We start from the raw sequence: 55,930 nt of genomic DNA on the forward strand, positions 1-55,930 counted from the left end.
GTGCGCACCGTAGCGCTGCTGGCGCTGTTCCTGTGGCTGGCCAATGCCGGGGCGCGACTGGGGACCGTACAGCTCGCTGCCAACCATGTGCTGATGCAGCTGGTGAGCATCTTTGCCTTTGTGCTCGACGGCTTCGCCTTCACCGCCGAGTCGCGGGTGGGGCAGGCAGTGGGACGAGGATCGCGGAGCGACCTGAAGCGCGCGATCTGCCTGACCGGGGAGTTCTCCGTCGGCTTCGGCCTGTTCGCGACGCTGGCGGCGCTGATCTTTGGCGGCGCGCTGATCGACCTGCTGACCAGCAACGCCGCGGTGCGGGAGGCGGCGCGCGCAGTGCTGCCGCTCGCCGCGCTGGCCGCGATCGTTGGCGTCCCGGCCTGGCTGCTCGACGGGGTGTTCATCGGCGCGACGCAGGGGCGGGCGCTGCGCAACGCCGCGATCCTGGCGACGGCGCTCTACATCGCGACCGACCTGTTGCTGCGCCCGTTCGGTGCCACGGGACTGTGGCTGGCGCTGCTGGCGAGCTATGGGTTTCGCGCCGGGCTGCTCGTCATCCAGCTGCCGCGGCTGTTCGCCGGTGTTGCGGAAGCGGCCCCCCGGACGTAGAGCGCCCGCAAATTGCGTTCAGGAGCTGAAGACATGGCCGACAAGATCAATCGCGTGGTGCTTGCCTATTCGGGCGGCCTCGACACCAGCGTGATCCTGAAATGGCTGCAGCAGGAATATCAGTGCGAGGTCGTGACCTTCACCGCCGACCTGGGGCAGGGCGAAGAGCTGGAGCCCGCGCGGCAAAAGGCGCTGAACGCCGGGGTGAAGCCCGAGCATATCTATATCGACGATCTGCGCGAGGAGTTCGTCCGCGACTTCGTGTTCCCGATGATGCGCGCCAATGCGCTGTATGAGGGGCTGTATCTGCTCGGCACGTCGATCGCGCGGCCGCTGATCAGCAAGCGCCTGATCGAGATCGCCAAGGAAGTCGGCGCCGACGCGGTCAGCCATGGCGCGACCGGCAAGGGCAATGACCAGGTCCGTTTCGAACTGTCGGCCTATGCGCTGAACCCGGACATCAAGGTGATCGCGCCGTGGCGCGAATGGGATCTGACCAGCCGCACCAAGCTGATCGAGTTCGCCGAGCAGCACCAGATTGCGGTGAGCAAGGACAAGCGCGGCGAAGCGCCCTTCTCGACCGACGCGAACCTGTTGCACACCTCGTCCGAGGGCAAGGTGCTCGAGGATCCGTGGGACGAGACGCCCGATTACGTCTATTCGCGCACGGTGAACCCGGAGGACGCGCCGGACACGCCCGAATATATCACGATCGATTTCGAGAAGGGCGACGGCATCGCGCTGAACGGCGTGGCGATGTCGCCCGCGACGCTACTGGCGGCGCTCAACGATCTGGGGCGCAAGCATGGCATCGGCCGGCTCGACCTGGTCGAGAACCGCTTCGTCGGCATGAAGTCGCGCGGCATGTACGAAACGCCGGGCGGCACCATCTATCACCTCGCGCATCGCGGGATCGAAAGCATCACGCTCGACCGCGGCGCCGCGCATCTGAAGGACGAATGGGCGCCGCGCTATGCCGAGATGATCTATAACGGCTTCTGGTTCGCGCCGGAGCGCGAGATGATGCAGGCCGCGATCGACTATTCGCAGCAAAAGGTCGCCGGGACCGTGCGGCTTAAGCTCTATAAGGGCGGTGTCTATGTTGTCGGTCGCAAGTCGCCGTACTCGCTCTACAGCGAAAAGGTCGTGACGTTCGAGGACGACCAGGGCGCCTATGACCAGCGCGACGCTGCGGGGTTCATCAAGCTCAACGCGCTGCGCTTGCGGCTGCTCGGGCGGCGGGGCCAGTAAATCGCGAATGGACCGGGCGCTGAAGCATTCGGTCCATAGCGGAGATGTCAGAAGACACCTGGCACGAAACAGTCGATTATCGATGCGCTACTTTTTAAAAGGGGGCATCGATGCGATTTTTATTTGGCTGCCTGCTGATTGGCGTCGCGACGCCAGCGTCGGCTCAACTTTCGGAGAAGCTGGCTGACCGGGTGGTCCCCGCGTCGGTCGAGGGGACCCAACTCACGCTCGCCTTCCAGCTCGCGCCGGCACTCGGCAAGAAACAGCCTTTTTCCGAAACCGAAGACCTGGTCGACGAGAGTTCCAGCGATTTGTCGCTGGGCGTGTCGATCCCGCTGTCAAACCGAACACGGTTCAACGTCACGCCGGGACTAGCTTACTCCCCGCAGCTGTTCGACGATGGCGATCCCAAGTCGAGCGCGTATTTGAGCGCCCGACTGCAAACCCAATTCGGCGTCGGTCCCGGGCCGACCGAGAAACTGCGTGACCAGATCACGGGCTTTGTCGGCTACAAATATGCGCGCGGACATCGCGATTTCCTTGGCGACTATGTCAGCACCGACCATAGTTTCAGCATCGGCGCAACATATCAGAATGCCCTGTGGCTCTATTGCACGACATCGGACTGCAAGCCGGACGCGGCCGGCAATCCGGGGGGCAAGATGGGGCTGGCGTTGGATCTCTCGCCGAGCCTGTCCTATGTCGGTTCGCCGACGGTTGGCCGACGGCGCTGGGCGCCGGGCGTGGTGCTGAAAGCATCGATTCCGACGCGGTTCGGGTTCACCCCTTATGCATCGGCTGGCTATGAGCATCGTGCCTATACCGATGCGCTGGTTGCCCCCGCGACGAAGCGGAATGACGACCGGCTGACGCTGGACGCCGGCATTGCGGTGAAGCTCAAGGGAGACGCCACGACCGACATCAAGCTGGCCGTGGCGGGACGTTTTCAGCAGAACTGGTCCAATCTGGCCGGAGAATCCTTTGACCGCTTTTACTTCGTACCGAGCATCACCTTCGAGACGCGATTGCGCTGATTGTTAACCATGATGGGATAGCGCGCTCGCATGGGCGCGGCGCGATCCGGCATGTGGCGTGACAATGCGATGGCGGCAGCGCTGGCGCTGCTGCTTGCCGCCGTGTGGGCGTGGCGGGACTGGGCGGCGCTGGCGGCGTTGCGACTGCCCGATACCGATGATGTGATGCGGTTGCAGCAGATTCGCGACTGGCTGGGTGGCCAGGGGTTTGGCGATCTGGCGCAGCATCGGCTGGGCGCGGCGGGGCTGGAGATGCACTGGTCGCGGCTGCCCGATCTGGTGCCCGGAGCGATCATCGCGCTGTTGACCCCGGTGACGGGCGCACGCGCGGCGGAGCTGGTCGCGGTGATCCTGTGGCCGCCGCTGTTGTTCGCGGCCGCGCTGATGCTGGTCGCGGCGATAGCGCGACAGGTTCGGGCTTCGGCTCCGGTGGCGGTGATCATCGCGGCACTGGCCTATCCGGCGAGCGCGCTGTTCCTGCCCGGGCGGATCGACCATCACGGGCTGCAGCTGGTGTTGCTGCTGATTCTCGTTCGCGCCGTGATCGGCCCCGGAGGGTGGCGTAGCGGTGCAGCGGCGGGTGCGGCGAGCGTCGCGTCGCTGGTGGTGGGGATGGAAACCGCGCCATTTCTTGCGCTTGGCGGCGGAGTGCTGGTGCTGCGCTGGGTCGCGGACGGGGCCGGGGAACGGCTCCGCTTGCTTGGCTATGGTGCCTCGCTTGTCGTCGGGCTGGCGCTGGCGGCATTGCTGTTTCGGACGAGCGGGTGGGGTGTCGCGACCTGCGATGCGTTTGCCGCACCCTTGTGGCGCGCGGCGCAGGTGGCGGCGGTTGCGCCGCTCGCGCTCGCATTGGTCGCGCGCGGCATTGCGACGGCGCGCGCACGGTTGATCGCCGCGCTTGTGGTGGGCGGTGCTTCGGGCGTCGCCGCGCTTGCGCTCTCGCCCGCCTGCCTGTCGCCCTATGGCGGCGTCGATCCGCTGCTGGAGCGGCTGTGGCTGGGGCGGGTGGCTGAGGCGCAGCCGCTGTTTGGCGCGCCGCTGGATCATGCGATCGGCTACGTCGGACTGGCGCTGGCCGGGCTTGCCGCGACGCTGTGGCAGTGGCGGCGGACGCGCGACATGGGCTGGGCGGTGCTGGCCGCGTTTCAGCTCGCCGCGCTTGCGCTCGCGCTGGTGCAGTTGCGCGGCATCTATGTCGGGACGCTGCTCGCCCCGCCGGGCCTCGCGGCGCTGATCGGGCATGCGCGGGAGCGGGGGGCATTGCCGCTGGCGGCGGCGTGGATCGTGTCGGCTGGGTTCGTCTATCCGGCGCTGGGCAGCCTGGTCGCGCAGCCGCAGCCTCATGCGACGTGTGATGGCGGGGCGGTGCTGGCGCAGCTTGCGGCGCAGCCCGCCGGGACGGTGGCCGCGCCGATCGATCTTGGCGCTTATGCCCTGGCGGAGACGCGGCACCGCGTGCTTGCCGCGCCCTATCATCGCAACGCGCAGGGCAATCTGGCGGTCTATCGCTTGATCGACCTGCCGGTGGACGCGGCGCGGGCGGAGGCGCAGCGGTTGCGGGTCGACCTGATCGCGACTTGCGGCGGGGCGTGGGACGAGCTCGGCGCGCCGCCCGCCGGATCGCTGCGCACCGCGTTGCGGGCCGGGACGCCGCCGGACTGGATGACCCCGGTTGCGCCGGGGGCGAGCGTCTATCGGGTGGCGCGATGAGCGGTCGCTGGTGGGAAAGCCGGTGGTTCCTTGCCGCCGCGATGTTGCTCGCGGCACTACCGTTGCTGTGGCCCGCCGTGCCGCCGCTGACCGACCTGCCCGGCCATATCGGGCGCTATCGCGTGATGCTGGGCGACGAAGCGGCGCTGTTCGCAGGCTATTACAGCTTCGAATGGCGGCTGGTCGGCAATCTGGGGGTGGACCTGCTGGTCGCCGCGCTGGCGCCGCTGATCGGGCTGGAGCCGGCGGTCAAGCTGATCGTGCTGGCAATCCCGGTGCTGACCACCGGGGCGCTGCTGTGGCTCAGTCGCGAGCTGACCGGGCGGGTGAGCCCATGGACGTTGTTCGCGCTGCCGCTGGCGTACAGCTATCCGTTTCAGTTCGGGTTCGTGAATTACTGCCTCGCCATGGCGCTGGCGCTGGGCGGCTGGGCCTTGTGGTTGCGGCTGGGGCGGTTGCAGCAGGTCGGATTGCGCGCCGCGATCTTCGTGCCGTTCGGGCTGGTCGTGTGGAGCTGCCATGCGATGGGCTGGGCGATGCTGGGGCTGTTCGTGTTCGCGGGCGAATGGGCCGCGCGGGCGAGGGGCCGGTCGGTGGTTCGTGCAGCTGTTGATGCGGGCATCGCGTCGCTCCCGCTGGCCCCGCCGGTCCTGGCAATGCTCGTCTGGCGGGGCGGCGGTGCCCCGGCTGAGACCGGGCGATTCTTCGATCTTGTCGCCAAGCTCAAAGGGCTGGGGAGTGTGCTGCGCGACCGGTGGATCTGGCTCGACCTGCCCGCATTGGTCGTGATCGTGCTGGCGGTCTATGCCGGGATCCGGGGGCAGGCGGGGCGGTTCGCGCCGGAGGCGGCCGCTGCTGCCGGCCTGACTGCACTCGCCTTTCTGCTGCTGCCCTTCACGCTGCTCGGCTCGGCCTATGCCGATTTGCGCCTGCTCCCCTTCGCCTTTGCCGTGGCGCTGGCCGGGCTGGCGCCAAAGGAGGGCGCGCCGATCCGGGCCATTGCGTTGGCGGGCCTCGCCTTTTTCCTGCTCCGCACGCTCGGCACGACGGCAAGCTTTGCGGTTTACGATGCCGATTGGCGGCGTGAGCTGGCGGCGCTCGATCATGTGCCGCGCGGCGCGCGCGTGTTCGCATTGGTAGGCGACAGCTGCGACCAGCCTTGGGCGCATAGCCGCCGCACGCATCTTCCCGCCTTTGCCACGGCGCGGCGCGGGGCGTTCGCCAATGACCAATGGCGGATGGAGGGGGCGCCATTGCTGCGCGTTTTGCTGCCGCTCGGGTATTTTTCGCATGATCCGTCGCAGATTTCGGTGGCGCAGGCGTGTCCGCACGACCCCAACCTGCTGCCACGCGACCGCGCGCTTGCAGCGTTCCCGCGAAGCGCATTCACCCATGTCTGGCTGATCGACGCGCCGGCGGCTTCGCCAGCGTTGCGCGGCCTGACCCCCGTCTGGAAACAGGACGGTTCGGCGCTCTATGCGATCGATCGTTCGGCAAGCCGCTTGCCCGCAGGTGCTGCGGCGCAGTAAAGGCGGTCGGATGCAAGGGGGATCCGAAAGCCTGCACTGGTGGCAGACGCGCTGGTTTGTGCTGTTCGCGGCGTTCGCGGCGGCGATCCCGCTGCTATGGCCGGACATCCCACCCCAGGTCGATCTGCCCGGCCATATGGCGCGCTATCGCGTGCAGCTGAGCCACGAACAGGTTCCGTGGCTGCGCGACTGGTATAATTTCGAGTGGAGCCTGATCGGCAATCTCGGGCTCGATCTGCTGATCATCCCGCTCGAACCGATCTTCGGGCTGGAGCTGGCGGTCAAGCTGATCGTGATCACGATCCCGGTGCTGACCGTCACCGGACTGTTGTGGATCGCGCGCGAGGTGCATGGCCGCATCCCCGCGACCGCGCTGTTCGCGCTGCCGCTTGCCTATAATTACGCGTTCCATTTCGGCTTTGCGAACTTCGCGCTCTCGATGGCGCTGGCGCTCAATGCCTTTGCGCTGTGGCTGCGACTGGCGCGGCTGGGGCGGATCCGGCTGCGTGCGCTGCTGTTCGTGCCGATCGGCTTGGTGATCTGGGTCACCCATACGTTCGGGTGGGGCACGCTGGGCGTGATGTGCTTTGCCGCGGAGCTGATCCGGCAGCACGACCTGCGCGGTCCGCGCACCGGCCGCTGGCAGACCGACCTGATCCAGAGCTGGATCGCCCCGGCATTCCGCGCCGGCCTTCACTGTCTGGTGCTGGTCCCCGCCGCGATCCTGATGCTGATGTGGCGCAGCGCGGGCGATGTCAGCGGCGTGACCGGCGACTGGTTCAACTGGCGCGCCAAGATCTGGTGGGTGATGATGGTGCTGCGCGACCGGTGGCAGCTGTTCGACATCGCCTGTGTCGGTGTGCTGTACCTGATCCTGTTCAAGGGCGTGCGCGACCCCAATATCGAATATTCCCGCCATCTGGGCATTTCCGCGCTGTTCCTGATTGCGGTGTTCATCCTGCTGCCGCGCGTGGTGTTCGGGTCGGCCTATGCCGATATGCGGCTTGCCCCCTATATGCTGGCGATTGCCGTGATCGCGTTGCGGCCCAAGCCCGGCATGACGATCCGCGGGGCGAGCGTGCTGGCGATGGCGGGGCTCGCATTCTTCCTCGTCCGCATGGGCACGACGACGTACAGCAACTATCTCTACGACAAGTCCTATGACCGCGAACTGGCGGCGCTGGAGCATGTGCCCGAAGGCGCACGGCTGCTGAGCTTTGTCGGCGAGACTTGCTACAACGAGTGGACGATGACGCGGCTGCAGCACCTGCCGGGCATGGCGATGGTGCGGCGGCTGGCCTATACCAACGACCAATGGTCGATGGCGGGAGGGCAGTTGCTCACCGTGCGCTACAAGCAGGCGCGCGGGTTCAGCCATGACCCGTCGCAGATCGTCACCGACACCAAATGCCCGCGCGAATGGTGGCGCCCCGTGGCGGTCAGCCTCGCGCGCTTCCCGCGCCATGCCTATGACTATCTCTGGGTGATCAGCCCGCCGCCTTATGACAAAAGGCTTGAGGCCGGGTTGATCCCGGTCTGGCGCGACGGCAGCAGCGCGCTGTTCAAGATCGACCATGGCCGCCCGGCCGCGACGCTGAACCCGGAGGATCTGGGGCCCTATCGCAGCCAGATCCGCAAGGTCCGCGAATTCCTCGAGCGCGACAAGAAGAAGCAGCTGGAGGCGTGGGAAGAGGCGCAGAAAGAGGCTTAACCGCCGCGTTTGAACGGGGCGAGCTCGCCCAGATAGTCCTGTTCCTGCGCAACCGCCTCCCGCTCGCGCGCCAGATAATCGGCAATCGCGCGCCGGAAACCGGGGTCGGGGATGTAGTGCGCCGACCAGGTGGTGACGGGGACATAGCCGCGCGCGAGCTTGTGCTCGCCCTGTGCGCCCGCTTCGACCCGCGCCAGGCCGCGCGCGATCGCGGCGTCGATCGCCTGATAATAGCAGAGTTCAAAATGCAGATAGGGCACGTCCTCGACGCAGCCCCAATAGCGACCATAGAGCGTATCCGCGCCGATCAGGTTGAGCGCACCCGCGATCGGTTGCCCGTCACGCTCGGCCAGCATCAGCAGCACCCGCTCGCCCATCGCTTCGCCGAGTAGCGAGAAGAAGCTGCGGGTGAGATAGGGCCGGCCCCATTTGCGGCTGCCAGTGTCCTGGTAGAACACCCAGAAGGCGTCCCAATGCGCTTCGCTGATCTCCGCGCCGGTCAGGTGCCGGATCGTCAGCCCTTCGACCGCGCGTTCGCGCTCCTTGCGGATCGCCTTGCGCTTGCGTGACGACAGGTCGGACAGGAAGGCGTCGAAATCGGCGTAATCGCGATTGTGCCAGTGGAATTGCGTGCCCGCGCGGATCAGCCAGCCGGCCTGTTCGAACAGCGGCAGTTGGGCTTGGTCGACAAAGGTGGCATGCGCGGACGACAGCCGGTTGTTGTCGGTCAGCGCCTCGATCCCCGCGATCAGCGTCGGTGCCAGCGCCGGATCGCGCAGCAACAGGCGCGGGCCGGGGACGGGGGTGAAGGGCGCCGCGACCTGTATCTTGGGGTAATAGCGCCCGCCCGCGCGCTCATAGGCGTCCGCCCAGGCGTGATCGAACACATATTCGCCCTGGCTGTGGCTCTTGGCATAGGCTGGGGCGATTGCGGCGGGGGTGCCGTTTTCATCTTCGATCACGATCGGGAGCGCTTGCCAGCCAGTCGCCGGTCCGACCGACCCCGATGCTTCCAGCGCGGCGAGGAAGGCGTGGCTCAGAAACGGGTTGGCGCTGCCCGCGCACGCATCCCATAGCGTCGCCGGGATCGACGCGACTCCTTCGGCGATACGGGCTGAAATGGGTTCCGGCACGCGCGGTATTTAGGGAGCGTCTTCGAGTCCGCCAACCTGCGTATCGCTGCGCACGCCCGCGACGCTGCCGATGCGGTCGCCCTTGCTGCTGCGGAAGTGGAGCACTTGTTGCGGGAACGGAATTTCGATGCCGTGATCCTGAAACTTGACCCACAGGCGATTGAGCACGTCGCTCTTCACATTGCCGACGCCGCCTTCGGGATCGCTGATCCAGGCGAGGATTTCATGCTCCAGCGCATAGTCGCCGAACGAGGTCAGCCAGACATTGGGGCGCGGCGATTCGAGCACGCGCGGGCTTTCCAGCGCGGCTTCGAGCATTAGTTGCTGGGCCAGCTTGACGTCGGATTCATAAGCGATGCCGACCGGGATGCGGACGCGGACATTGCGGTCGGAGAAGGACCAGTTCTCCACCTCCTGCGTCATCAGATTCTCGTTGGGAATCAGATGTTCCTTGCCATCGCGGGTGATGACGCTGACCGCGCGCACGCCGATCTTGTTGACCCAGCCGAAACTGTCGCCGACGACGATCACGTCGCCCGGCTTGATCGAGCGATCCATCAGCAGGATGATGCCGGCGATCAGGTTACCGACCGTCTTTTGCAGGCCGAAACCGACCGCGAGGCCCATCGCGCCCGAAAAGACCGCGAAGCTGGTCAGGTCGATCCCCAGCAGGTCGATGCCGAAGAAGAACACGACCACGATGACGGCAATGCTCGCCAGCTTCTGCACCAGCAGCTTCTGGGTGGCGTCGAACCCGCGCGCCTGCGCGATCGAATGGGCGATGACCCGATTGGCGAGCCGCGCGGCGGCATAAAGCGCGATGGCGGTGATCAGGATCGTGACCACGGCGAGCAGCGAGATGCGGCGCGTGCCGACATCCATGCCGATCCGGTCGAGCGTGCCGGTAATGACGTTGAACCCGCCGATCGCGTGGCTGAGCAGCGCGGCGAAGATGACCGCTGCCACCGCCCAGGCACTCCAGCGCGGCATATGCAGCCCGCGCATCAGCGCAAGGACCGTCATCGCGCTGGCCGAGGCGAGCGCAAAGCCGAGCCCGGCGCCAGCGAGCGGCCCCCAGGGCCAGCCATTGAGGAGGATGGCGAGCAGCAAGGCGGCGCTGCCATGCCGCACCAGCGCGTGCATGCGCGCCGCCAGCCCCTCGACATGATTGCCCACCCGCTCCTGCCAGAATGCGGCGATACGCGGGGCGAGCCGCCGGCCCGCAAGCCAGCCGAGCGCAAGCGCGCACACCGCCAGCGCGGCGGCGATCCCGCCCTCGAGCAGCTGGGCGTTATCGGGCACACGGATGCCGTTTGCGGCAAGCCATTGCGCGAGGGGCGGCAGGATCATGCAGCTGCCCGGAACCGGTCGAGCCCGGCGGCGAGGTCGGCGATCAGGTCGGCGGGATCCTCCAGCCCGATCTGCAGGCGCACGGCCAGCCCTTCCGCTTCCCAGCGCGTCACGCTGCGATGGCGCTGCGGGTCGACCGGGATTGCCAAGCTTTCGAACCCGCCCCAGCTATAGCCGATGCCGAACAGGTCGAGCCCGTCGATCAGCGCGGCGCGCGACGCCTCGGTCCCGCCATTCAGGACGAAGCTGAACAGTCCGGATGCGCCCTTGAAGTCGCGCGCGAACAGGTCGTGGCCGGGGCAGGAGGGAAGCGCGGGGTGGAGGACGCGCGCAACCTCGGGCCGTGCTTCCAGCCAGCGCGCGATCTCCAGCGCCGCCGCGCCGTGATGCTTCAGCCGCACCGCCATGGTGCGCAGGCCGCGCGAGCCGAGCCAGGCATCGTCGGGGCTGGCGGTCTGGCCCAGCGCGAAGCTGGTGGCGCGGAGCTTTTCCCAATGCGACGGCGCGGCGGTGACGCTGCCCAGCATCACATCGCTATGGCCGACGATATATTTGGTGCAGGCGAGGATCGACAGGTCGACGCCCAGTTCGATGACCGGGAACAGCAAAGGCGTGGCCCAGGTATTGTCGATCAGCGTGGTGATCCCGCGCGCTTTCGCCGCCGCGACGATGGCGGGTACGTCCTGCACCTCGAAGGTCAGGCTGCCGGGGCTTTCCATGAAGATGGCGCGGGTCCGCTCGCCGATCAGCCCGGCGATTTCGCCGCCGACCATCGGATCGTAGAAGCGCGTCGTCACCCCGAAGCGCGCGAGAAAGCCGGTCGCGAAGCTGCGCGTCGGATCATAGGCGCTGTCCGGCAGGAGCAGCTCGTCGCCTGGCGACAGCACGCTGAGCAGCGCGGCGGACACGGCGGCGACGCCTGAGGGGTAGAGGAAGGTCGCCTCGGCCCCCGGCTCGAGGCTGGTCAGCGCGTCGGCGAGGCTCCATTGTGTCGGGGTGCCGCGACGGCCATAGAAGAGCCGATGGTGCGTGTCGCGCCCGCCCGCGGCGCGCATCTCTGCCACGGTGTCATAGAGGATGGTCGAGGCACGCCAGACCGGTGGACTGACAATCCCCTGCGTCCATTCGGGCCGACGCCCTGCGCCGACGACCTTCGTGCCATTACCCTTGCTGTCGTCCGTGCCGCTCATGCAGCTCCCTTTGCCTTGGGCGTGTCGGGGTCTGCGCCCCATTCGCTCCAGCTACCGTCATAGAGTGCGGCATGATGCCCCAGCAGGTGCAGCGCAAACGCTGGTACCGCCGCCGTGATCCCCGAACCGCAGGTGGTGATGACCGGACGCTCGACCGCAATCCCCTCCGCCTCGAACAGCGCGCGCAGGGTGGCGACATGCTTCCACGTGCCGTCGGCGTTGAAGAATTCGGAATAGGGCAGGTTGGCGCTGCCCGGGATGTGCCCCGGCTCGACGCCCGGACGCGGCTCCGGCTCGCTACCGGCAAAGCGCGTGGCCGAACGTGCGTCGATGAGTTGCTCGGCGCGGCTGTCGAGGTTGGCACGGACCTGACCGATGCTGCGGACCCCGGCGGGGTCGAGACTTGCGGTCAGGGCGCGTGGCGCCGGAGCGACGGAGCCGGTTTCGATCGCATGCCCCTCGGCCCGCCATTTGGCGAAGCCGCCGTCGAGGATCGCGGTGGCGATGCCGAAGCTGCGGAACATCCACCAGGCGCGCGCCGCCGTGTGATGCGGGGCATTGTCGTAAAGGATGATCCGGTCGCCATCGCCGACGCCCAGCGCGCCGACCTGCGCGGCGAACTGCTCCGCCGATGGCAGCATCGTTGGCAGCGGGCTGGCGCGGTCGGCGATGGCGTTGATGTCGAAAAAGGCTGCTCCCGGGATGTGCGCCGCTGCGAACTCCGCCATGGCGTCGCGCGGCTCGCCGGGCAGGAACCAGGTCGCGTCGAGGATGCGCAGGTCCGCGTCGCCGAGATGGTCGGCAAGCCATTGCGTCGAAACGAGTGAGTCCATGGTGCCAGCCTAGCCGCCATCAAGCCCGGCGAGAAACGCTTTCGCCTGTGCGCGCAACGCGCGTTGCGTGTCCGCGTCCATCCGGTCCCAGTTGCGGTACGGCATGGCGAGCCGCTGGTTGCTCCCCAGCTTCTCACGGTTGCGAACGAGAAAGTCCCAGTAAAGTGCGTTGAACGGGCACGCTTTCGGGCCGGTGCGCGCCTTAACGTCGTAGCGGCAATGCCCGCAATAATCGGACATGCGGTCGATATAGGCGCCCGACGATGCATAGGGTTTCGACCCCAGCAGGCCGCCATCGCCGAACTGGCTCATGCCGAGCACATTGGGCGCCTCGACCCATTCATAGGCATCGGCATAGACTTCGAGATACCAACGCTGAACCTCTGCCGGATCGGTGCCGATCAGCAGCGCGAAATTGCCCGTCACCATCAGCCGCTGGATATGATGGGCATAGGCGTTCTGCAGCGTCTGGCCGATCGCCTGTGCCAGGCAGTGCATGTCGGTCTGGCCGGTCCAGTAGAAGGCAGGGAGGGGGCGTTTTGCCTCAAGGAAATTGCGCGACGTGTATTCCGGTCCCTCGCGCCAATAGATGCCGCGCACATATTCGCGCCAGCCGATGATCTGGCGGATGAACCCCTCGGCGGCATTGAGCGGGGTATGGCCGGCGCGGTACGACGCCTCGACCCGGCGGCACAGGTCGAGCGGATCGAGCAGTCCGCAATTGATGTAGGGCGAGAGCAGCGAGTGCCACAGGAACGGCACATCGGTCAGCATCGCATCCTGATAATCGCCGAATTGCGGCAGGGCGTAGCGCAGGAAATGCGCGCGCTGCCGATCGGCATCCGCCGCCGTGACCGCGAAATCGAACCCGTCGAGCGTGCCGGGATGATCGGCGAAGCGGTCTGCGACCAGCGCGATCACCTCCTGCGTCAGATCGTCCGGCGCGAACGACAGCGGGTGCGGCATGGTCAGGTCGCGCGCGGCGGGCTTGCGGTTTTCCTTGTCGAAATTCCACTGGCCGCCCTCCGGCTCACCGCGCTCGGTCAGCAACAGGCCGGTCTTGCGCCGCATCTCGCGGTAGAAGAATTCCATGCGCAGCTGCTTGCGACCCTCGGCCCAGGCGTCGAACTCGGCATGGCTGGCGATGAAGCGATCGTCCTCGCGAATCTCGACGGGCATTTCGAACTTGTCCGGCCACAGCTCCATCGCGTGTTGCACGCGCCATTCGCCGGCTTCGGTGGCGACGACGCGGGCGGGGCGGTGGCGTTCGATGGCGCGGGCGAGCTCGCCGGTCAGGCTGCCGCTGTTATCGGGATCGTCCAGGCGCACATAATCGACCCGCCAGCCGGCCTGTTCCAGCGCGCGGGCATGGTGGCGCATCGCGGCGAACAGGAACGCGATCTTCTTCTTGTGATGGCGGACATAGGTCGCTTCCTCCGCGACCTCCATCATCAGGATCACGCTGCTGGCCGGGTCGGCATCGCGCAGCGCGGACAGGCCGGGCGAGAGCTGGTCGCCCAGAACCGGTATCAGCGTGTCGATCCCCCGTTTCATTTCCGCAACGCCTTTCCTACATCGCGCGCCATGACACCCAAATTCCTAGGCCAGACCAGCGCGCTTCCTGCTTCGCCCGAAGAGGCAGTGCTCGACTACGTCCCCAACCCGCGTCCGGGAAGCGATTATCTGGTTCGCTTCGTTTCGCCCGAATTCACATCGCTCTGCCCGATCACGGCGGCGCCGGATTTCGCCCATCTGGTGATCGATTATGTGCCGGGCGACACAATCGTCGAATCCAAGTCGCTCAAGCTTTTCCTCGGCAGCTTTCGCAATCATGGCGCGTACCATGAAGATTGCACGGTCGGGATCGGTCAGCGGCTGTTCGCGGAAATGAAGCCCAAATGGCTGCGCATCGGCGGATATTGGTATCCGCGCGGGGGCATCCCGATCGACGTGTTCTGGCAGTCGGGCGAGCAGCCGGCGGGGGTGTGGATTCCGGCGCAGGACGTTCCGGGCTATCGCGGGCGCGGCTGAACGGACGCGTCCGCGATCGGCGGCCCGATCAGCGCCCCTTGAACAGGCCGCCCAGAATGCCGCGCACGATGCCGCCAACCACGCTGGCGCCGACGCCCGATTTCTTGCCGAAGATCGCCTTTGATACCTCCCCCGCCACGGCGCGTCCGGCAGCTGAGGAGGCGGATTGGGTCGCCGATTTGACCGCGCGGTTCCACGGGCTGTTCGCAGCAGCGCGCTCGGCCGCGACGCGCTGGCGTTCGGCTTCCTTGGCGGCGCGGGCGTCCTGCTTGGCCTGGGCGAGTGCGGCCTTTTCCGCTTCGTCCCGCGCCTTGGCTTCAGCGGCGGCGGCGGAGGCTTCGGTCGCCTTGGCGGTGAGCAGTTCTTCGGCGGACTCGCGATCGACGCGCGCATCGTATTTCGCGCCGACCAGATCGGTCTCGATCAGGATGCTGCGCTCCTCCGGTGTCACCGGGCCGACGCGCCCGCGCGGGGGCTTGATCAGGGTGCGCTGAACCGGGGACGGTGCGCCATCCGCCATCAGCACCGACACTAGCGCTTCGCCGACCTTGAGCTCGGTGATCGCGGTCGCGACGTCGAGATCGGGATTGGCGCGGAAGGTCTCGGCAGCCGCCTTGATCGCCTTCTGCTCGCGCGGGGTGAAGGCGCGCAGCGCATGCTGGATGCGATTGCCGAGCTGGCCGGCGACGTCCTCGGGAATGTCGATCGGGTTCTGCGTGACGAAATAGACGCCGACGCCCTTGGAGCGGATCAGGCGGACGACCTGTTCGACCTTGTCGAGCAGCGCCTTTGGCGCTTCCTCGAACAGCAGGTGCGCTTCGTCGAAGAAGAAGACGAGCCTGGGCTTGTCCGGGTCGCCGACCTCGGGGAGTGATTCGAACAGTTCCGACAACAGCCACAGCAGGAAGGTGGCGTAGAGCCGGGGCGAGGCCATCAGCCTGTCGGCGGCGAGGATGTTGACCACGCCATGGCCATTATCGTCGGTGCGGATGAAATCCTGAATCGACAGCGCCGGTTCGCCGAAGAAATGCTCACCACCCTGGCTGCGCAGCTGGAGCAATTGCCGCTGGATCGCGCCGACGCTGGCCTTGGCGACATTGCCATAGCGGGCGCTCAGCTCGTCGGCGCGTTCGCTGCAGTGCGCGAGCATCGCCTGAAGATCGTCGAGGTCGAGCAGCAGCAGCCCGTCATCGTCAGCGACGTGGAAGGCGATGGTCAGCACGCCTTCCTGGGTGTCGTTGAGGCCGAGCAGACGCGCGAGCAAAAGCGGTCCCATCTCCGACACGGTGGTGCGGACGGGGTGCCCCTGTTCGCCGAACAGGTCCCAGAACTGTACCGGCGCGGGGGCATAGGCCCAGTCGGTCTCGCCAATCTCGGCGGCGCGGCGGGCGAAGGGTTCGTGCGTCTTGGCGGTGGGCGATCCGGCCAGTGCCATGCCCGCAAGGTCGCCCTTCACGTCGGCGGCGAAGACCGGCACCCCCGCGCGGCTGAAGCTTTCGGCGAGGCCCTGCAACGTTACCGTTTTGCCGGTTCCGGTCGCGCCGGCGATCAGTCCATGACGATTGGCCCGCTTGAGCACGAGCGCCTGCCGCTCGCCGCCGCCCAGGCCAATGAACAGATCGACTTCACCCGACATGCTGCGCTCCCGATGATCAGGAGCGCAGCATTAGGGAGAAAGCGGCGCGAGGCCAGCCTTTATCAGCGGGCGAATTCGACCGCGCGATAGGTGCCGACGCCGCCGCGCGTCATGATGTAGAGCACGACCGATTCCGCACCCGATGCCTTGGCCGCGTTCACCAGCCGGGCGAAATCCGCCGGGGTCTCGACCGCCTGACGATTGACCGAGGTGATGACGAGGCCGCGGCTGAGCTGCTTCTGCGCGGCGTCGCTGGCCGGATCGACGCCGACGATGACCACGCCCTTGGTCGCCGGATCGACACCGATGGTGCGGGCGATCTGGGGAGTCAGCGCGGTCACGCTGATGCCAAGCGAGGCCGGGCCGGCCTGGGTGGCGTCGTCGCCGCTCGGCACGCCTTCATCCGCGTCGGGATCGAACCCGCCGATCTGCTCTTCCGGCGGACGCTTGCCGACCGTGACCTGGACCGTCACGGTCTTGCCGTCGCGGATCAGTTCGACCGGAATGCGCGTGCCCGGGGCGACCCGTGCGGCGAGATAGGACAGCGTCTGATCGGGGGTCACGTCCTTCCCGTCGATCTTGACGATGACGTCGCCCTGCTTGATCCCGGCCTTGGCAGCGGCTTCGCCCGGCTCGACACGGCTGATCAGCTCGCCCTTGCCCTTGGGCACGCCGAACGACTTGGCGAGGTCGTCGGTCAGCGGCTGGATGCCGACGCCGAGATAGCCGCGCTCGACGGTGCTGCCCTTCATCAACGTATCGATGATCGGCTTGGCTTCAGACGAGGGGATGGAAAAGCCGATGCCGACATTGCCGCCGGTCGGCGACAGGATCTGCGAGTTGATGCCGATCACGTTGCCGTTGAGGTCGAACAGCGGGCCGCCCGAATTGCCGCGGTTGATCGAGGCATCGGTCTGGATGAAGCGGTCGAGCGGGCCGCCCTGACCGGTCGCCCGGCCAAGCGCCGAGATGATCCCGGCCGTGACCGATCCGCCCAGGCCATAAGGGTTGCCGATCGCGATCACCCAATCGCCGACGCGTGCGCGGTTGGAATCGCCGAGGCGCACGAAGGGAAGGTTCGCACCTTCGATCTTGAGCACTGCAAGATCGGTCGCCGGATCGCGGCCGATCAGCTTGGCGGTGTATTCGCGCCGGTCAGCGAGCGTGACCTTGATCGATTCGACCACCGCGCCGCGCTGGCCGGCAGAGATCACATGATTGTTCGTCACGACGTAACCGTCGGCGGAGATAATGAAGCCCGAGCCGAGCGATTCAGCCTGACGTGTCACCGGGCGGCCGCCCTGCTGACCGCCGAACAACTCGCCCAGCGGCGTCCCCGAGAACGGGTTGGCCGCCTGGACCTGCACCCGCTGCGTGGTCGAAATGTTGACCACGGCCGGCTGAAGCTTGGCGACCATGTCGGCAAAGCTCATCGGCGCGCCGGCGCGGGGTGCCGCTGCCTGAATCGCCCCGGGTTCGTTCTGCGCGGTCTGCGCGCCGGCGGGGTTCTGCAGCACCAGCGCCGCGCTCGCGCCGCCGATCAGCAGCGCGGAGGTGATGGCATAGGCATAGCGCACGGGAGTGGTTCCTTTGGTCATCTTGCCCTTGGAGTTGACGCCCGTTCCGGGCAGCGTTTCGGTCATCGGTGCATTACTCGCCTGAAAGAGCTGAACGGCGATTGAATATGAACGAGCCGACAGCCGTTGGGGTCCGGATCATTCCTGACGGCGAAGCCAGGGCCTTAACGGCCCTGGCCCCGGAATTCGCGCAGATAGTCATTGTCGGGCGACAGGATGATCGAGGTATCCCCCATCGGGTCGCGGCCATTGCCGATGAAGGTGGTGCGATAGGACTGCATCGCGCGCCAGAAATCATAGAAGCGCGCATCCTTGTTGAAGCTCTGCGCATAGATTTCGGCGGCGCGGGCGTCCGCCTCCGCGCGGATGATCTGCGCATCCTTCTGACCATTGGCGCGGATCGTCGTCGCCTCCTGCTGACGCGCAGTGGCCATCCGGTTGAGCGCCGACTGTAACGGGCTGCCTTCGGGCAGGTTGGCCTGCTTGATCCGCACGTCGACGATCTCGACGCCATACTGGCTGGCATAACGCTGCAGGCCGGCCTGGATATTGTCCATCACCGCCGTCCGTTCCGGGCTGAGCAGCGAGGCGAAGGTGCGCTTGCCGAGTTCGGCGCGCAGGGCCGACCCGAACAGCGGCTGAAGCTGATCGGCGACGCGCCGTTCGGTTCCGGCGGTCACCACCATGCGCAGCGGATCGACGACGCGGAAGCGGGCAAAGGCATCGACCTCGAGCCGCAGCTGATCGGTCGACAGCACCGGCTGATTTTCCAGCTCGATGTCGAGCACGCGCTTGTCGACCCACACGACGCGCTGCACGAACGGCACCTTCACCTGAATCCCGGCGCCGGTGTTGCGGCCGAACTGTTCGCCCGGCTGATACCGGTTGATCGTGCGGATCGGCTGTTCGAGCTGGAGGATCACCGCCTGCTTGGTCTCATCGACCACGAACACGGTTTCGAGCAGCAGGAAGAGTGCGCCGAGGATCAGGCCCCCGAACAGGACCGGGCGCTTCATGATCGCGTTCACTGGGCGCCTCCCTGCTGCTGACCCTGCTGGGCCGGTTGTGCCTGCTGGCCCTGCTGAACCTGCGGCTGGGCCGGGTTCCCACGTGCCGCAGGGAGTGGGAGATAGGGGGTCACGCCGCGCGTCTCAACGACGGTCTTGTTCGACTTGGCCAGCACGGCCTCCATGGTTTCATAATAAAGGCGGCGCCGGGTCACTTCGGGGGCCAGCTTGTACTGTTCGTAGATCTTGTCGAACTGAGCGGCCTCACCCTGCGCGAGTGCGGTCACCTGTTGTGCATAGGCACGGGCCTGGTTGCGGGCGGCCTCCGCCTCCTGCTGCGCCGCAGTCACCTGCTTGAACGCCTCGTCAACGGCTGCCGGGGCCGATGCGTTCTTGATCGACACGCCGCGCACGCGCACGCCGGAATTATACTCGTCGAGGATCGCCTGCATCGTCTGCTGCACGCGCGCTTCGATCACCGTACGGCCCGGGCCGATCGCCTGATTGAGCGTCACACCGGCGACCGCCGCGCGCATCGCACTTTCCGCAGTGGCGCGCACGGTCGTGGTCGGCTCGGCGATCTGGAACACGAAATCTTCCGGATTGGCGATGTCCCAGCGGACCGCATAGGCGAGGTCAACGATGTTCTGATCCTGCGTCAGCATCAGATTCTCACCATTCCCTTCCGGGAAATCCTCATTGGTGATCTTCTGGACATTGACCTTTTCGACCGTCGCGATCGGTGCGGGCAGGGTCATGCCGATGCCCGGTTCCATCGTGTGCGAATAGCGGCCGAGCAGCTTGACCACGCCGCGCTGTTCCGGGGTGATCACATGAACGCTGGTGAAAGCGAGCCAGGCGAGCACGAGCAGGCCGGCTGCGATCAGCACGACCGGACGGCCCGGCATCTGGCCCGGAAAGCCGCCGCGACCGCCGCCGCCGCCGCTTCCGCCACCCTTGCGGGCGCGTTTCAGAAATTCGTCGAGACTGCTGACGTTCGATTTGCCGCCGCGCTTGCCTTCGGGCGGGAACGCCCATGGATTGCGCGGCCCGCCGCCCGAGCCGCTGTCGCCGCCCTTGCCGTCATCGCCTCCGCCATTGCCCCACGGGCTCTTATTCTCGTTCCACAGCGCATTTCCGAACCCGGAAGTGCGCGCGATCCAGCCTATCAGTCTCGCCATGCCGATCTTTATAGGGAGCGCGCAGCGGATTTACAGTGGCAGCGCGCGAAAGCCGTCCTATGTCGCGCGGCATGACCGATCAGACCGAACTTCAGGCCATCCTTGCCCCCATCGCCGCCGGGCGCGCCACGGTGCGCGTCGAGGGTGCGCGCGCCAGCATCATCCTCGACGTCACCGGCCTGCCCGAAGCGGCGCAGGACGCGCTGGAGGCCGATCTGCGTGCTGCAGCGCGCGTTCCCGGGATCGAAGAGGTGCGCATTGCGCGGACGGCGCAGCGGGTCACGCGCCGCCTGATCGCTGTGGCGAGCGGCAAGGGCGGGGTAGGCAAGTCCACCGTTTCCGCCAATCTCGCCATCGCGCTGGCCCGGGCAGGGCGCAAGGTCGGGCTGGTCGATGCCGACATCTATGGCCCGTCGCAGCCCAAGCTGATGGGGGTCGAGGGGCGCAAGCCGGTCGCCCATGACCAGAAGCTGGTTCCGCTCGCCACCGCTTATGGTGTGCCGCTGCTGTCGATGGGCGGGCTGGTCGCGGAGGGGCAGGCGATCGCCTGGCGCGGGCCGATGGCGGCGGGCGCGCTGACCCAGCTGGTCGATGCGAACTGGGGCGCCGCGGATACGCTGGTGCTCGACCTGCCGCCCGGTACCGGCGACGTCCAGCTGACGATGATCCAGAAGCATCGCCCGGCGGGCGCGGTGATCGTTTCGACGCCGCAGGACCTGGCGCTGATCGACGCGACCCGGGCGATCGACCTGTTCGCCAAGGCGGGGATTCCGGTGATCGGGATCGTCGAGAATATGGCGGGCTATGCCTGCCCGCATTGCGGTGAGGTGTCGGACCCGTTCGGCAAGGGCGGGGCGGAGGCGGCGGCGGAGCGGCTGGGCGTGCCGTTCCTTGGGCGCATCCCGCTCGACATCGCGATTCGCACGGCTTCGGATGCAGGCACCCCCCCGGCGGCCAGGAACAGGGTCGAGGGCGCGGCGTTTGCTGACGTGGCCGGGCAGGTACTTGCCTGGCTGGAGACCCAGAAAGGCTGACTCATGCCACTGACCAGTGACGCCGACATCAAGACGCTGCTCGACGGGGCGCGGACCATTGCGCTGGTCGGGGCGAGCGACCGGCCGGACCGTCCGAGCTATCGGGTGATGGCGATGCTGCAGGAGCATGGCTATCGGGTCATCCCGGTCAATCCGCTGATCACCGGCGAGCATCTGCACGGCGAATTCGTGTTCCGCGAACTGGCGCAGATTGGCGAGCCGATCGATATTGTCGACATTTTCCGGCGCCCGCTGGCAGCTGGCGAGGCGGTGGATGAAGCCATTGCCGTTGGCGCCAAGGCGGTGTGGATGCAGTTGGGCGTCATCAACGAAGACGCCGCCACGCGGGCCGAAGCGGCGGGACTTCGGGTCGTGATGGACCGCTGCCCCGCCATCGAGATCCCGCGGCTAGGCGTCGCCAAGGTCGCCCAAGGCACCGGCTAGCCGCTCGACGTCGCGGGTGTCGTGGTAGAGGCCGAAGCCGATCCGCAGCACATCGCCGCGGACATCGGTGATGATGTCCTGCTCCATCAGCGCGGCTTTCCACGCCGGGGCGTGCGGTGACCGCAACGCGAGGAAACGGGCGCGCGGGTCGCTGCCGGGGTTGAGCAATTCGGCGGCGGCGAGCGGGGTATCGGACAGGCTGGCGCGCAACTGTTCACGCAGCGGCGCGATATGCGCATTGATCGCGGCGGTAGTCAGCCCTTCTTCCGCCAGCATGTCGCGGATCGCGACGAAGCGGTAGAGGCCGCTGGGGTCGAAGGTCGATCCCATGAAGCGCATCGCATCGGCGGCATAGCCGATGCGGCCGGGCGGCGGGGCTTCGAGATCGGCGAATTCCGCGTACCAGCCAGTGATTTCAGGGCGCGGGCCGAAGCCGGGGGGGCAGTGAAGGAACGCGACGCCTTCGCCGGCCATCGCATATTTATAGCCGCCGGCGGTGTAGAACACGCGGTCGGCGACCGCCGACAGGTCGGTCTCCATCGCCATGAAGCTGTGATAGCCGTCGACCACCACCCAGGGGCCATCGGGCCGGGCCAGCGCGGCGAGGTCGGCGATCGCACCGAATACGGCGCCGGTTTCGAACATGACGTGGCTGATGACGATCAGGTCATGATGGCCGCTGCGCGCCGTGGCGAGGAAGCGGGCATCGAAATCGGGGCCGCGCGCGACCATTTCGAGCGTGATTCTGCCGCTTTCGATCCAGCGCTGCGCCTGACGGCGGAAGCTGTGAAACTCGCCGTCGCTGGCAAGGACGCGGAGCGGGCGTTCGCTGCGGGCCGAGACGATGCGCAGGATCAGGTCATGGGTGTTGCCGGCAAACACGATCGAGGACGGGTCAGGCAGCACCAGTTCGGTTGCGACATGGGCCTGCGCGGCAGGCCAGATTTCGCCCATCACCCGGTCCCATTTGCGGTCGGCGAGCCGCGCGGCGTCCTGCCATGCCGCCTGATGGCCAACGAATGACGCGTCGGGCCAGAGATGATGGCTGTGCGCTGCGAAATGCAGCCGGTCGGGGGCGGCAGCGATCGAGCGCTGGAACAGATGTTTGTACGACGTCATGTTCTTGCCTTTGCAAGGGCGGCACTAGCCCGCTCCCCCACCCGGCCACCCAGCGGTAGCATGATATGGGTGGCCGGGTGGGGAAGCGGGCTGGTGCCGAAGCACATCAAAGAAGCGTTCTCAGCGACCAGAGTTCGGGGAAGGCGCGCTTGGTCAGCGTGGACTGGAGGTAGGACGCGCCGGGCGTGCCGCCGGTGCCGGGCTTCATCCCGATCACGCGGGTGACGGTCAGCACATGCTTGTGCCGCCAAGTCGCCAGCGCGTCGTCGATATCGACCAGCTTTTCGGCGAGCTGGTACAGCTCCCAATGCGTCTCCGGCTCGCGATAGACCTGGGCCCATGCCGCCTCGACCGCCGGGTCGGCCTCGTAAGGCTTGGCCCAGTCGCGGCGCAGCGCGGCTTCGGGCAGGTCGAACCCGGCGCGGGCGAGCGCGGCATTGGCCTCGTCCCACAGGCTCGGCGCAGCGCCGTAGCGCTCGGTCAGCGGCCCCGGGACGCCGCCGCCGCGCAGCCCCAGCATGGTTTCGACCGCGCGGAACTGGTCCGACTGGAACCCGCTGCTGGTCCCCAGCACGTCGCGGAAGCGGGTATAATCGCTCGGCGTCATCGTGGTCAGGATTTCCCAGGACAGCGTCATCACCGCCTGAATCCGGCTGACCCGCGCGAGGCCCTTATACGCCTCGACCAAGCGGTCGCCGCGAACGAGATCGAGCGCGACTTCCAGCTCGGCGATCATCTGCTTGAGCCAGAGTTCCTTGGTCTGGTGGATGACGATGAACAGCAGCTCGTCATGCTCGTCCGAGATCGGATGCTGGGCGCTCAGCAGCTGGTCGAGGGCGAGGTAGCGCCCATAGGTCATCGGATCGGTCATGCGAACGCTCCGACGAACCGGACAAAGCGGACAAAAAATGCGTGTGTACGGGCGGTGTCAGCCGGGGCGGGGGGCAGGGTTGGTCGCATGCGATACGACTAACCCAGCCGGGGGGTTGTAGGAAATGGGGTTTCACACCACGGGGTCGGAAAGGCGGAGCTGCGCTCCGCTCTACCCCTCTCCAAGCTACGCTAGGCAGCAAGCTGCCTAGCTTCGCTATCCTCTCCCCTATCAAGGGGAGAGGGCAGAAAGGTCGCTAGTCCCGCAGCAACTCGTTGATGCCGGTCTTGCTGCGGGTCTGGGCGTCCACCGTCTTCACGATCACGGCGCAGTAGAGGCCGGGCTTGCCGTCCTCGGCGGGGAGGGTGCCGGGGACGACGACGGCATAGGGCGGCACTTCGCCGCGATAGATGTGGCCGGTGGCGCGGTCGATGATCTTGGTGCTGGCGCCGAGATAGACGCCCATCGACAGCACCGCGCCCTCGCCGACGCGGACGCCTTCGGCCACTTCGGCGCGCGCGCCGATGAAGGCGCCGTCGCCGATGATCACCGGATCGGCCTGAAGCGGTTCGAGCACGCCGCCGATGCCGACACCGCCGGAGAGGTGGACGTTCCTGCCGATCTGCGCGCAGCTGCCGACGGTGGCCCAGGTGTCGACCATCGTGCCTTCACCGACGAACGCGCCGATGTTCACGAAGCTGGGCATCAGCACGACGTTGCGGCCGATATGCGCGCCGTGGCGCACGACGCTGCCCGGCACCTGGCGGAAGCCTGCCTGCCGGAAGCGCGCATCGTCCCAGCCGGCGGTCTTGAGCGGTACCTTGTCGAAGCCGCCATGGCCGACCGCATTGTCGTTGAGGCGGAAGGAGAGGAGCACGGCTTTCTTGAGCCACTGATTGACCTGCCAGCCGCTGTCCACGGGCTCGGCGACGCGCGCTTCACCGCTGTCGAGCAGGTTCAGCGCCTCGGCCACTGCCTCACGCACCGCGCCGGTCGTCGCGAGCGAGATGTTGGCGCGGTCTTCCCAGGCGGCGTCGATCGTGGCGGCGAGGTCGGTCATGAATGCTCCTGAATGGTTTCGAGCCAGTGGCAGATGTCGTGGGTGATGTGGTCGATAAAGCCGTGATCGGCGTCGTCCGTATCCGACGGCGCCTGTTCCGAGCCATTATTGACCCAGACGGTGGTCATGCCCAGCGCCTTTGCGGGCGCGAGGTTGCGCGCCATGTCCTCGACGAACAGCGCGCGGGTCGGGTCGATGCGATACGCCTTGCACAGGCTGGCATAAGCGTGCGGGTGCGGCTTGGGGTGGTAGCTGCTGGCGTGGACGTCGTGGATCGCCTCGAAATGCGCACGGATGCCGAGCCGGTCGAGCACGCGTTCGGCATAGGGGGCGTCGGCATTGGTGAAGACGAGCTTGCGCCCCGGCAGCTTCGCGATCGCGGCGGCGAGCGGGGCGTTCTGTTCGAGGATGTCGATTTCGATATCATGGACGTCCGCGAGGTAATGGTACGGATCGACGCCGTGATCGGCCATCAGCCCGGCGAGCGTGGTGCCGTGGCTGAAAAAATAGTCTTTCTGCACCCGGTGCGCAGCGTCGGGATCGAGGTTGAGCAGCCGCGCGACATAGGCCCCGATGCGCTGGTTCATCTGCGCGAACAGCCCGGTTCCGCCCGGATAGAGGGTGTTGTCGAGATCGAACAGCCACGCGTCGATATGGGCAAGGTCGGGGCGCATGGCGGCGCGTTTAGGGGGGATGGCGGCGGAGGGGAAGGATGGGATTTGTTGGGGCGTTTAAATCCTCCCCGGAACGGGGAGGTGGCAGCGCGCAGCGCTGACGGAGGGGCCGGGGCACCGAAATCCCTTGCCTCGGGCCCCCTCCACCACGCCGCTTCGCGTCGCGGTCCCCCTCCCCGTTCCGGGGAGGATTTTTTGAGTAGCAAAACGCAACCGGCCTTCCCATCTCCTTCCCATGACAGCCTATTCCCTGCTCGACCTTGTCCCGATCCTTCAGGGTGGGACCGCCAGCCAGTCCTTTGCCAATGCCGCCGATCTGGCGCGCCATGCCGAAGCGGAGGGCTTCGCGCGTTACTGGGTCGCCGAGCATCACGGCATGGCGGGTATCGCGAGCGCGGCGACGGCGGTGGTGATCGCGCATGTCGGTGCAGCAACCTCCACGATCCGCGTCGGTGCGGGCGGGATCATGCTGCCCAACCATGCGCCGCTGGTCATCGCCGAGCAGTTCGGCACACTCGACGCGCTGTTCCCCGGGCGGATCGATCTGGGGCTGGGGCGCGCACCGGGGAGCGACATGACGGTCGCGCGGGCGTTGCGCCGGACGCTGGAGAGCAGTCCCGATGGCTTCCCGCGCGATGTGGTCGAGCTGCAAAGCTATTTCGCCGATGACGGGCAGACCGGCATCCGCGCGGTGCCCGGCGGCGGGGCGAAGCCGGAACTGTGGATCCTGGGGTCGAGCCTCTATGGCGCGCAGCTCGCAGCGGCGCTGGGCCTGCCCTATGCGTTTGCCTCGCACTTTGCGCCATCGGCGCTGGACGAGGCGCTGGAGGTGTATCGGCGCCAGTTCCGCCCCTCGGCGGTGCTCGACCGGCCCTATGCCATGGCCGGGTTCAACGTGTTCGCCGCCGATACCGATGGCGAGGCGGAGCTGCTCGCCAGTTCGATGCAGCAGGCGTTCGTTGCGTTGCGCACGACCGGGACGGGCGTGCCGCTGCCGCCGCCGGTGCCGGGCTATCGCGACACCCTGCCGCTCCAGGCGCGGGCGATGCTCGACCATGTGCTCGAATGCACTGCGGTTGGCGGGCCGGACGCGATCCGCGCCGGGCTGAAGGCCTTTATCGCGCGGACCGGGGTGGATGAGGTGATGCTGACCAGTTCGATCTTCGATCCTGCGGCGCGCAAAAAGAGCCTGGCGATCGCCGCAGCCGCGATGCGCCATCTGGCGGCCTGAATCCCGCCTGAATTGCCCGCCACTACGATGAACGGGGGCCGTTCAGGGGGCTGAACGAAGGAGTTGCCGGCACATGTCCGCAGCCAAGCCAGCCATCAGATGCCATATCGGCATTCACCGCCCACGCCGTCGCGACCGTCCCGGCCGGGGCGAATTCGAAACGCAATGCCGCGATTGCGGATGCGATCTGGTGCTGAGCCCGGTGACCGGGCGGTGGCGGTTTTCCGGGGTGATGGGTTAGGGCGGCGCGCTATTCCGCCCGAGCGGGTGTTTCATATCCTCCCCCTGGCGGGGGAGGATGAGGGTTAGCCCGCCGCCGCTGGTAGCCGCAGGCGCACCATCAGTCCGCCGAGATCCTCGCTCTCCTCAAGCGTGACGGTGCCGTCGTAGATTTCCGCCACGTCGCGGACGATGGCGAGGCCGAGGCCGGTGCCGGGCTTGCCGGTGTCGAGCCGAACGCCACGGTCGAAGATGCGGATGCGATCCGCCTCGGGAATGCCGGTGCCGTCATCCTCGATCAGGATTTCGACAAAGCCGGCATCGGCGCGGACGGTGATGAACACGCTGCCCCCGCCATATTTGGCGGCGTTTTCGACGAGGTTACCCATGATCTCGTCGAGATCCTGCCGCTCGATATGCGCGACCAGATCGCGCGGGCCGTCGGTGTCGATGCGGACATGCGGGTAGAGGCGGGCGACGGCGCGCTCGACCGAATCGACGCTGGGCCAGACCGGGGCGCGGCTGTGCGCGCTGCCGCGCCGCCCGACCGCGCGGGCGCGGGCGAGGTGATGGTCGACCTGGCGCCGCATCGTCCGCGCCTCGCGCACCACGGTCGCGGGGAGGTCGTCCGCCTCCGCCGTCGCGGCGTTCATGATCACGGTGAGCGGGGTCTTGAGCGCATGGGCGAGGTTGCCGGCGTGGCGCCGCGCTTCTTCGGCCTGGCGGTCATTATGGGCGACGAGGCCGTTCAGCTCCTCGACCAAAGGCGCGACTTCGGCGGGCATCGCCCCGTCGATCCGGGGCATTGCGCCGGTGCGCAGCTTCTGGATCGCGATGCGCAGCTTGCGCAGCGGGAGCAGCCCGTACCAGGTCTGCAGCGCCGCCATGACGATGAGGCCGGCGGCGAGCAGCAGGAAGCTGCGCACCAGCGTGCGGCGCAGCGCGTCGATCTGGGCATCGAGCGCCTCACGCGTGGCCGCGACCTGAAAGCGCCAGCGCACCTGCGACCCGGGCAGGCGCACATCGCGCTCGACGACGCGCAGCTTTTGCTCGAACTGGCTCGAATCATAGGTTTCGAGGTCGGCGGAGCGGTGCGGCCGGCTGGTGTCGAGCCGGCGATCCCAGAGCGAGCGCGACGGGAAGGGTTCGAACCCCTTGCCCGAAACCTGCCAGTAGAGGCCCGAATAGGGTTCGAGAAAGCGCTGATCGCCCAGCGCGCGGTTGAACGCGACATTCCCCTCCGGATCGAGCTCGGCCGAGACGATCATCGAGGTGAGCAGATATTCGAGCTGTTCGTCGAAATTGCGGGTGACTGCGCCGGTCAGCACGCGATCGAGCGCGAACCCGCCGCCGGCGAGCAGCAGCGTGATCCACGCCGCCGCGATCAGGATCATGCGGCGGCTGAGCGACCCGGTGCTGGGGGTATAGCTGCGCGGGGCGGGGTCGCCCGGGCGCAGCGGGACCGGCACTGGCGCGGGCGGTTCCGGCGTGCGGTGCACGAACGGAAAGGCGCGCGACAGCGTCAGGCCGAACGGAAGCTCAGGCACCGGCCTCCGCCGGTTCCTCGAGGCTGTAGCCAAGACCGCGGATGGTGGTGATGACGTCGGGGCCGAGCTTTTTGCGGATGCGCGTCACGAACACCTCGATCGTGTTCGAATCGCGGTCGAAATCCTGGTCGTAGATATGTTCGATCAGCTCGGTGCGGCTGACCACCTTGCCCTTGTGGTGGAGCAGGTAGGACAGGAGCTTGTATTCCTGCGCGGTGAGCTTCACCGGATCGCCGGCCTTGGTCACCTTGCCCGAGCGCGTGTCGAGCCGGATGTCGCCCGCGATCAGTTCGGCGCTGGCATTGCCCGATGCGCGACGGATGAGCGCGCGCAGACGAGCGATCAATTCTTCCGACTGGAACGGCTTGGCGACATAGTCGTCGGCACCCGCGTCGAGCCCGGCGACCTTGTCCGACCAGCTGTCGCGCGCGGTGAGCACGAGCACGGGGGTGGTCTTGCCCTCGCGCCGCCAGCGATCGAGCACGGTCAGGCCGTCAATCTCGGGCAGGCCGAGGTCGAGCACGATCGCGTCATAAGCCTCGGTCGAGCCGAGATAATGGCCTTCTTCCCCGTCGCTTGCGGTATCGACCGCATAGCCCGCCCCTTCGAGCGTCGCCTGAAGCTGGTTGCGGAGATTGGGTTCGTCCTCGACGATCAGAACGCGCATCGGTCTTTCCCTCTTGTTCGTACCGGGTCAGCCGCCCGACCGGCTGAGCACCTGGCCGGTGCGGCCGTCGACATCGATCCAGATGACATTTCCATTGCGCAGGAACTTCAGCGTGTAAATGCCGGTTCCCGAATCGAAGTCGAAGCCGAGATAGCGGGCGCCCTGACGCTCCATCTGGGGCACCACCCGCGCCTCGATCGCGCGGAGCGGGAGCAGGCGGCCCTCCATCCGGCCAGCGCGCGCAGCCTCATGGTCGCTGCGCCGGTCCTGCGGAACCGCATGAACCGGAACAGCGGCGGCAAGACACACGCCGAGACAAAGGACACCAATCATCTTCATTGCCCGGATGGCATAGGGCCGCCGCGTTGAACAGCCCGTGAATGCGGCGGAAAGGTGGCTGACAGCATCGCGCGGCGGTCCGTGCTTGCCCGATGGCGCGCGCGGCCCTACCTGCCGCGACCATGGCTGCCCCTGTCCTCTCCTATGAAAAGCTCGGCCTGATCCAGGGATCGGGCTGGTTGTTCCGCGACCTCGACATTCACATCGGCGCGCGCGACCGGCTGGCGCTGATCGGGCGCAACGGTGCGGGCAAGACCACCCTGCTCAAGCTCATCGCCGGGCAAATCGACAGCGACGAGGGGCGGCGGACGATCCAGCCGGGCACGCGCGTGGTGATGCTGGAACAGGAGCCGCGCATGGCCGGCTGCGTCACGCTGATGGACTATGTGCTGTCGGGCGACGATGCGCCCGCGCAGCACGAGGCGGAGGCGATTGCCGATCAGCTGGGCATCGACCTGACGCGCGAGGCGGCGACCGCGAGCGGCGGCGAGCGGCGACGCGCGGCGATTGCGCGCGCGCTGGCGATGGACCCGGATGTGCTGCTGCTCGACGAGCCGACCAACCATCTCGACATCCATGCGATCGAGTGGCTGGAAGACTGGCTGACCCGCTATCGCGGCGCGTTTGTGGTGATCAGCCATGACCGCACCTTCCTGACCCGGCTGACGAAGCAGACCTTGTGGCTCGACCGCGGGTCGATGCGGCGGGCGGAAGTGGGCTTTGGCGGGTTCGAGGCCTGGACCGACCAGGTCTATGCCGAGGAGCAGCGCGCGGCCGAGAAACTCGACGCGCGGCTGAAGCTGGAGGAGCATTGGCTGCAGCGCGGGGTCACCGGACGGCGGCGGCGCAACCAGGGGCGGCTGACCAAGCTGCTGGAGATGCGCGCCGAGCGGGCGGCGATGACCGGGCCGCAGGGCGCGGCGAACCTGACCACCGCGGCGGACGATTCGAAAACCAAGGTGGTGATCGACGCCAAGGGCGCGTCCAAGGCGTATGGCGCCAATGAGAATCGGCGCACGATCATCCGCGACCTGACGCTGCGCATCACGCGCAAGGACCGGATCGGCATTGTCGGCAAGAATGGCGCGGGCAAGTCGACCCTGCTCAAGCTGCTGACCGGCGAGATCGAACCCGATAGCGGGACGGTGACGCGGGCCAGGACGATCGATCCGGTGATCATCGACCAGCAGCGCAGCCGGATGCAGCCCGACAAGACGGTGCGCGAGGTCGTCGCCGATGGCGGCGAATGGATCGATGTGCTCGGCACGCGCAAGCATATCCACGGCTATCTCAAGGAGTTCCTGTTCGCGCCTGAGATGGTCGAGGCGAAGGTGGGGACGCTGTCGGGGGGCGAGCGCTCGCGCTTGCTGCTCGCGCGCGAATTTGCGCGGCCGTCAAACCTGATGGTGCTGGACGAGCCGACCAACGACCTTGACCTCGAAACGCTCGACCTGCTGCAGGAAGTGATCGCGGATTATGACGGCACGGTGCTGATCGTCAGCCACGACCGCGACTTTCTCGACCGCACGGTGACGATGACGATCGGGCTCGACGGATCGGGCACGGTCGACATGGTGGTCGGCGGCTATGCCGACTGGGAAGCAAAGCGCAAGGTGCGGACCGAGGCGAAGAAGGTGGCGGCGAAGGCCGCACCGGTTGCCGAAACGCCCAAGGCGCGGACCAAGCTGAGCTACAAGGACCAGCGCGATTACGACCTGCTGCCCAAGCGGATCGAGGAACTGGACGCGGCGATTGCGAAGGACGAAGCGGCGCTGGCCGATCCGGAGCTATATGCCAAGAACCCGAAGAAGTTCGACGCGCTGATGGCAGCGATTGCCAAGGCGCGCGACGAGAAGGACGCGGCGGAGCTGCGCTGGCTGGAGCTGGCGGAGATGGCCGAGGGATTGGGGGGAACTTAAAAATCCTCCCCGGCACGGGGAGGTGGCAGCGCGAAGTGCTGACGGAGGGGGCCCTCCTCTAACCGGATCGCTTGCCTTGGGCCCCCTCCACCATGCTGCGCATGGTCCCCCTCCCCGTTCCGGGGAGGATTTAAGAAGGCACCACCACGTCGATGGCGCGTTCGGCGACGCGCACCGTCACCGGCACGCGGGCGAGCACTTCGCCGTCGATCGAGATGCTGCGGCGGGGGCGGGCGTCGAGTTTCAGCTCGGTGCCGCGGAATTCCTCGACCAGTTTCTCACGGCCACGCAGGCGGAAGAAGCGGGCGTACCAGTCCCATGCCAGCCGCCAGCGGTTGCGGCCGGTAACGACCTGAATCAGCATCTCGCCGCTCTCGACACAGGCGTCATCGCTCATCACCACGCCGCCGTGGAACTTGCCGTTGAGGATGCGCACCTCGCTCGCCCACATGCGGTGCGGACCGCGCGCGTCGGTGACGGTGACGCGGAACGGGCGGAAGCGCGCGAAGCACCACAGCGCCCAGGCGAGATAGCCGACGCGGCCCAGATAGCGTTTCAGATTGTGCGGAACCGTCTTGCCGATCATCGGCGACAGGCCCATCGCGGCGGCATTGGCGAAATAGTCATTGTCGATCATGCCGAGATCGACGCGGCGGCGCTTGCCGGTGGCGATCGCGTTGATCGCACCGTCAAGGTCGAGCGGGATGCCGAGCGTGCGCGCGAAGCTGTTGGCGGTACCGAGCGGGAGCACGGCGAACACCACATCCTTGCCCACGACATCATCGACCACGCCCGACAGCGACCCGTCGCCGCCGCCGACGATCACCATCGGCGCGCCGCTGCGGATCGCGTCGCGCACGGTGTCGTCGAGCAGATCGGGGTCCTTCACCGGATGCGCGGCGATCAGGCGGATGCCGGCCGCTTCGATCTTTTGCCGGGCCGAGTCGAACAGCGCTTCGCCGCGCCGCGATTTGGCGTTGACGATCAGCACGGCTTCGCGGGGAACGGGAAGAGTCATGGCGCCCCAACCCCGCAGGCGCGGCGAAGGTCCATCGCGCGATCAGTACAGCAGTGCACGTTCGTCGATTTCACGGAACACCGGCAGTTCGAGTGTTGCGGTATCGGCCCAGCCGACATGGACAACATCCTCGAAATACCAGCGGTCATGGTCGCCATCCGATTTGGAATTGCAGCGCAGCGTCACGCGCTGGCCGAACGGTAGCCGGACGATCCATCCGTCGAGATGGGGGCGATGCGGCGCGCGGTTGGCGACGTTGAAGCGCAGCCAGAGATGGTCGTCGCCCTCCATCCGCGTGGCAAGCGGGACGCGCCAATCCTCGATCTCGCCCAGTTCGCCATAGCTGGTGACCGGTGCGAAGCCGTCGCGCGCGCGATAATCGATCCGCTGAAGCCAGCCACGGTCACTTGCGCGCGGCGGATCGAACGGCACTTCGCGCGGCAGCGCATTGCGGATGCCCGACCCGGGCATGCCGCGCGTCGCCTTGTCCCAGTGGATATGGGCATGCTGGATCGCAAGCTGCCCCCTCACAGGCGTTTGCCGTTTCGTCCCGCCAGGTCGACGACATATTGCCAGGCGACCCGGCCCGATCGGCTGCCGCGCCGGGTGGCCCAGTTGATCGCCTCCGCCGCGTCGAACGGCAGGCCGTGGTCGGCGGCGTAGGTCCGGACGATCGCGACATAGGTGTCCTGATCGATCGCGTGGAAGCCCAAGCTGAGCCCGAAGCGGTCGGCGAGTGCGAGGCTGTCGTCGATGCTGTCGCGCGGGTTGATTGCGCTGGCCTGTTCCTCGAGATTGCGGGGGATCAGGTGGCGGCGGTTGGAGGTGACAAACAGGCGGGTGTTGGCCGGGCGCGCTTCCGCTCCGCCCTCGAGCAGCGAGCGCAGCGCGCGCCCGTCCGAGGCGGCGTCAAAGCCGAGATCGTCGAGGAAAAGGACGAACGCGCGGGGGGCCTCGGCGAGTGTCGCGAACAGGGCGGGGAGGGTGTCGAGCGCGTCGGCCTGTGCCTCGACCAGCGCGACATTGCCGCCCTCGGCCTGGACGGCGGCGACCGCGGCCTTGCTCAGCGCCGATTTGCCGGTGCCGCGTGCACCCCACAGCAACGCGTCATGCGCGGGTAGCCCCGCAGCCAGACGGCGGACATTTTCGAGCAGCGTGGCTTTCTGTGGTTCGATCCCGACCAGTTCGGACAGCGGGAGCGGCGTGAAGGCGCGCGCGGGCTGAAGATGGCCGCGATGCCAGACATAGGCGGGATGTGCGCTCAGATCCGGTGCGGGCGGCGGTGGCGGCGCGAGCCGTTCGAGCGCGGCGGCGATGCGGTCTAGCGGGTCGGTCATCGCCCCGAGGGCTAGGGGGTGGGGCGGGGGAAGGCAAATAAATCCTCCCCGGAACGGGGAGGTGGCAGCGCGCAGCGCTGACGGAGGGGGGGGGGCGAGGCAAAGGAATCCGGTGCCTCGGGCCCCCTCCACCACCGCCTGCGGCGGCGGTCCCCCTCCCCGTTCCGGGGAGGAATTGGGTTAGGCCAGCCTTGCCAGCAGCGCTTCTGCCGCGCCCTTGTCGGTGAAGCCGGGGGTGGCGAGCGCGGCGCGGGTTTCGGTCACCGCCTCGGCCCTGCGGCCGGCATCGGCATAGGCTTGCGCCAGCTGCCAGCGCAGCATCGGGTGGCGCGGGGCGAGGGTCACGGCCTTGCGCAGCAGTTCGATCCCGCCGGCATGGTCGCCCCCCTGCGCCAGCGCCCAACCCATTGCGCCGGCGACTGCCGGGTTGCTCGGCGCGATGAGATAGGCCGCCTCGGCATAGCGCGCGGCGCGGTCGGGCTCGCCGGCGCCGGCATAGGCATAGGCGAGCTCGGCGAGCAGGGCCGCGTCGCGGTTGCCGATGCGCAGGCGGATCGCTTCGAGCGAATCGATCGCCGCGTCATAGTCGCCCGCGGCCGCTTGCCAGTGCGCGGACAGGCGCAGCGCGGCGAGGTTGAACGGGTTTTGCGACAGGAACAACGCCAGCGTGGTCGACGCGGTCTGGCGCTGGCCCGAGCGGTCGAGCGCCTCGACCAGCCGCAGCATGGCCGGTTCGTCGAAGCGGATGCCGGCGGCGGTTTTGTACCACGCGACCGCATCGCCGGGGCGCTTGAGCAGCATCAGCACGTCGCCGACCAGGCTGGCCGATGCGGGCGCACCGGGGTTGCGGCGGGCGACAGCCTGCGCGCGGGCGAGCGCTTCGCTGCCCCGGCCATTTTCGATCAGGCCGCGCAGCAGCGGGATCAGCGTTTTCGGGTCGTCGCCCCCGGTCTTGCCTGCGGCGGCGGCGAGGATGGGCAGTGAATCGTCCGAGCTGAACCAGTCGGGGTTGTCGCGTACGGGGAGCGCGGCGCGGTCGAAATAGCGGGCGGCCTCGGCCCGCTCGCCGATGCGTTCATAGCCGCGCGCGACAAGGGTCAGCGCATAGCTGTCGGCGTCGCCGCGCGCGACCACCGGGCGCAGCACGTCGATGCCGTTCTTTGACGCGTCGGCGCGGAGCAGCGCGGTGGCGAGCAGCTTGCGCGCATTGATGTTCATCGGCTGCAGTGTGATCAGCGTGCGGAGCTTCTCGATCGCGCGGGCATAGGCGCCTTCCTCGAGATCGAGCGCGCCGCCGAGCAGCAGTCCGCCGGGGAGCTGGCCGACGCCGCCGCCGGCGCGGGTGAGCAGCTGGCGGGCGAGGTCGAAGCGCTGGGCGCGCGCGGCGAGCACGGCTTGCAGATACAGCGCCTGCGGGCTGCGTGGGCGGACCTCCATCGCGCGGCGGGTAACGTCGAGCATCGCGCGCGTCTGCCCGGCGTCGCCGAGCGTCGCGGCGTACTGGATCAGCGTGGCGTGGCGATAGGGGTCGCGCTGCAACGCGCGATCGAACCAGGGGAGCGCGGCGACAAGGCCGTACTGGGTGCGGACCAGCTCGCCGCGCAGCAGGAGTGCGTCGGTATTGCCCGTATCAAGTTCGACCGCCTTCGCGCTCGCCTCGATCGCGCCGACGACGTCGCCGGCATTGAAGCGGAAGCGACCGAGTTCGGTCCAGGCGTCGGCGCTTTGCGGGGCGAGGGTGACGGCGGCCATCGCCGCCTCCTGCGCGGCGGCGAGGTTGCCGCCGGCGACATAGGCACGGGTCTGGACGCGCAGGGCGTAGAGGCGGTCGGCCGGCGGCGCCTTGCGGCTTTCGATGAGGGCGCGGCGGGGATCGCCCTGCAGCAGGATCGCGTGCGCCATCAGCGCATGGGTGCGGGCAGGCGCGATGCCGCTGTCGAGCGCGCGGCGGAGTGCGGCCTCGGCCGCAACGCCTTCGTCGAGCGCGAGATTGGCGCGGGCGAGCGCGAGATGCGCCTCGCCCCAGGATGGGTCGGCGCGGACCGCACTGAAGGCCTGGCTGCGCGCGGCCGAGGCGTTGCTGGCCTTGAGATAGGCGGTGCTGCGCGCCAGTGCCTCACGCGCGGCGGCGGGGTCGGGGCGGTCGGTGATGACCGATTTGAACGCGAACAGCGCGACCGCGAAGGCGCCCAGACACAGCAACGCCACGATGGCGCGGCGGACGATCAGGCCGCGGCGCGCGCGCGCTTCGCCCGACCGGCGACGGCGGCGGCGGGGTTCAGGGCTGGAGGTCATAGGCCTTCATCAGGTCGTAAAGGGTCGGACGGCTGATCCCGAGCAGGCGCGCGGTGCCGGAGATATTGCCCTCCGCTCGCGCCAGCGCGTTGGCGATGGCGCGGCGGTCGGCGGCTTCGCGGATCGCCTTGAGGTTGATCGGTTCGGCAGCCTGTGCGGGCGCGAGGTCGAGATCGGCGGCGGTGACCAGCTTGCCATCGGCCATGATCGTCGCGCGCTTCACGCGGTTTTCCAGCTCGCGGACATTGCCCGGCCAGTGCCACGCGTCGATCGCGTCGAGCGCGTCGGGGGCGAAGCTCTTGGCCGGCAGCTTCATCGCGCTGGCATGCTTGTGCAGCAAATGGCGCGCGAGCAGGCCGGCATCGCCGGGGCGCTCGGCCAGGCTCGGGATGCGCACGACGATCTCGGCGAGGCGGTAATAGAGATCCTCGCGGAAGCTGTTCGCGGCGACCATCGCATCGATGTCCTGATGGGTCGCGCAGACGATGCGGGTGTCGACAGGGATGGCCTTGCGCCCGCCGATCCGTTCGATCACGCGTTCCTGGAGGAAGCGGAGCAATTTGACCTGAAGCGGGAGCGGCACGTCGCCGATTTCGTCGAGGAACAGGGTGCCGCCCTGTGCCTGTTCGATCTTGCCCTCGGTCGTCTTGACCGCGCCGGTGAACGCGCCCTTTTCATGGCCGAACAGTTCGGATTCGAGCAGGGTTTCGGGGATGGCGGCGCAGTTGATCGCGACGAACGCGCCCGTGCGCCCGCTCGCTTCGTGCAGGCCGCGCGCGAGCAGTTCCTTGCCGGTGCCGCTGGCGCCGAGCAGCATGACCGAAACGTCGGCGGGAGCGACGCGCTCGATCGTGCGGGTGACCTTGAGCATTTCGGGCGCGCCGGTGATGATTCCGCCCAGCGCGTTGCGCGACTCCGCCCGCGCGGCGAGGCGGCGGTTTTCGGCTTCGAGCGCATGGACGTGGAAGGCGCGCGCGACGATCAGGCCGAGCGCGTCAATGTCGATCGGCTTCTGGTAGAAGTCCCACGCCCCCATCGCGATGGCGCGCAGCATCGATTCATGCGCGCCATGCCCGGACGCGACAATCACCTTGGTATCGGGCTTGAGCGCGAGGATCGCTTCGAGCACGGCGAAGCCCTCGCTCGTCCCGTCGGGATCGGGCGGCAGGCCGAGGTCGAGCGTGACCACCGCCGGTTCCTCGGCGCGGAGCAGCGCGATCGCGCTCTCGCGGTCGCCGGCGGGGAGGATCTGATAGCCCTCATAGGCCCAGCGCAGCTGGCGCTGGAGCCCGGGATCATCCTCGACGATCAGCAATTTGGGGAGCGGGGCGGGCTTGTCGGTCATGCGGCGTTTCCAAATACAGTAGCGTCGGCGCGTGCGGCGCGCAGGGTGACGCGGAAGCGGCTGCCCCGCCCCTCCGCGCTGGACACGTCGAGCCGGCCGCCCATTTCCTCGGCCAGCTTGCGCGCTTCGAACGCGCCGATGCCGAACCCGCCGGGCTTGGACGAGACGAACGGCCGGAACAGCTTTTCGCGGACAAAGGCCGGCGACATGCCGCAGCCGCGGTCGATCACGTCGATCGCGACCGCGTCCCCCAGCTCGGCGATCGCGAGCGTGACGCGTGCGTCCGGCGCGCTGGCATCGATCGCGTTCTGGACGAGATGGCCGAGCAGGGTTTCGAGCCGCGCGGGATCGGCGATCGCGAGCGGATCCCCCTTGCTCACCACTTCGACCTGGTGGGTGGCTTCGCGGCTGCGCGCGATGCGGCGCAGCAGCGGGGCGAGCGGCATGGCGACGGGCGGGTCGGTGCGGGCGCGGTGATGCTGCGACAGGCGCGCGAGCAGGTCGTTCATGCGGCCCGCCGAATCCTGCAGCGTCGCGACCATGTCGGCGCGGAATTCGGGATTGTCGGCATGGCGTTCGGCATTGCGCGCGACCAGCGTGAGCTGGCTCACCAGATTCTTGATGTCGTGCAGGATGAAGGCGAAGCGGCGGTTGAATTCGTCGAACCGCGCCGCTTCGGCCAGCGCTTCCTGCGCGCGCTCCTCGGCAATGTGGCTGGCAACCTGGCGCCCGGCGGCGCGGAGCAGGTCGAAATCCTCCCAGTCGAGCGCGCGGGGGACCGGCGGCCGGGCGAGCACGATCACGCCCGCGAGCCGCTGCTGATGCGGGAGCGGCACGACCACCCAGGCCTGATCCCAGGCGCGGATCGACGGCGGGGCGGTGTCGGCGCCCTCGCCAGTGTCGAGTTCGACGATATGCGCCGGGTCGATCCGGTCGGTCTGCCAGCTTTCGCCATAGGCAGCGGGCAGGTCCGCGCGCGCGACATTCCATCCCGCACCGACGACCATGGCCGCCCCTTGTGGCAGCAGCAGCACGCCGGCGGGCGAATCGGTCAGATCGGCCAACGCCTTGATGATGCGTTCGTCGAGCGGGGCGGCGCCGGCCGGGTCGCCGAGCGTTTCGGTAAACCGCATCCATTCGGCGCGGTAATCGTAGCGATGGCGGAAGAAATGCTTGGCCAGCTTGACCTTGATCCAGGCGCGCAGCCACGAGCTCGAGATCAGCGCGAGGATCGCGGCGGTCGATCCGAAGACGAAGGCGGTCTGGAGCAACCGCGCATTGGCGCCGCCGATCGCGGCCAGCGCGCTGGTCGCCGCCGCGAGCAATGCGACATAGACCCCGACCCCGATCAGGGCGAGCGTCTGATAGATCACGGTCCGCGACATTTCGACCGGGCGCGCGGCGCGGTGCTGAAGCCCCGCCGCAATCGCAGCGGCGATGCAGACGAGCGCCAGTCCGCGCACCGCGACCAGCTGAAGCGGCCAGCCTTCGACCAGCCAGGCGACGCTGAACAGGTTGACATCGACCAGCCACAGCGCGCCGAGCGCAAGGATCACCGGCCGCACCGCATGACGCTGACGCGGCGCGAGCGCGCTGTGCAGCCCCTGCACCAGCAGCAGCGCGGCGACGGCGGCGAGCAGCTTGAGCAGCAGCGCGGCATCGAGCACGGCGCGCGGGAGGCCGGGGCTGGCGCTGGTCAGGACGTCGAGGCTCATCGCCATGACGATGACCATCGCGACCACCCCGAACACCGTGCCGATCGCCGCAGGTGGCCGCTCGATCGCACCGCTGCGGGTCAGCGCGACCATGAACCCGAACCAGGCGAGGTTGCGCGTCGCCGCCGCAAGCTGGGTCACCAGATCAGCCTCTCCGATCCCGGCGACCGCGAGTGCCCAGAGCGCGGTGACGCCGAGCGCGGCGGAAAGCGGCATGCGCGGCATCGCCAGCCCGTCGCTGCGCAGCGCCCACAGGCCGAGCGCGCCGAACAGCAGCGCGGCGAGCGCATGGCCCCAGAGGATCAGCGTCGCGAGCATGAGCGGCGTCGAGGCGGCTGCCGGGACGTGCGAATCGCGCGCATCACCGCGCCCCGTCCGGGAACAGAACGACGCGCAGTGTCTGGAGCAGGATCAGCAGGTCGAGGAAAGGCGAGTAATTCTTCGCGTAATAGAGGTCGTATTCCAGCTTTTGCCGGCTATCCTCAATCGATGCGCCATAGGGGTAGTTGATCTGCGCCCAGCCGGTGATGCCGGGCTTCACCATGTGCCGTTCGGCATAATAGGGCAGCTGCTGTTCCAGATCCTCGACGAATTGCGGGCGTTCCGGGCGCGGGCCGACAAAGCTCATTTCGCCCTTGAGCACGCTCCAGCACTGCGGCAGCTCGTCGATCCGCACCTTGCGAATGAAATTGCCGACGCGGGTGATGCGCGGATCGTCCTTTTCCGCCCAGACTGCCTTGCCGGCGACTTCGGCATCCTGCCGCATCGAGCGCAATTTGATGATGTCGAACCCCTGACCGTACAGGCCCACGCGGCGCTGGCGGTAGAAGGCCGGACCCTTGCTTTCGAGCTTCACCGCCAGTGCGCCGAGCAGGATCACCGGCATGGTCAGGGTGAGCAGGATCAGGCTGGCGGTGATGTCGAACAGGCGTTTGAACATGCTCGACAGCATCCGGCCCGACGAGAAGCCGTCGGAGAAGATCAGCCAGCTGGGATTGACCGATTGCAGGTCGACGCGCCCGGTTTCGCGTTCGAGGAAGGTCGAGATCTCGTTGACGTGCACGCCCGTGGTCTTGATCCGCAACAGATCCTTGAGCGGGAGCGCGTTGCGGCGTTCTTCGAGCGCGAGCACCACTTCGCTGGCGTTGAGCAGCACGACATGGTCGGCGAGATTGTAGATCGCGTCGCGCGCAATCGCTTCGGGAATGACGCGATTCGCCTCGCTCATCGCGACATAGCCGACCACAACGAAGCCTGATCCGGGCTTTTTGGACAACAGCTTGAGCCGTTCCGCGCGCGGGCCGGCGCCCAGCACGACCACGCGGCGCTTGAACACCTGGCTGCCCAGCGTCTTGCCGAGCAGGATGCGCAGCGCGAACAGCGCGACCAGCGATGCGAGCATCGCGTAGAGCAGGTTCGAGCGCCAGAAGGTCAGCGCGGGTACCAGGAAGAAGATCACCGACAGGAAGATCGTGCCGAGCGAGACCGCGACCAGCAGCCGCGCGGTCGCGACGCGGTTCGACTGGAGCGCGTCGGCGCCGTAGACCCCGACCGCGATCATCGCGAGTTCGAGGCTGACGACGAAGCTGAGCATCTGGGGGATGCGGGTCACGATCGGCTCGACATCCATGCCGATCTGGCGCGCGCGATAGATCCACCCGAACTCCGCCGCGCCGAACAGCAGCAGGATATCGAACAGCGCGAGCAGCAGCACGGCGTTCGGAATGTAATGTTTGAACAGGCGGATCATGGCCCGGACCCTAAGCTGCGAGTGTAAACAAATCCGACACTGCGCCCCGTGTCGCGCAAATTGACCAAAAAATGCTGAACGGACGCGGGGTTGGCCCGCGATAGTGGTTGGCGCACGGGGGCGGGGCCGCTTATGGGTGCCGGGCGCGGGGTGAGAGGGGATGCAATGAGTGAAGTCGAGGCGATCGTCCCGGTAATCCTGTCAGGCGGGGCCGGAACACGGCTGTGGCCGATGTCGCGCGCGGAACGGCCCAAGCAGCTGCTGGCGCTGACCGCCGAAGAGACGATGCTGCAGCTGACCGCCGGGCGGACCCCGGCCAGCGCCGGATTTGCACGGCCGGTGATCGTCGCGAACGCGCTGCACGCCGACCAGATCACCGAGCAGATGGGCGGCGCCGCGGCGATCGATGCGATGATCCTGGAACCGATTGGCCGCAACACCGCGCCGGCGATCGCGCTGGCGGCGCTGGCGGTAGGCGGCGGGCCGACGCCGCTGCTGGTCATGCCGTCCGATCATGTGATCGCCGACATTCCCGCCTTTCACGCCGCGATCCGCACGGCATTGCCGGCGGTACGTGCCGGGTGGATGGCGACATTCGGCATCACGCCGGATCATCCCGAGACGGGCTATGGCTATATCCGCGTGGGCGAGGCGATCGGTGCGGGCATTCATCGGGTTGCGCGCTTCGTCGAGAAGCCGGAGCGCGCCGTCGCCGAAGCGATGGTCGCGAGCGGCGACCATGTCTGGAATGGCGGTATCTTCCTGTTTCGCGCCGACACCTATCTTGCCGCGCTTGCCGCCTTTGCACCCGAGATGCTGGCCGCGTGCCGCGCCGCGATGGCACAGGCGACGCGCAGCGGCGTGCAGATCCTGCCCGACGCGACCGCCTTTGCCGCGTCGCCATCGGATTCGATCGACTATGCCGTGATGGAAAAGGCCGAGCAGGTCGCGGTGGTACCGGTCAGCATGGGCTGGTCGGATGTCGGCAGCTGGGACGCGCTGCACGCGATCAGCGCGTGCGACGCCGATGACAATGTCTGCCGCGGCGACGTGGTCGCGATCGACACCATCAACTGCCTCGTCCGGGCGGGAGCGGGCAAGCGGGTGGCGCTGGTCGGGGTGTCCGACCTGATCGTGGTCGCCGATGGGGACGATATCCTGATCCTGCCGCGCGGGCGCAGCCAGGAAGTGAAACGCGTGCTGGCGGCGATGCAGGACTGAGCTGGCGCGACGGATGCGGGGCGATGCCCGCTAGTCTGCCGGCTCGAACAGGATGGTGACGCCATCGACCGGGCGTGCGCGCAGCATCAGTGGCGGCGGGACGCGTTCGCCATCGATCAGGACGTAAAGGCGCCCGGGCACGACCGTGCCGGCGCGGAAGGCGGCAGTCTCTGCCTCCTGCCGCGCGGCGCTGGCGCGCGACTGGCGCGCGACATAGACGCTGCGTACCGGCACGCGGGCCTTGGCCGCGCGCCACGCGATTTCCTGAAAATGGCCCAGCCCGCGGGTGACATCGGCGGGGACGAAGGCGATGTCGGTCGCCTGCGCGATCAGCAGATCCCATTCGGGGGACGGCGTGCGCAGATAGCGCGGCCCGCCCTGCGCCTCGGCCGACTGGGCGCGGATCGCCTGCGCCATCGGCGCCAGATCGGCGGCCTGGATCACCGCTGCCGCGAGCAGCACGCGCCGTGCGGTCGCGTCGGGCAGACGGTAGAGAATGCGTAGCGCCGCGAACACCAGCACATAGGCGACCGGCCAGAACAGCCGTCCCGATGCGCGCACGGCGTCGAGCGCCACCGCAATCTCGCTCGGCAAATGCCAGCGCGGCAGCATGTGCCCGGCAAAATCGGGGTAGCTGCTGATCGCCAGCAGCGTCAGCACCGCCAGCGCCGGAAGCAGCCAGCGATAGCGCGCCAGGCTGTCGGGCGCGGTCCGATCGGGACGCGGCAGCCGGCGCGCCAGCAGCGCCGCCGCCGGGATCAGGAGCAGCAGGCCGAGGCCGAGATACTGGAACCCCTCGAACGCGCGCCCGGGACGCTGGGCGATGGCGGGGACGAAACTCGACTGGCCCGCGACCCCGGGGTTCCAAAGGGCGTCGATCGGCATGGCAAAGGCGCCGTAATTGCCCGAGGGCGCAAAATCGCCGAACACGCCGAGGGTCCAGGCGAGTGCGGCGACCAGCGCGATCATCGCGAGCCCTTCGCCGATCAGCCGCGGGACCATCCGCACGTCGCGGGCGGCGCGCTCGAGCAGGGTGCTGGCCCAGATCGCGCCGACCATCACCAGCAAATAGCTGTGCACCAGTGTCGTCAGCGCGATCAGCACCGCCCAGCCGCGCGGTGAGGCCGCGCGCTGCGGATCGTCGAACCGCCATACCGCCCACAGGATCAGCCAGTGCGCCATGAGGTTCACATGGACCACGCGGTTGAACAGCGTCGGCAGCGCGGCGAGCAGCAGCACGCCGCACCACAGCGCGACCGGGCCGGGGGCATAGCGCCGCAGCAGCAGCCAGGCGAACAGGATCTGCAGCCCGAGACAGGCGAGCAGCCACCAGCCGATCAGCTGGGCATCGGCGGGAAGCGCCCAGCGCAGCGGGAAGGCGAGGAGCGACAGCAGCGGATTGCTGTCGGTGAACAGCAGCGGCGTTCCTTCCGGTGCGCCGAGCAGCGTCGTGTGCAGGAACCCGGGCGCCGGATCGTGCAGCCACGCATCCAGCCCCAGCGCATTCTCGCCATTGTCGGTGCCGCGCAGCAGCCAGCCGACATTGCCGATGTCGAGTATCTGCCAGTGGAAGAAAACCCCGAACAGGACCAGCGGCAGCACGAGCAGCGGCAGGGGCGGAGTCCGGGCGGCCAGGGTCATGCGCGGGCTATAGGCCGGGGGACGGCAGGCGGCCAGCGGATCAGGCGCGGACGCGGTTCAGCGCGGCGCGGGCGAGCGTCCCGGCGCCGGCCCAGGCGCCGCTCGCGCTGAGCGGATTGAACAGCCGGAGGCGATGGCGCTCATCGCGCCGGTCCATCCATTCGGCCTTATAGGCCTCGTCGCCATTGCCATAGTCGATCAGCGCCGGGCGGTCCTGGTCGAGCACATGGCGGAACATCGCATAGGACAATAGCGTGCCCGGCGACTGGCCACGTTCGCTTTCGAGATGGGCAAGTTTGTGGATCGTCGCCACGCCATGTTCGACGGTCCAGAACTGCGCCGCGACGGGGCGTCCATCCCGCAGCGCGATGCCGAGGCGCAGCGTGCCCGCTGCCCCCTCCTGTTCGGCATAGGCGCGCAGAAATGCTGGCGACCCTTCCTGCGGTTTCCAGCTGCCGGCATAGACCGCCTCGTACGCGGCCCAGGCAGCGGCGTCGAAGCGCGTGTATATCCGTGTTTCGACCGGATGCGCCTTGGCGCGGCGGCGGACGGTGTTGCGCAGCTTTGACCCGCGGCGCGCCCAATAGGCGTCGAAATCGAGTCCCGTCGTGTCCGCGACCCAGTGCGCCGCCTCGACCCGGGTCAGCGCCAGCCATCCGGCGCTGCGGAATGCTGCGGCCAGGGCGGCCGAGTCCGCCGGTTCGAGCGGCCACAGGGTGATCGCGCCGAAATGGCGACGCAGCCGCCGGGCAATCGCTGCCAGCAATGCGGTACGCGTGTCGGCCGGGCATCCTGGCGATGCGATCGGCGCATAGGCGAGCGTGTACCAGCTGGCAAAGCTGCGCGCCCGGCCGGCTCCGGCATCGCGCAGCGGCAGCCACACGGCGTGCGGCCCGCTTCGCGCCGAGATCGTGACCGGCGGTTGGTGTGGGGCGATATGCTGCGCCGTGAGTGTCAGCCAGTCGAGCCGGTCATAGGGACCGGGTTGCAGCGCGCGGTCGAGCAAGCCGGCGGCATCGCTGGCCAGCGCATCGATCGAACCCGTTACGCCGGTCGCGATCGCCGCAGCGGGGGCGTCGGGGCTACCGACATCGGCGATCAGCGGCGCGTGCGCGGTCATTCGGGATGCCCGGTCAGGCGGCGCGCCTTCTGAATGCTGCGCCAGGCAAGCGACTTGAGATGATTCTGACGTGGGAAGCGTTGCGGCATGGCGGGGCGAAGCCCGGCGCTGCGCAGCAACCGGTTGAGACCATGGGCGTCCGCCTCGCGATAGCTCCATTCCGAGCGCCACGTGACCGACAGCGAAATCGACATGGCCGGCCCGTTCTGCACCCAGTGCGGCGCTTTGACCGGGACATAGAGCGCTTCGCCCGGGGTCAGCCGCAGCGGCGTCCCCTTGCGCGCGAAATCATCGCGATAGGGCAGGTTGCGGTGCCCGCCGGCATGAAATGCTTCCTGCAGCGCGCCCGGCACCAGTTCCGGATCCGCCGCGGGAAACACGGTCATCACCTTCTCGCCGCGCAACTGCATCAGGATGTTGTGCTCTGGGTCGATATGGAACGGGGTGACCGCGCCCGGCGAAGAGATGAAGATGAAGGCCTCGCGCTTCAACATTGCGCCGGTGCGGCGTGCGACCAGCGGCTCGATCTCGTCGAGCACGCGGTCGAGCAGCGCGCGGTAAAGCGGATCCTGATCGACGAACTTGAGCACCATCCACGAGCCGTTGCGCTCGATCGAGCGGATCGTTTCCGCTACCGACAGGCCGTTGCTGCGCAGCGCCTGGGGGTCGATCCCGACCGGGATGTCGGCCAGATTCTGTTCGACATCGACCGGCCGGATCCGCTGCGACAGCGCGACCAGCGCGTCGAGCTCGAACAACGGATCGCCGCACAGCCCGTGCGCGAACAGACCCGGGGTCTCCGGATACAGCGAGTCGAACGCGGATCGCGCGGCGGCGTCGAACACGGCAGTCATGCGTCACTCTCCATGGCGTTATCCGGCGCGGGACGCCGGGCGTGCAGCGCGCGGAATCGGGCGGCCGCCCGCTCCAGTCCGCGGACCAGCGCGAACAGGCTGCGGTTGCGCGGGCCGGCCAGGGGCACCGACACCCGCACGATCGTCCGCCGCTCGCCCCACAGGCTGTTGATCATCGGGTGGTTTTCGACCGCGCAGCTGTCGACCCAGTCAATCGCGTCGCGGGCCAGGATTTGAAGATTGTCGAGCTGGATCAGGACGCCGGGCGAGAAGCGGCCAAGCGTCTCGTCGAACGCGGTCTTGAACGCAAAGGCGCCCGGCGGCGCCAGCAGGTTGACCAGCATCGCAATGGCAACGCCGTCGCGGTCGATCCGCAGCATGTCGAGCCGTCCAAGGCGATGGGCGCTCGCCACCACCTCGCGGAAAAAGGCGGCGGTTTCGGCGGTGCAGCCAAGTGCCGAGCCGGCCTGGCCCTTCCACCCGGCCTGTTCGAGCGCGAGAAAGGCGTCGATCCACGGTCCGGCCGGTTCGTCGGGCGCAAGCCACCGTGTCGAAATGGTGCCGCTTTCGGCGAGGCGCGCGCGCAACCGGGCGAGTTCCTTGCGCTTTTTCTTGCGCACCGTTGCGGCGTAATAGGCGTCGGGGGCGAGGTCGCTGGCGAGCATTGCGCGCTCGATCCGGTGCACGGTATCGCACGGCCGGCCGCGCTGCCCGGCCGCCGCGACGAGCCCGCGATGCACTGCGCCGTTATCGACCAGCCCGGTGACATGCAGCAGCGCGCCGGCGCCGGGCTGGCGATCGAGCGTCGCGAGCATCGCGCTCCACGCCGCCGCCTCGCAGCCCTGCCGGATCAGCGGGGTGCCGAGGAAGCTGTGATAATGGCACCAATTCTGGCTATGGCGCAGCGGCAGCCGGCCATAGCGCGGTGCCGTCACGACCGGCATCAACGCGACCAGCTGAGCGCCCGCAGTCACCGTCAGGTAGCGCAGTCCGGGCGGGGCGAGGTGCCGACTGGCTTCGGCAAACCAGCGCTCGGCGAAGACATTCGGCTCGACCGCAGCCGCGGCTAGCCGATCCCATTGCGCCGCGCAGATGTGCTCCGGCAGGACGATCGCGCCGGCGAAGCCGTCGGGCGCGCAGGCGTCGATCGCTTCGGCCACATGCGGCATGGCGAAGGTGGCAGGCGCGTTCATCGCAGCAAGGGCCGGAGCGGGGTCACGCGCCCTCCCTAGCCACCAAGCGTTAAATTTCCCCAAGTCGCATGAAATCTTGCCGTTCGCCGGTCTGCCGGCGCGGAAAGCAGCGGGAGATGGGGCGCTTCCGGTGAACATTACTATGCGGGCGCGGCAGGGATCCGCCTCGGTGAGTCTCACATATTGACGCGGGTTTCCGCTGCGCGACTCGCGGTGAATCGCGGGGTTGGGCGAGCGGTGTCATACGGCAAGGGCGATTGATGCGAATCGCTATCGTTAAGTCCATTTTCTGTGGATAACGATAAACGATATTAAAAACATGAAATATGCCGTATCTGTACAATTCATTATAAGTTTAGATTGTTTAATAATCTCTAGATGTTGATATCTATATTCGTACGGTAAAATAAAAACCTGCTCGGTGAGTGGCATTTATCAAGGGGTATGCTGGAAAATCCCCAATTGTAGATTCTCGGATCGTAGATTCCCGATATCGCCGATTAACCATGAATCGGTGGAAAAGTCGGATGTAGGGAATGCGAGTCGAGTATGGAGATTGGGGTCATGCGGAGTAGCGTTTCGGAATGCATCGAACCTGGTACTGGTGGCCGCTCGGCGCCCTGGCCTGCTCCCGCAGCGCCGCGTGAGCGCAGCCTGTTTGCTCCCGCCGATGGCCGCTTTGCCCCGCCGGCAGCGGCACGCCCGATGCGGCCCCGGCCGGTCGGGGGGTTCGTTCCCTATGCCGGCCATTGCATCGTGCCGGTCAAGGCCAACGGGCTGGTCCGCTTGCCTGGATTTGTCCGCCGCAACGTCAACAGCGACGGCCCGAGCATCTTTCTGGGGCTGCACGCGACGCAGAACTGCCTGGTCGGTTCGAGCGTCCAGTGGTGGCAGCAGCTGACCCTGGCCTGTGACAGCCACCAGTTCGAGGCGGCGGGAGCCACGCCGCGCCGCGACATTCCGCCGCCGCCCGCGCCGTCGCGCCGGCTGTTCGGCTTTTGCGAGGAATTCTGGCGGCCCAACGAATTCGTCAAGCTGCCGAGCTGGGCGCGCGCAGTCGCGGGGATCGCCAATGCGGCGCTGTTCGTCGGGACCGGCGAAACGTTCGAGATCTGGTCGCTGGAAGACGCGATGAAGTCCGACGATCCGCACCTGGTGGCGCTGGTCCATTCCGCGACCAAGCTGCAGTGAGCGGGAGGGCGGGGCGATGGGGCGCTGTCACCTGACCGGGCACCAGCCCGGCGAGGACGTGATCTGGAACGAGGGGTATTTTTTCACCAGCTGCACCCGGTGCGGGCGTGACATGATGCGGGCCGACGGGCCGTGGCGCACGGTGCCGCGCAAATATCGGGTCGTGTGGCGGAGCGGCTATCATCGCCATGCGGTGCCGAGCGATTTCGGACGGCGTCTGCCGGTCGCGGCGGCGATGGTCAGCGACCGCCGGGTCAAGCTGCCGCGCCACAGCGTCGGCTGCGTGATCCTGGGGCCGGCGGAGCGGGTGGACGAGGATCCGGCGGAGCGCACCGCAATGGATCAGGCAATTGCTGCATTCCGGCTGCTCGGGATGCGGTGAGTAACGTGTAGCGTAGCGTAAGGAAAAAGGGCCGGGGAGTCGCCTCCCCGGCCCTTTTTTTGTTCAGCCGGCTGGCTGGCGGATGGTCCCGTCGTTCGGCGCGCCGACCCGACGATCCGATCTGCGCGGGTCCTGGGCCAAGCGCACCTGGCCCAGGCCGTGTCAGATCAGAAATCCATGCCGCCCATGCCGCCCATGCCGCCGCCGCCCATGGGCATGGCGGGCTTGTCTTCCGGCAGCTCGCTCACCGCCGCTTCGGTGGTGATGAGCAGACCGGCGACCGAGGCTGCGTTCTGGAGCGCGGTGCGAACGACCTTGGTCGGGTCGATCACGCCGGCGGTGACCAGGTTTTCATAGGTGTCGGTCGAAGCGTTGAAGCCGAAGGCGGTGTCGTTCTGGTCGAGCAGCTTGCCCGAGACAACGGCACCGTCATGACCGGCATTGGCCGCGATCTGGCGGACCAGTGCGGTCAGCGATTTGCGGACGATGTCGACGCCACGGGTCTGGTCCTCGTTCACGCCGCTGACGCCTTCGAGCGCCTTGGTCGCGTAGAGCAGCGCGGTACCGCCGCCGGGGACGATGCCTTCCTCGACCGCAGCGCGGGTTGCGTGCAGCGCGTCGTCGACGCGGTCCTTGCGCTCCTTCACTTCGACTTCCGAAGCGCCACCGACCTTGATGACGGCAACGCCGCCAGCCAGCTTTGCGAGGCGCTCCTGCAGCTTTTCGCGGTCATAGTCCGAAGTCGTGACTTCGATCTGCTGACGGATCTGCTCGGTGCGGGCCTTGATCGATTCGGCTTCACCGGCGCCATCGACGATGGTGGTGTTGTCCTTGTCGATCGACACGCGCTTGGCGGTGCCGAGCATGCCCAGCGTGACGCTCTCGAGCTTGATGCCGAGATCCTCGCTGATCACTTCGCCCTTGGTCAGGACCGCGATATCCTCGAGCATCGCCTTGCGACGATCGCCGAAGCCCGGAGCCTTGACCGCTGCGACCTTGAGGCCGCCGCGCAGCTTGTTGACGACGAGCGTGGCCAGCGCCTCACCCTCGATGTCCTCGGCGATGATCAGCAGCGGGCGACCCGACTGCACGACCGCCTCGAGGATCGGCAGCATCGCCTGGAGCGACGACAGCTTCTTCTCGTGGATCAGGATGTACGGGTCGTTGAGCTCGACCGCCATCTTCTCGGGGTTGGTGATGAAGTAGGGCGAGAGATAGCCGCGGTCGAACTGCATGCCTTCGACGACGTCCAGCTCGAATTCGAGGCCCTTGGCCTCTTCGACCGTGATCACGCCTTCCTTGCCGACCTTTTCCATGGCTTCGGCGATCTTCTCGCCGACTTCACGGTCGCCATTGGCCGAGATGATGCCGACCTGGGCGATCTCGCTCGAGCCCGAAACCGGCTTCGAACGCGACTGCAGGTCCGCGACGACCTTGGTCACCGCGAGGTCGATGCCGCGCTTCAGGTCCATCGGGTTCATGCCGGCCGCGACCGACTTCATGCCTTCACGCACGATCGCCTGGGCGAGCACGGTGGCGGTGGTGGTGCCGTCGCCGGCGACGTCGTTGGTCTTCGAGGCGACCTCGCGGACCATCTGCGCGCCCATATTCTCGAACTTGTCCTTCAGTTCGATTTCCTTGGCGACGCTGACGCCGTCCTTGGTGATGCGCGGGGCGCCGAAGCTCTTGTCGATCACGACGTTGCGGCCCTTCGGGCCCAGCGTGACCTTCACTGCGTCGGCGAGGATGTCGACGCCGCGCAGGATGCGCTCACGCGCGTCGCGGCTGAATTTTACGTCCTTGGCTGCCATGGGGCTACCCTTTCAAAATCTGGAAGTTGACGAAACTGACGTTTTCGAGCGGTGTCCGGCGGTCAGCCGACGATCCCGAGAATGTCGCTTTCCTTCATGATCAGCAGGTCTTCGCCGTTCACCTTGACCTCGGTGCCCGACCACTTGCCGAACAGGATGCGGTCGCCGGCCTTGACGTCGAGCGGGGTCACTTCGCCCTTCTCGTTCTTGGCGCCCGAGCCGGCGGCGACGACTTCGCCTTCCTGCGGCTTTTCCTTGGCGGTGTCGGGGATGATGATGCCGCCAGCCGTCTTTTCCTCGGCTTCGACGCGACGGACCAGCACGCGATCGTGCAGCGGACGAAAGTTCATGGAACACTCCTGAACAGTGGTTGATGGCTTGTTGGCACTCACCCTCCGCGAGTGCCAGCAGGGCGCATATGGATACGCCCCTGCGACGCGTCAACGGGTGTGCAGCGACGGTGACGCAAAATGTCAGGGGCGAGCGGACGGCATGCGTGCCTGTATTGCGATGTTAACACAGTGTCTTTATGCCTTGCCCAAAGGCGATGGCTGTGCGTCAATCGTCCCGGGGCAATCCGAAGGAGCATGACAGTGAAACTGGTACGCGGCGCATGGAAGCTGCTGGTGGGCATCAAGGATGCCCTGGTTCTGTTGTTCATGCTGTTCTTCTTCGGGGCGCTGTTCGCGCTGCTGTCGGCGCAGCCCAACCCGGCGGCGGTCAAGGACGGCGCGCTGCTGATGGCGCTGGACGGCACGATCGTCGAGCAGCCGGCGGAAGCCGACCCCTTTGCCGGCCTGGCCGGTGGCGAGGTGATGCGCGAACATCGCCTGCGCGACGTGGTGCGTGCGCTGGACGCGGCCAAGGACGATGCCCGCGTCAAGGTGGTGGTGCTCGACCTCGACCGGTTCATGGGCGGCTATCCCGCTGCGGTCGCGGAAGTGGGCGAGGCGATTCGCCGCGTTCGCGACGCGAAGAAGCCGGTCCTGGCCTATGCCACCGCCTATAGCGATGCGAGCTACCTGCTCGCCGCCAATGCCAGCGAGATCTGGATCGACCCGATGGGCGGTACGCTGTTCAGCGGGCCGGGCGGGTCGCGGCTCTATTACAAGGGGCTGATCGACAAGCTGGGCGTCACGACCAATGTCTACAAGGTCGGCAAGTTCAAGTCGGCGGTCGAGCCCTATCTGCTGACCGGGCAGTCGCCCGAAGCAAAAGAGGCCAATGAAGCCCTGTACGGCGCGATTTTCGGCCAGTGGCAGGAAGCGGTGAAGAAGGCGCGGCCCAAGGCGCGGATCGAACCGCTGCTGACCCGTCCGGCCGACGCCGTCGCCGCCGCACAGGGCGACTTTGCCAAGATGAACCTGTCGCTTGGCCTGGTCGACAAGCTGGGCGACCGGCTGGCGTTCGGCAAGCGTGTCGCCGAGATCGCCGGGGCGGATTCGGACAAGCCGGCCGGCAGCTACAAGACGATCAAGCTGGCAAACTGGCTGCAGGCGAACCCGGTCAAGAAGAGCGGCGAGGCGATCGGCGTCCTGACCGTCGCCGGCGAGATCGTCGACGGCAAGGCCGGGCCGGGCGTCGCGGCGGGCGACACGATCGCCAATCTGATGCTCAAGGCGCTGGCCGAAAAGGAACTCAAGGCCCTGGTCGTCCGCGTCGATTCGCCGGGCGGTTCGGCGCTGGCGTCGGAACGGATCCGTCAGGCGATCCTGCAGGCCAAGGCCAAGGGGCTGCCGGTCGTGGTGTCGATGGGCAGCCTGGCGGCGAGCGGCGGCTATTGGGTATCGACCCCGGGCGACGTGATCTTTGCCGAGCCCAACACGATCACCGGTTCGATCGGCATCTTTGGCATCCTGCCGACCTTCGAGAACACTTTGGCCAAGATCGGCGTGACCGCCGATGGCGTGAAGACCACGCCGCTGACCAGCCAGCCGGACGTCTATGCCGGTACCAATGAGGAAGTGAACCGGGTTCTGCAGTCGGGGATCGAGCAGGGCTATCGCCGGTTCATCGGGTTGGTCGCGGCATCGCGCAAGATGACCACCGCGCGAGTCGACGAGATCGGCCAGGGCCGGGTGTGGGACGGCGGCACGGCGCGTCAGCTGGGATTGGTCGACCGGTTCGGCAATCTGGACGATGCCGTAGCCGAAGCAGCCAAGCGCGCCAAGCTCGACCCCGCCAAGGTGCATGCCGTGCATCTTGAAAAGGAGCCGGGCTGGTTCGACCAGCTGATCGCCGGCTTTGCCACCGGCAGCGGCGATGACGAGGAAGAAGCGGCGCCCGAAAGCGGCGGCGACATCTATGCGCGGTTGGCCGCCGGGCGGCGCGCGGTGCTGGCGCAGGCGCTGGGCGATGCCCGCCGCCTGGCCGGTGCATCGTCGATGCAGGCGCGTTGCCTGGAATGCGCCGCCTATGGCCCGATGGCCGGCCCGACGGCGCAGGCCGATGCGCGGCTGATCGATGTGGTGATTGCAAAGCTGGGCTGGTGACCCCGGTCCAGCTGCGCGCCGCGGTGCCGAGCGACGCCGCGGCGATTGCCGCCATCTATGCGCCCTATGTGCTGACCGGCACGGTCAGTTTCGAATTCGATCCCCCCGACGCCCGCGCGATGCGTGGGCGCATGGAGGCATCGGGCGGGCTGTATCCGTGGATCGTCGCCAGCAATGGCGAAGGCAATGGCGTGTTGGGCTATGCCTATGCCACGCGCTTTCGCGAGCGCGCTGCCTATCGCTATGTCGTCGAGACTTCGGTCTATGTCGCGGGGGCGGTGCAGGGGCAGGGGGTCGGGCGCCTGCTCTATGCGGCGCTGATCGACACGTTGCGCGCCCAGGGGTTCACCCAGGCAATCGGGGTGATCTCGCTGCCCAACGACCAGTCGATCAAGATGCACGAACAGGCCGGGTTTCGTCGCGCCGGCCAGCTGCGCGAAATCGGGTTCAAGCAAGGCCGCTGGATCGACATCGGCATCTGGCAGTGCCACCTCAACGACAGCATGGTCCCCCCGGTCGAGCCGCGCCCGTTCAGCGAGATCGGCCTGGTGCGCGGCTGACGCGGCCGCATATTTTTTCCGCAGCGCGAGCATCTTGGCGATGTCCCCTGCTAAAATGGCACCATGGACGAGCAGCCAAGCTACCGGCTTGAGGTCGATCGCGCGCGCAAGCTGCTGATCCTGACCGCGCTCGCGATGCACGAGCCGGAAGAATCGGGTTGGGTCGGCGAAGATCTGCGTGCCGCGATTCAGAGTTTCGGGCCCGATATCGGCCAGCATGCGACACTGTACGATGGCAGCGCCATTGCCGGCATGCCGCGCGCCACAATCGATCAGATGGTGCGCACGCTCGACCACCCGGCGGTCCGCGCGATCTGGGCGCGCAAGGTCGCGTTTGTCGTCGTGACCGCGATGGCGCGGCTGCAGGTGCGGCGCCTGCAGCAGGTGCGGCCCGATATCCGCATGTTCGACACGCGCGACGATGCGATCGCCTGGCTGACGGCGCCCTAAAGTCCGCCGCGATAGGCGGGGAGGGCGAGCTTCCACCGGATCGCGGCGGCGCGCAGTGCGAAGCCAGCGCTCGCGGCGGTGAGGCTGGCGACGTAGAGCGGCAGGCCCACAAGCGTCAGGCCAACGTGGAGCCCGGAGGCGAGCGCGGCGGCGGTGACGTAAAGTTCCGGCCGCATCAGGATCGAGGGTTCCCCCGCCAGCACGTCGCGGATGATGCCGCCGGCGCAGGCCGTCAGCACCCCCATCAGCATCGCCGGGACCGGCGGAATGCCGAAGCTCAGCGCCTTGGCCGCGCCGAATACGGCATAGGCGGCAAGGCCCAGGGCGTCGAGCCAGTCGAAGCCCTGACCCTGCCACCAGCGTTGCGGCGTGACCCAGATGATCCCTGCGACGCCGAGGCACAAGGCGGCGACAAACGGATGGTGCACCCACCATACCGGCGCGCCGATCAGCAGATCGCGGATCGTGCCGCCGCCGACCCCCGTGATGAGGGCGAAAAAGGCGGCGGTGACGAAGGTCTGCCCGCGCCCCGCCGCGGCGAGCGCACCGGTCGCGGCGAACACGGCGATGCCGAACAGGTCGAGCCAGGGCAGGACGGTGCCGAGCGGGAGCGGGGTGGGGGACATGGCTGTCCTGTCCCACTCCGCGTGGCCCGGGTCAACGTGGCCCGCCGACCCCGAGCCGGGCAAGGGCGCGCAGCACGCGCTGGATGTGCAGCACGGGCAGCATTGCTGCCTTGAAGATCGTCGCGACGAGGATCAACGTCATCGCGGGAAGGCCCCAGCGCAGCGCCTCCAGCGCCTCGGTCGCGGCGAAGAAATGCCAGGCGGCATAGACGCCGGCGAAAAACAGCAATGTCTGTGCGGCCAGCACGACCGCGCTGGTCCAGCCGAGGCTGCCGCCGAACAGCGATCCGACCTGCGTCAGATAGCCGGGCTCTTCGCCGATCTGGCGCAGCAATTCGCGTTCTTCGGCCGCGATCGCGGCGTCGATGTCATGGTCACGCATCGGAGTCTCCTTCCAACTGGGTTCTGAGCCTGGCGCGGGCGTGCATCAGGCGGGTCTTGACGGTTCCGGCGGGAATGCCGAGCGCGACCGCCGTTTCGGCGATGCTCAGCCCCTCGAAATAGTGCAGCGCCACGGCCGCGCGATGGCCGGGCGGGAGCGCGGCGACGGCGCGGCGCAGGTCGCTCTGCTCGACCGATGCGTCCGGGCCGGGCGGCGCGGGAACGGGGGCATCCTCGAGCGCGGTGGCGAGCGCGCGGCCCGCGACCCGGTCGCCGATCGCGGCCCCGGTCTTGCGCGTCACGATGCGATAGGCCCAGGCGGGAAAGGCGCGCTCGTCGCGCAGGCCGTTCAAGCCGCGCACGATGTCGATCCACGCCGCCTGCACCGCTTCCTCCGCGAGCGCGCGGTCGCCGGTCAGCCGCCAGCCATGCGCCACCAGCCGGCGGTGCCAGCGCGCGACCAGCCGCGCCATCGCGCGCCGGTCCCCGGCCTGCGCCGCGACGACCAGCCAGGCATCGGTGGCCCGCTCAACTGCACGTGTTTCCCCGTTCATGCCGACAAGGTGCGCTCGATCCTGCGTTCGGTTCAATCGGCGATGCGATTTCCCGCTTGGCGCGGTGATGCGCCTGTGGAGAATGGGGCGGATGAAAGACTATCCGCCCCGCCTGATCGGTCTTGCCGTCGCGCTGGCCGCCCTGGCCGGCTTTGTCGATGCCATCGCCTTTACCCGGCTCGGCGGCTATTTCGTGTCGTTCATGAGCGGCAATTCGACCCGGCTGGGCGTCGGGATCGGGCTGGCGGACGGAACCGCGCTGCTTGCCGCGGCGCTGATCCTGGCCTTTGTCGCGGGGGTGATGGCCGCGACCATCATCGCGCGCCGCTTTGCCGCGCGGCGCAAGGTCGCGGTGCTGGCGGCGGTGACGGTGACGCTGACCGGTGCGGCGGTGCTGTGGATGCTGGTCCCCGGTCCGCTGCCGCTGCTGCTGGTCGCGGCGGCGATGGGGATGGAGAATGGCGTGTTCGCGCGCGATGGCGAGGTGGCGATCGGCGTATCCTATATGACCGGATCGCTGGTGCGGATGGCGCAGCGGCTGGCGGGAGCATTGATGGGCGACCCGCAGCGCTGGGCGTTCGTGCCGCATCTGGCGCTGTGGCTGGGCTTTGCAGCAGGCGTGGTGCTGGGGGCCCGGGTCGGGCAGGTCGCGGACGATGCGGCGCTGTTCATCGCTGCGGCGGCGGCCGCTGGGCTGACGCTGGTTGCGGCTGGCCTGTCGCGCGCGCCGCGCTCAGCCGAACACTGACACGAACGGGCGGATGTCGGGCGGCGCGATCGGGCGCGGGTCCGGAACATGGGCAAAGATGCGATCGCGCCCGCGCTGCTTCGCTTCGCACAGCGCGGCGTCGGCGCGCGCATAGAGCGAATCGCATCCGTCGCCATCGCGCGCGCGCGCCACGCCGACGCTGACCGTCATGCGGATCATCGCGCCATGTCGGCCGGGCGATTCGAGCATTGTCACGCCGAACCGCACGCGCTCGGCAACGGCCATGGCATCGGCCTGGGAGCTGGCGCGGATCAGCGCGACGATCTCGCCACCGCCCATGCGGCCACACAGATCGCCGTCGCGCAGCAGCGCGACGATGCCATTT

The 55,930-nt window shown here is 67.7% G+C and carries 51 protein-coding genes (2 of these 51 only partly in view); 18 read left to right on the forward strand and 33 right to left on the reverse strand.

Annotated features, from left to right (window positions below):
• From J2Y54_RS12185 to J2Y54_RS12210, 6 genes are all read left to right on the forward strand, one after another.
• Positions 1–603 carry the 3' end of an MATE family efflux transporter gene (locus J2Y54_RS12185; RefSeq protein WP_310040005.1) on the forward strand. 726 nt of this gene lie to the left of the window's left edge, so only the last 603 of its 1,329 coding nucleotides appear in the window; its start codon lies beyond the left edge, outside the window; it ends in the stop codon at positions 601–603.
• A 33-nt stretch (positions 604–636) separates the two neighbouring features.
• On the forward strand, positions 637–1,854 hold the full coding sequence (locus tag J2Y54_RS12190) for an argininosuccinate synthase (RefSeq protein ID WP_310040006.1): 1,218 nt from the start codon (positions 637–639) through the stop codon (positions 1,852–1,854).
• Positions 1,855–1,964: 110 nt separating this feature from the next.
• Positions 1,965–2,888, forward strand: coding sequence for a hypothetical protein (locus J2Y54_RS12195; RefSeq protein WP_310040008.1), 924 nt, complete (start codon positions 1,965–1,967; stop codon positions 2,886–2,888).
• 51 nt (positions 2,889–2,939) lie between these two features.
• Positions 2,940–4,598, forward strand: coding sequence for a hypothetical protein (locus tag J2Y54_RS12200; protein WP_310040010.1), 1,659 nt, complete (start codon positions 2,940–2,942; stop codon positions 4,596–4,598).
• Complete coding sequence (locus J2Y54_RS12205; protein WP_310040011.1) at positions 4,595–6,127, forward strand: hypothetical protein; 1,533 nt, start codon at positions 4,595–4,597, stop codon at positions 6,125–6,127. The genes J2Y54_RS12200 and J2Y54_RS12205 overlap by 4 nt, the downstream gene beginning before the upstream one ends.
• 10 nt (positions 6,128–6,137) lie before the next feature.
• Positions 6,138–7,838 (forward strand): hypothetical protein, encoded by a 1,701-nt coding sequence (locus J2Y54_RS12210; RefSeq protein WP_310040013.1) that lies wholly within the window; start codon positions 6,138–6,140, stop codon positions 7,836–7,838.
• On the opposite strand, the gene J2Y54_RS12215 is transcribed toward J2Y54_RS12210, so the two are convergent.
• The 5 genes from J2Y54_RS12215 to J2Y54_RS12235 are packed head-to-tail and all read right to left on the reverse strand — an operon-like array spanning position 7,835 to position 13,898.
• A complete protein-coding gene (locus tag J2Y54_RS12215) occupies positions 7,835–8,971 on the reverse strand; it encodes a GNAT family N-acetyltransferase (protein WP_310040014.1) in 1,137 nt (378 codons plus the stop codon). The genes J2Y54_RS12210 and J2Y54_RS12215 overlap by 4 nt on opposite strands.
• Before the next feature lie 9 nt (positions 8,972–8,980).
• The gene (locus J2Y54_RS12220; protein ID WP_310040016.1) at positions 8,981–10,321 is read right to left on the reverse strand and encodes a mechanosensitive ion channel domain-containing protein; all 1,341 of its coding nucleotides are present in this window, start codon (positions 10,319–10,321) and stop codon (positions 8,981–8,983) included.
• A complete protein-coding gene (gene metC, locus J2Y54_RS12225) occupies positions 10,318–11,511 on the reverse strand; it encodes a cystathionine beta-lyase (protein WP_310040018.1) in 1,194 nt (397 codons plus the stop codon). Before metC ends, J2Y54_RS12220 begins: the two co-directional genes overlap by 4 nt.
• Positions 11,508–12,344 carry a 3-mercaptopyruvate sulfurtransferase gene (sseA, locus tag J2Y54_RS12230; RefSeq protein WP_310040019.1) on the reverse strand — a complete coding sequence of 279 codons (837 nt, stop codon included), beginning with the start codon at positions 12,342–12,344 and terminating at the stop codon, positions 11,508–11,510. Before sseA ends, metC begins: the two co-directional genes overlap by 4 nt.
• A gap of 9 nt (positions 12,345–12,353) precedes the next feature.
• The gene (locus J2Y54_RS12235) at positions 12,354–13,898 is read right to left on the reverse strand and encodes a cryptochrome/photolyase family protein (RefSeq protein WP_310040020.1); all 1,545 of its coding nucleotides are present in this window, start codon (positions 13,896–13,898) and stop codon (positions 12,354–12,356) included.
• Between the two features lie 30 nt (positions 13,899–13,928).
• On the opposite strand from J2Y54_RS12235, the gene queF reads away from it, so the two are divergent.
• Positions 13,929–14,375: a preQ(1) synthase gene (gene queF, locus J2Y54_RS12240; protein ID WP_310040021.1), complete on the forward strand. Its 447-nt coding sequence runs from the start codon at positions 13,929–13,931 to the stop codon at positions 14,373–14,375.
• A 28-nt stretch (positions 14,376–14,403) separates the two neighbouring features.
• Here queF and J2Y54_RS12245 read toward each other — a convergent pair whose 3' ends face one another.
• The 4 genes from J2Y54_RS12245 to hflK all read right to left on the reverse strand — a co-directional run bounded on the left by J2Y54_RS12245 (position 14,404) and on the right by hflK (position 19,776).
• Positions 14,404–16,011: a helicase HerA-like domain-containing protein gene (locus tag J2Y54_RS12245; protein ID WP_310040023.1), complete on the reverse strand. Its 1,608-nt coding sequence runs from the start codon at positions 16,009–16,011 to the stop codon at positions 14,404–14,406.
• Positions 16,012–16,073: 62 nt separating this feature from the next.
• Entirely contained in the window at positions 16,074–17,588 is a 1,515-nt protein-coding gene (locus tag J2Y54_RS12250) for a Do family serine endopeptidase (RefSeq protein WP_310041298.1), read from the reverse strand.
• Positions 17,589–17,752: 164 nt separating this feature from the next.
• Positions 17,753–18,616 (reverse strand): protease modulator HflC, encoded by an 864-nt coding sequence (locus J2Y54_RS12255; RefSeq protein WP_310040026.1) that lies wholly within the window; start codon positions 18,614–18,616, stop codon positions 17,753–17,755.
• Positions 18,613–19,776: an FtsH protease activity modulator HflK gene (gene hflK / locus J2Y54_RS12260; RefSeq protein ID WP_310040029.1), complete on the reverse strand. Its 1,164-nt coding sequence runs from the start codon at positions 19,774–19,776 to the stop codon at positions 18,613–18,615. Before hflK ends, J2Y54_RS12255 begins: the two co-directional genes overlap by 4 nt.
• Before the next feature lie 71 nt (positions 19,777–19,847).
• On the opposite strand from hflK, the gene J2Y54_RS12265 reads away from it, so the two are divergent.
• Both J2Y54_RS12265 and J2Y54_RS12270 read left to right on the forward strand, forming a co-directional pair.
• Complete coding sequence (locus J2Y54_RS12265) at positions 19,848–20,810, forward strand: P-loop NTPase (RefSeq protein WP_310040032.1); 963 nt, start codon at positions 19,848–19,850, stop codon at positions 20,808–20,810.
• Positions 20,811–20,813: 3 nt separating this feature from the next.
• Positions 20,814–21,254: a CoA-binding protein gene (locus J2Y54_RS12270; RefSeq protein ID WP_310040035.1), complete on the forward strand. Its 441-nt coding sequence runs from the start codon at positions 20,814–20,816 to the stop codon at positions 21,252–21,254.
• Here J2Y54_RS12270 and J2Y54_RS12275 read toward each other — a convergent pair.
• The 4 genes from J2Y54_RS12275 to J2Y54_RS12290 form a co-directional block, all read right to left on the reverse strand.
• Positions 21,219–22,373, reverse strand: coding sequence for an aminotransferase class V-fold PLP-dependent enzyme (locus J2Y54_RS12275; RefSeq protein ID WP_310040037.1), 1,155 nt, complete (start codon positions 22,371–22,373; stop codon positions 21,219–21,221). The two genes, J2Y54_RS12270 and J2Y54_RS12275, sit on opposite strands and share 36 nt — an antisense overlap.
• 106 nt (positions 22,374–22,479) lie before the next feature.
• The gene (locus J2Y54_RS12280; protein WP_310040039.1) at positions 22,480–23,244 is read right to left on the reverse strand and encodes a tryptophan 2,3-dioxygenase; all 765 of its coding nucleotides are present in this window, start codon (positions 23,242–23,244) and stop codon (positions 22,480–22,482) included.
• Between the two features lie 256 nt (positions 23,245–23,500).
• Entirely contained in the window at positions 23,501–24,304 is an 804-nt protein-coding gene (gene dapD / locus J2Y54_RS12285; RefSeq protein ID WP_310040041.1) for a 2,3,4,5-tetrahydropyridine-2,6-dicarboxylate N-succinyltransferase, read from the reverse strand.
• Entirely contained in the window at positions 24,301–24,978 is a 678-nt protein-coding gene (locus tag J2Y54_RS12290) for a pyrimidine 5'-nucleotidase (RefSeq protein ID WP_310040043.1), read from the reverse strand. Before J2Y54_RS12290 ends, dapD begins: the two co-directional genes overlap by 4 nt.
• Positions 24,979–25,213: 235 nt before the next feature.
• Here J2Y54_RS12290 and J2Y54_RS12295 point away from each other — a divergent pair, with 235 nt between their 5' ends.
• Positions 25,214–26,209: an LLM class flavin-dependent oxidoreductase gene (locus J2Y54_RS12295; RefSeq protein ID WP_310040045.1), complete on the forward strand. Its 996-nt coding sequence runs from the start codon at positions 25,214–25,216 to the stop codon at positions 26,207–26,209.
• Positions 26,210–26,514: 305 nt separating this feature from the next.
• Here the strand turns inward: J2Y54_RS12295 and J2Y54_RS12300 are convergent, their stop codons facing one another.
• The 3 genes from J2Y54_RS12300 to J2Y54_RS12310 form a co-directional block, all read right to left on the reverse strand.
• A complete protein-coding gene (locus tag J2Y54_RS12300) occupies positions 26,515–27,897 on the reverse strand; it encodes a HAMP domain-containing sensor histidine kinase (RefSeq protein WP_310041300.1) in 1,383 nt (460 codons plus the stop codon).
• 70 nt (positions 27,898–27,967) lie between these two features.
• The gene (locus tag J2Y54_RS12305) at positions 27,968–28,642 is read right to left on the reverse strand and encodes a response regulator transcription factor (RefSeq protein WP_310040047.1); all 675 of its coding nucleotides are present in this window, start codon (positions 28,640–28,642) and stop codon (positions 27,968–27,970) included.
• A 27-nt stretch (positions 28,643–28,669) separates the two neighbouring features.
• Positions 28,670–28,975 (reverse strand): hypothetical protein, encoded by a 306-nt coding sequence (locus J2Y54_RS12310; protein ID WP_405052914.1) that lies wholly within the window; start codon positions 28,973–28,975, stop codon positions 28,670–28,672.
• A gap of 128 nt (positions 28,976–29,103) precedes the next feature.
• Here J2Y54_RS12310 and J2Y54_RS12315 point away from each other — a divergent pair, with 128 nt between their 5' ends.
• A complete protein-coding gene (locus J2Y54_RS12315) occupies positions 29,104–30,900 on the forward strand; it encodes an ABC-F family ATP-binding cassette domain-containing protein (protein WP_310040050.1) in 1,797 nt (598 codons plus the stop codon).
• Positions 30,901–31,030: 130 nt separating this feature from the next.
• Here the strand turns inward: J2Y54_RS12315 and J2Y54_RS12320 are convergent, their stop codons facing one another.
• From J2Y54_RS12320 to J2Y54_RS12350, 7 genes are all read right to left on the reverse strand, one after another.
• Positions 31,031–31,918: a diacylglycerol kinase family protein gene (locus J2Y54_RS12320; RefSeq protein WP_310040051.1), complete on the reverse strand. Its 888-nt coding sequence runs from the start codon at positions 31,916–31,918 to the stop codon at positions 31,031–31,033.
• Positions 31,919–31,960: 42 nt separating this feature from the next.
• Positions 31,961–32,449, reverse strand: coding sequence for a hypothetical protein (locus J2Y54_RS12325; protein WP_310040054.1), 489 nt, complete (start codon positions 32,447–32,449; stop codon positions 31,961–31,963).
• Positions 32,446–33,255 (reverse strand): ATP-binding protein, encoded by an 810-nt coding sequence (locus J2Y54_RS12330; protein ID WP_310040056.1) that lies wholly within the window; start codon positions 33,253–33,255, stop codon positions 32,446–32,448. Before J2Y54_RS12330 ends, J2Y54_RS12325 begins: the two co-directional genes overlap by 4 nt.
• Before the next feature lie 180 nt (positions 33,256–33,435).
• Positions 33,436–35,550 (reverse strand): tetratricopeptide repeat protein, encoded by a 2,115-nt coding sequence (locus tag J2Y54_RS12335; RefSeq protein ID WP_310040058.1) that lies wholly within the window; start codon positions 35,548–35,550, stop codon positions 33,436–33,438.
• Complete coding sequence (gene prsR, locus J2Y54_RS12340; protein WP_310040061.1) at positions 35,534–36,895, reverse strand: PEP-CTERM-box response regulator transcription factor; 1,362 nt, start codon at positions 36,893–36,895, stop codon at positions 35,534–35,536. The genes J2Y54_RS12335 and prsR overlap by 17 nt, the downstream gene beginning before the upstream one ends.
• Positions 36,892–38,928, reverse strand: a complete 2,037-nt coding sequence (prsK, locus tag J2Y54_RS12345; protein ID WP_310040062.1) for an XrtA/PEP-CTERM system histidine kinase PrsK — start codon at positions 38,926–38,928, stop codon at positions 36,892–36,894. Before prsK ends, prsR begins: the two co-directional genes overlap by 4 nt.
• A gap of 43 nt (positions 38,929–38,971) precedes the next feature.
• Entirely contained in the window at positions 38,972–40,360 is a 1,389-nt protein-coding gene (locus J2Y54_RS12350; protein WP_310040064.1) for a TIGR03013 family XrtA/PEP-CTERM system glycosyltransferase, read from the reverse strand.
• Positions 40,361–40,525: 165 nt separating this feature from the next.
• Here J2Y54_RS12350 and J2Y54_RS12355 point away from each other — a divergent pair, with 165 nt between their 5' ends.
• Positions 40,526–41,581, forward strand: coding sequence for a mannose-1-phosphate guanylyltransferase/mannose-6-phosphate isomerase (locus J2Y54_RS12355; RefSeq protein ID WP_310040065.1), 1,056 nt, complete (start codon positions 40,526–40,528; stop codon positions 41,579–41,581).
• Positions 41,582–41,611: 30 nt separating this feature from the next.
• Here the strand turns inward: J2Y54_RS12355 and J2Y54_RS12360 are convergent, their stop codons facing one another.
• Genes J2Y54_RS12360 through J2Y54_RS12375 form a run of 4 tightly spaced genes read right to left on the reverse strand, consistent with a single transcriptional unit; the run spans position 41,612 to position 46,389 of the window.
• On the reverse strand, positions 41,612–43,222 hold the full coding sequence (locus tag J2Y54_RS12360; RefSeq protein ID WP_310040067.1) for a DUF6311 domain-containing protein: 1,611 nt from the start codon (positions 43,220–43,222) through the stop codon (positions 41,612–41,614).
• Positions 43,223–43,262: 40 nt separating this feature from the next.
• On the reverse strand, positions 43,263–44,342 hold the full coding sequence (locus J2Y54_RS12365) for a GNAT family N-acetyltransferase (protein WP_310040069.1): 1,080 nt from the start codon (positions 44,340–44,342) through the stop codon (positions 43,263–43,265).
• Positions 44,339–45,196, reverse strand: a complete 858-nt coding sequence (locus tag J2Y54_RS12370) for a cupin-like domain-containing protein (RefSeq protein ID WP_310040070.1) — start codon at positions 45,194–45,196, stop codon at positions 44,339–44,341. Before J2Y54_RS12370 ends, J2Y54_RS12365 begins: the two co-directional genes overlap by 4 nt.
• Positions 45,193–46,389 (reverse strand): GNAT family N-acetyltransferase, encoded by a 1,197-nt coding sequence (locus J2Y54_RS12375; protein ID WP_310040071.1) that lies wholly within the window; start codon positions 46,387–46,389, stop codon positions 45,193–45,195. The genes J2Y54_RS12370 and J2Y54_RS12375 overlap by 4 nt, the downstream gene beginning before the upstream one ends.
• Before the next feature lie 705 nt (positions 46,390–47,094).
• Here J2Y54_RS12375 and J2Y54_RS12380 point away from each other — a divergent pair.
• Together J2Y54_RS12380 and J2Y54_RS12385 are read left to right on the forward strand one after the other, a co-directional pair.
• Positions 47,095–47,580, forward strand: coding sequence for a hypothetical protein (locus J2Y54_RS12380; RefSeq protein ID WP_310040073.1), 486 nt, complete (start codon positions 47,095–47,097; stop codon positions 47,578–47,580).
• A 16-nt stretch (positions 47,581–47,596) separates the two neighbouring features.
• Entirely contained in the window at positions 47,597–47,962 is a 366-nt protein-coding gene (locus tag J2Y54_RS12385; protein WP_310040075.1) for a hypothetical protein, read from the forward strand.
• Between the two features lie 167 nt (positions 47,963–48,129).
• Here J2Y54_RS12385 and groL read toward each other — a convergent pair whose 3' ends face one another.
• A complete protein-coding gene (gene groL, locus J2Y54_RS12390) occupies positions 48,130–49,773 on the reverse strand; it encodes a chaperonin GroEL (RefSeq protein ID WP_310040076.1) in 1,644 nt (547 codons plus the stop codon).
• Positions 49,774–49,835: 62 nt separating this feature from the next.
• Positions 49,836–50,123, reverse strand: coding sequence for a co-chaperone GroES (gene groES, locus J2Y54_RS12395; RefSeq protein WP_310040078.1), 288 nt, complete (start codon positions 50,121–50,123; stop codon positions 49,836–49,838).
• Positions 50,124–50,366: 243 nt separating this feature from the next.
• Between groES and sppA the strand changes: the two genes are divergently transcribed.
• The 3 genes from sppA (at position 50,367) to J2Y54_RS12410 (ending at position 53,275) form a co-directional block, all read left to right on the forward strand.
• A complete protein-coding gene (sppA, locus tag J2Y54_RS12400) occupies positions 50,367–52,265 on the forward strand; it encodes a signal peptide peptidase SppA (RefSeq protein ID WP_310040080.1) in 1,899 nt (632 codons plus the stop codon).
• Complete coding sequence (locus J2Y54_RS12405) at positions 52,262–52,825, forward strand: GNAT family N-acetyltransferase (RefSeq protein WP_405052915.1); 564 nt, start codon at positions 52,262–52,264, stop codon at positions 52,823–52,825. The genes sppA and J2Y54_RS12405 overlap by 4 nt, the downstream gene beginning before the upstream one ends.
• A gap of 63 nt (positions 52,826–52,888) precedes the next feature.
• A complete protein-coding gene (locus tag J2Y54_RS12410; RefSeq protein WP_310040082.1) occupies positions 52,889–53,275 on the forward strand; it encodes a hypothetical protein in 387 nt (128 codons plus the stop codon).
• On the opposite strand, the gene J2Y54_RS12415 is transcribed toward J2Y54_RS12410, so the two are convergent.
• Genes J2Y54_RS12415 through J2Y54_RS12425 form a run of 3 tightly spaced genes read right to left on the reverse strand, consistent with a single transcriptional unit; the run spans position 53,272 to position 54,836 of the window.
• Positions 53,272–53,901 carry a trimeric intracellular cation channel family protein gene (locus tag J2Y54_RS12415; protein ID WP_310040084.1) on the reverse strand — a complete coding sequence of 210 codons (630 nt, stop codon included), beginning with the start codon at positions 53,899–53,901 and terminating at the stop codon, positions 53,272–53,274. The two genes, J2Y54_RS12410 and J2Y54_RS12415, sit on opposite strands and share 4 nt — an antisense overlap.
• A gap of 31 nt (positions 53,902–53,932) precedes the next feature.
• Positions 53,933–54,283, reverse strand: a complete 351-nt coding sequence (locus J2Y54_RS12420; RefSeq protein ID WP_310040085.1) for a DUF6768 family protein — start codon at positions 54,281–54,283, stop codon at positions 53,933–53,935.
• Positions 54,276–54,836: an RNA polymerase sigma factor gene (locus J2Y54_RS12425; protein ID WP_310040086.1), complete on the reverse strand. Its 561-nt coding sequence runs from the start codon at positions 54,834–54,836 to the stop codon at positions 54,276–54,278. Before J2Y54_RS12425 ends, J2Y54_RS12420 begins: the two co-directional genes overlap by 8 nt.
• Positions 54,837–54,927: 91 nt before the next feature.
• On the opposite strand from J2Y54_RS12425, the gene J2Y54_RS12430 reads away from it, so the two are divergent.
• The gene (locus J2Y54_RS12430) at positions 54,928–55,584 is read left to right on the forward strand and encodes a DUF1275 family protein (RefSeq protein ID WP_310040088.1); all 657 of its coding nucleotides are present in this window, start codon (positions 54,928–54,930) and stop codon (positions 55,582–55,584) included.
• Here the strand turns inward: J2Y54_RS12430 and J2Y54_RS12435 are convergent.
• A protein-coding gene (locus tag J2Y54_RS12435) for a diguanylate cyclase domain-containing protein (protein ID WP_310040089.1) crosses the window boundary here: on the reverse strand, positions 55,570–55,930 show its 3' portion. The gene runs 1,589 nt beyond the window's last position; only the last 361 of its 1,950 coding nucleotides appear in the window; its start codon lies beyond the right edge, outside the window; the stop codon is at positions 55,570–55,572. The two genes, J2Y54_RS12430 and J2Y54_RS12435, sit on opposite strands and share 15 nt — an antisense overlap.

Source organism: Sphingomonas sp. BE123, from assembly GCF_031456015.1.
In the GTDB taxonomy this organism is placed as follows: Bacteria; Pseudomonadota; Alphaproteobacteria; order Sphingomonadales; family Sphingomonadaceae; genus Sphingomonas.

Excerpts from the sequence above, each read along its gene's own strand:
- J2Y54_RS12190 (WP_310040006.1), top strand. The coding sequence starts at position 637 with ATGGCCGACAAGATCAATCGCGTGGTGCTTGCCTATTCGGGCGGCCTC.
- J2Y54_RS12195 (WP_310040008.1), top strand. The coding sequence starts at position 1,965 with ATGCGATTTTTATTTGGCTGCCTGCTGATTGGCGTCGCGACGCCAGCG.
- J2Y54_RS12200 (WP_310040010.1), top strand. The coding sequence starts at position 2,940 with ATGTGGCGTGACAATGCGATGGCGGCAGCGCTGGCGCTGCTGCTTGCC.
- J2Y54_RS12205 (WP_310040011.1), top strand. The coding sequence starts at position 4,595 with ATGAGCGGTCGCTGGTGGGAAAGCCGGTGGTTCCTTGCCGCCGCGATG.
- J2Y54_RS12210 (WP_310040013.1), top strand. The coding sequence starts at position 6,138 with ATGCAAGGGGGATCCGAAAGCCTGCACTGGTGGCAGACGCGCTGGTTT.
- J2Y54_RS12220 (WP_310040016.1), bottom strand. The coding sequence starts at position 10,321 with ATGATCCTGCCGCCCCTCGCGCAATGGCTTGCCGCAAACGGCATCCGT.
- metC (WP_310040018.1), bottom strand. The coding sequence starts at position 11,511 with ATGAGCGGCACGGACGACAGCAAGGGTAATGGCACGAAGGTCGTCGGC.
- sseA (WP_310040019.1), bottom strand. The coding sequence starts at position 12,344 with ATGGACTCACTCGTTTCGACGCAATGGCTTGCCGACCATCTCGGCGAC.
- J2Y54_RS12235 (WP_310040020.1), bottom strand. The coding sequence starts at position 13,898 with ATGAAACGGGGGATCGACACGCTGATACCGGTTCTGGGCGACCAGCTC.
- queF (WP_310040021.1), top strand. The coding sequence starts at position 13,929 with ATGACACCCAAATTCCTAGGCCAGACCAGCGCGCTTCCTGCTTCGCCC.
- J2Y54_RS12245 (WP_310040023.1), bottom strand. The coding sequence starts at position 16,011 with ATGTCGGGTGAAGTCGATCTGTTCATTGGCCTGGGCGGCGGCGAGCGG.
- hflK (WP_310040029.1), bottom strand. The coding sequence starts at position 19,776 with ATGGCGAGACTGATAGGCTGGATCGCGCGCACTTCCGGGTTCGGAAAT.
- J2Y54_RS12265 (WP_310040032.1), top strand. The coding sequence starts at position 19,848 with ATGACCGATCAGACCGAACTTCAGGCCATCCTTGCCCCCATCGCCGCC.
- J2Y54_RS12270 (WP_310040035.1), top strand. The coding sequence starts at position 20,814 with ATGCCACTGACCAGTGACGCCGACATCAAGACGCTGCTCGACGGGGCG.
- J2Y54_RS12275 (WP_310040037.1), bottom strand. The coding sequence starts at position 22,373 with ATGACGTCGTACAAACATCTGTTCCAGCGCTCGATCGCTGCCGCCCCC.
- J2Y54_RS12280 (WP_310040039.1), bottom strand. The coding sequence starts at position 23,244 with ATGACCGATCCGATGACCTATGGGCGCTACCTCGCCCTCGACCAGCTG.
- dapD (WP_310040041.1), bottom strand. The coding sequence starts at position 24,304 with ATGACCGACCTCGCCGCCACGATCGACGCCGCCTGGGAAGACCGCGCC.
- J2Y54_RS12290 (WP_310040043.1), bottom strand. The coding sequence starts at position 24,978 with ATGCGCCCCGACCTTGCCCATATCGACGCGTGGCTGTTCGATCTCGAC.
- J2Y54_RS12295 (WP_310040045.1), top strand. The coding sequence starts at position 25,214 with ATGACAGCCTATTCCCTGCTCGACCTTGTCCCGATCCTTCAGGGTGGG.
- J2Y54_RS12305 (WP_310040047.1), bottom strand. The coding sequence starts at position 28,642 with ATGCGCGTTCTGATCGTCGAGGACGAACCCAATCTCCGCAACCAGCTT.
- J2Y54_RS12310 (WP_405052914.1), bottom strand. The coding sequence starts at position 28,975 with ATGATTGGTGTCCTTTGTCTCGGCGTGTGTCTTGCCGCCGCTGTTCCG.
- J2Y54_RS12315 (WP_310040050.1), top strand. The coding sequence starts at position 29,104 with ATGGCTGCCCCTGTCCTCTCCTATGAAAAGCTCGGCCTGATCCAGGGA.
- J2Y54_RS12320 (WP_310040051.1), bottom strand. The coding sequence starts at position 31,918 with ATGACTCTTCCCGTTCCCCGCGAAGCCGTGCTGATCGTCAACGCCAAA.
- J2Y54_RS12330 (WP_310040056.1), bottom strand. The coding sequence starts at position 33,255 with ATGACCGACCCGCTAGACCGCATCGCCGCCGCGCTCGAACGGCTCGCG.
- J2Y54_RS12335 (WP_310040058.1), bottom strand. The coding sequence starts at position 35,550 with ATGACCTCCAGCCCTGAACCCCGCCGCCGCCGTCGCCGGTCGGGCGAA.
- prsR (WP_310040061.1), bottom strand. The coding sequence starts at position 36,895 with ATGACCGACAAGCCCGCCCCGCTCCCCAAATTGCTGATCGTCGAGGAT.
- prsK (WP_310040062.1), bottom strand. The coding sequence starts at position 38,928 with ATGCTCGCGACGCTGATCCTCTGGGGCCATGCGCTCGCCGCGCTGCTG.
- J2Y54_RS12350 (WP_310040064.1), bottom strand. The coding sequence starts at position 40,360 with ATGATCCGCCTGTTCAAACATTACATTCCGAACGCCGTGCTGCTGCTC.
- J2Y54_RS12355 (WP_310040065.1), top strand. The coding sequence starts at position 40,526 with ATGAGTGAAGTCGAGGCGATCGTCCCGGTAATCCTGTCAGGCGGGGCC.
- J2Y54_RS12360 (WP_310040067.1), bottom strand. The coding sequence starts at position 43,222 with ATGACCCTGGCCGCCCGGACTCCGCCCCTGCCGCTGCTCGTGCTGCCG.
- J2Y54_RS12365 (WP_310040069.1), bottom strand. The coding sequence starts at position 44,342 with ATGACCGCGCACGCGCCGCTGATCGCCGATGTCGGTAGCCCCGACGCC.
- J2Y54_RS12370 (WP_310040070.1), bottom strand. The coding sequence starts at position 45,196 with ATGACTGCCGTGTTCGACGCCGCCGCGCGATCCGCGTTCGACTCGCTG.
- J2Y54_RS12375 (WP_310040071.1), bottom strand. The coding sequence starts at position 46,389 with ATGAACGCGCCTGCCACCTTCGCCATGCCGCATGTGGCCGAAGCGATC.
- J2Y54_RS12380 (WP_310040073.1), top strand. The coding sequence starts at position 47,095 with ATGCGGCCCCGGCCGGTCGGGGGGTTCGTTCCCTATGCCGGCCATTGC.
- J2Y54_RS12385 (WP_310040075.1), top strand. The coding sequence starts at position 47,597 with ATGGGGCGCTGTCACCTGACCGGGCACCAGCCCGGCGAGGACGTGATC.
- groL (WP_310040076.1), bottom strand. The coding sequence starts at position 49,773 with ATGGCAGCCAAGGACGTAAAATTCAGCCGCGACGCGCGTGAGCGCATC.
- groES (WP_310040078.1), bottom strand. The coding sequence starts at position 50,123 with ATGAACTTTCGTCCGCTGCACGATCGCGTGCTGGTCCGTCGCGTCGAA.
- J2Y54_RS12410 (WP_310040082.1), top strand. The coding sequence starts at position 52,889 with ATGGACGAGCAGCCAAGCTACCGGCTTGAGGTCGATCGCGCGCGCAAG.
- J2Y54_RS12415 (WP_310040084.1), bottom strand. The coding sequence starts at position 53,901 with ATGTCCCCCACCCCGCTCCCGCTCGGCACCGTCCTGCCCTGGCTCGAC.
- J2Y54_RS12420 (WP_310040085.1), bottom strand. The coding sequence starts at position 54,283 with ATGCGTGACCATGACATCGACGCCGCGATCGCGGCCGAAGAACGCGAA.
- J2Y54_RS12425 (WP_310040086.1), bottom strand. The coding sequence starts at position 54,836 with ATGAACGGGGAAACACGTGCAGTTGAGCGGGCCACCGATGCCTGGCTG.
- J2Y54_RS12430 (WP_310040088.1), top strand. The coding sequence starts at position 54,928 with ATGAAAGACTATCCGCCCCGCCTGATCGGTCTTGCCGTCGCGCTGGCC.